Annotated in this window: 50 protein-coding genes and 7 pseudogenes (1 of these 57 only partly in view); 19 read left to right on the top strand and 38 right to left on the bottom strand. The window is 65.3% G+C overall.

What is annotated here, in order from left to right:
* The 5 genes in view from ASV56_RS15755 to ASV56_RS15735 are tightly spaced (at most 53 nt apart) and all read right to left on the bottom strand, a layout consistent with a single transcriptional unit that may run on beyond the window.
* Window positions 1-871 carry the 5' portion of an ABC transporter substrate-binding protein gene (locus ASV56_RS15755; protein WP_062562945.1) on the bottom strand. The gene continues 188 nt to the left of window position 1, outside the view, so only the first 871 of its 1,059 coding nucleotides appear in the window; its start codon is at window positions 869-871; its stop codon lies off the left edge, out of view.
* A 53-nt stretch (window positions 872-924) separates the two neighbouring features.
* On the bottom strand, window positions 925-1,719 hold the full coding sequence (locus tag ASV56_RS15750; RefSeq protein ID WP_062562944.1) for an ABC transporter ATP-binding protein: 795 nt from the start codon (window positions 1,717-1,719) through the stop codon (window positions 925-927).
* A gap of 21 nt (window positions 1,720-1,740) precedes the next feature.
* Complete coding sequence (locus ASV56_RS15745; protein ID WP_062562943.1) at window positions 1,741-2,508, bottom strand: ABC transporter permease; 768 nt, start codon at window positions 2,506-2,508, stop codon at window positions 1,741-1,743.
* Between the two features lie 2 nt (window positions 2,509-2,510).
* A complete protein-coding gene (locus tag ASV56_RS15740; protein WP_216635400.1) occupies window positions 2,511-3,401 on the bottom strand; it encodes an ABC transporter permease in 891 nt (296 codons plus the stop codon).
* Window positions 3,402-3,441: 40 nt separating this feature from the next.
* The gene (locus ASV56_RS15735) at window positions 3,442-4,902 is read right to left on the bottom strand and encodes an NAD-dependent succinate-semialdehyde dehydrogenase (RefSeq protein WP_062562941.1); all 1,461 of its coding nucleotides are present in this window, start codon (window positions 4,900-4,902) and stop codon (window positions 3,442-3,444) included.
* A gap of 118 nt (window positions 4,903-5,020) precedes the next feature.
* Between ASV56_RS15735 and ASV56_RS15730 the strand changes: the two genes are divergently transcribed.
* Both ASV56_RS15730 and ASV56_RS15725 read left to right on the top strand, forming a co-directional pair.
* On the top strand, window positions 5,021-5,950 hold the full coding sequence (locus tag ASV56_RS15730) for a LysR family transcriptional regulator (RefSeq protein WP_253880076.1): 930 nt from the start codon (window positions 5,021-5,023) through the stop codon (window positions 5,948-5,950).
* Window positions 5,951-6,181: 231 nt separating this feature from the next.
* Window positions 6,182-6,925 (top strand): sulfite exporter TauE/SafE family protein, encoded by a 744-nt coding sequence (locus ASV56_RS15725; protein WP_062562939.1) that lies wholly within the window; start codon window positions 6,182-6,184, stop codon window positions 6,923-6,925.
* Between the two features lie 41 nt (window positions 6,926-6,966).
* Here ASV56_RS15725 and ASV56_RS15720 read toward each other — a convergent pair whose 3' ends face one another.
* Entirely contained in the window at window positions 6,967-7,281 is a 315-nt protein-coding gene (locus ASV56_RS15720) for an NIPSNAP family protein (RefSeq protein ID WP_062562938.1), read from the bottom strand.
* Between the two features lie 29 nt (window positions 7,282-7,310).
* Between ASV56_RS15720 and ASV56_RS23695 the strand changes: the two genes are divergently transcribed.
* Window positions 7,311-7,793 (top strand): hypothetical protein, encoded by a 483-nt coding sequence (locus tag ASV56_RS23695; RefSeq protein ID WP_156429204.1) that lies wholly within the window; start codon window positions 7,311-7,313, stop codon window positions 7,791-7,793.
* Here the strand turns inward: ASV56_RS23695 and ASV56_RS15715 are convergent.
* From ASV56_RS15715 to ASV56_RS23685, 8 genes and pseudogenes are all read right to left on the bottom strand, one after another.
* Complete coding sequence (locus tag ASV56_RS15715) at window positions 7,718-8,386, bottom strand: fumarate hydratase C-terminal domain-containing protein (RefSeq protein ID WP_062562937.1); 669 nt, start codon at window positions 8,384-8,386, stop codon at window positions 7,718-7,720. The two genes, ASV56_RS23695 and ASV56_RS15715, sit on opposite strands and share 76 nt — an antisense overlap.
* Window positions 8,383-9,339: a fumarate hydratase gene (locus ASV56_RS15710; protein WP_062562936.1), complete on the bottom strand. Its 957-nt coding sequence runs from the start codon at window positions 9,337-9,339 to the stop codon at window positions 8,383-8,385. Before ASV56_RS15710 ends, ASV56_RS15715 begins: the two co-directional genes overlap by 4 nt.
* A gap of 22 nt (window positions 9,340-9,361) precedes the next feature.
* Complete coding sequence (locus ASV56_RS15705) at window positions 9,362-11,125, bottom strand: L-aspartate oxidase (protein ID WP_062562935.1); 1,764 nt, start codon at window positions 11,123-11,125, stop codon at window positions 9,362-9,364.
* 3 nt (window positions 11,126-11,128) lie between these two features.
* Window positions 11,129-11,470 (bottom strand): succinate dehydrogenase, cytochrome b556 subunit, encoded by a 342-nt coding sequence (sdhC, locus tag ASV56_RS15700; RefSeq protein WP_036698527.1) that lies wholly within the window; start codon window positions 11,468-11,470, stop codon window positions 11,129-11,131.
* Complete coding sequence (locus tag ASV56_RS15695) at window positions 11,470-11,802, bottom strand: succinate dehydrogenase (RefSeq protein ID WP_062562934.1); 333 nt, start codon at window positions 11,800-11,802, stop codon at window positions 11,470-11,472. The genes sdhC and ASV56_RS15695 overlap by 1 nt, the downstream gene beginning before the upstream one ends.
* 1 nt (window position 11,803) lies before the next feature.
* Entirely contained in the window at window positions 11,804-12,532 is a 729-nt protein-coding gene (locus tag ASV56_RS15690; RefSeq protein ID WP_437435924.1) for a succinate dehydrogenase/fumarate reductase iron-sulfur subunit, read from the bottom strand.
* 168 nt (window positions 12,533-12,700) lie between these two features.
* Window positions 12,701-12,874: pseudogene (locus tag ASV56_RS23690) on the bottom strand (IS66 family transposase); the annotation flags it as partial.
* A 13-nt stretch (window positions 12,875-12,887) separates the two neighbouring features.
* A pseudogene (locus ASV56_RS23685) lies at window positions 12,888-13,006 on the bottom strand (IS66 family transposase); the annotation flags it as partial.
* 256 nt (window positions 13,007-13,262) lie between these two features.
* Here ASV56_RS23685 and ASV56_RS15685 point away from each other — a divergent pair.
* Window positions 13,263-14,447 carry an IS110 family RNA-guided transposase gene (locus tag ASV56_RS15685; protein ID WP_082724872.1) on the top strand — a complete coding sequence of 395 codons (1,185 nt, stop codon included), beginning with the start codon at window positions 13,263-13,265 and terminating at the stop codon, window positions 14,445-14,447.
* Window positions 14,448-14,449: 2 nt separating this feature from the next.
* Here the strand turns inward: ASV56_RS15685 and ASV56_RS24530 are convergent.
* A pseudogene (locus ASV56_RS24530) lies at window positions 14,450-14,729 on the bottom strand (IS66 family transposase); the annotation flags it as partial.
* Window positions 14,730-14,890: 161 nt separating this feature from the next.
* Between ASV56_RS24530 and ggt the strand changes: the two are divergent.
* Window positions 14,891-16,696 (top strand): gamma-glutamyltransferase, encoded by a 1,806-nt coding sequence (ggt, locus tag ASV56_RS15680; protein ID WP_062562931.1) that lies wholly within the window; start codon window positions 14,891-14,893, stop codon window positions 16,694-16,696.
* Between the two features lie 503 nt (window positions 16,697-17,199).
* Here the strand turns inward: ggt and ASV56_RS15675 are convergent.
* Window positions 17,200-18,066, bottom strand: a complete 867-nt coding sequence (locus ASV56_RS15675) for a LysR family transcriptional regulator (RefSeq protein ID WP_301336102.1) — start codon at window positions 18,064-18,066, stop codon at window positions 17,200-17,202.
* Between the two features lie 106 nt (window positions 18,067-18,172).
* Here ASV56_RS15675 and ASV56_RS15670 point away from each other — a divergent pair, with 106 nt between their 5' ends.
* From ASV56_RS15670 to purU, 3 genes are all read left to right on the top strand, one after another.
* Window positions 18,173-19,384, top strand: a complete 1,212-nt coding sequence (locus ASV56_RS15670; protein ID WP_062562929.1) for a pyridoxal phosphate-dependent aminotransferase — start codon at window positions 18,173-18,175, stop codon at window positions 19,382-19,384.
* Between the two features lie 8 nt (window positions 19,385-19,392).
* Complete coding sequence (gene folD, locus ASV56_RS15665; RefSeq protein ID WP_062562928.1) at window positions 19,393-20,277, top strand: bifunctional methylenetetrahydrofolate dehydrogenase/methenyltetrahydrofolate cyclohydrolase FolD; 885 nt, start codon at window positions 19,393-19,395, stop codon at window positions 20,275-20,277.
* Between the two features lie 127 nt (window positions 20,278-20,404).
* Window positions 20,405-21,289 carry a formyltetrahydrofolate deformylase gene (purU, locus tag ASV56_RS15660; protein ID WP_018001668.1) on the top strand — a complete coding sequence of 295 codons (885 nt, stop codon included), beginning with the start codon at window positions 20,405-20,407 and terminating at the stop codon, window positions 21,287-21,289.
* 128 nt (window positions 21,290-21,417) lie between these two features.
* On the opposite strand, the gene ASV56_RS15655 is transcribed toward purU, so the two are convergent.
* The gene (locus tag ASV56_RS15655; RefSeq protein WP_062562927.1) at window positions 21,418-22,311 is read right to left on the bottom strand and encodes a LysR family transcriptional regulator; all 894 of its coding nucleotides are present in this window, start codon (window positions 22,309-22,311) and stop codon (window positions 21,418-21,420) included.
* A 117-nt stretch (window positions 22,312-22,428) separates the two neighbouring features.
* Between ASV56_RS15655 and ASV56_RS15650 the strand changes: the two genes are divergently transcribed.
* The 5 genes from ASV56_RS15650 to ASV56_RS15630 are packed head-to-tail and all read left to right on the top strand — an operon-like array spanning window position 22,429 to window position 28,221.
* Entirely contained in the window at window positions 22,429-23,670 is a 1,242-nt protein-coding gene (locus tag ASV56_RS15650) for an FAD-dependent oxidoreductase (RefSeq protein ID WP_062562926.1), read from the top strand.
* Between the two features lie 8 nt (window positions 23,671-23,678).
* Complete coding sequence (locus ASV56_RS15645; protein ID WP_062562925.1) at window positions 23,679-23,945, top strand: sarcosine oxidase subunit delta; 267 nt, start codon at window positions 23,679-23,681, stop codon at window positions 23,943-23,945.
* Complete coding sequence (locus ASV56_RS24825; RefSeq protein ID WP_062562924.1) at window positions 23,942-26,827, top strand: 2Fe-2S iron-sulfur cluster-binding protein; 2,886 nt, start codon at window positions 23,942-23,944, stop codon at window positions 26,825-26,827. Before ASV56_RS15645 ends, ASV56_RS24825 begins: the two co-directional genes overlap by 4 nt.
* Window positions 26,828-27,433: a hypothetical protein gene (locus ASV56_RS15635; RefSeq protein WP_062562923.1), complete on the top strand. Its 606-nt coding sequence runs from the start codon at window positions 26,828-26,830 to the stop codon at window positions 27,431-27,433.
* Between the two features lie 29 nt (window positions 27,434-27,462).
* Window positions 27,463-28,221, top strand: a complete 759-nt coding sequence (locus ASV56_RS15630) for an aspartate dehydrogenase domain-containing protein (protein WP_172823783.1) — start codon at window positions 27,463-27,465, stop codon at window positions 28,219-28,221.
* A gap of 92 nt (window positions 28,222-28,313) precedes the next feature.
* On the opposite strand, the gene ASV56_RS15625 is transcribed toward ASV56_RS15630, so the two are convergent.
* Genes ASV56_RS15625 through ASV56_RS15610 form a run of 4 tightly spaced genes read right to left on the bottom strand, consistent with a single transcriptional unit; the run spans window position 28,314 to window position 31,540 of the window.
* The gene (locus ASV56_RS15625; RefSeq protein WP_019352296.1) at window positions 28,314-29,063 is read right to left on the bottom strand and encodes an amino acid ABC transporter ATP-binding protein; all 750 of its coding nucleotides are present in this window, start codon (window positions 29,061-29,063) and stop codon (window positions 28,314-28,316) included.
* Window positions 29,064-29,073: 10 nt separating this feature from the next.
* Window positions 29,074-29,949: an amino acid ABC transporter permease gene (locus ASV56_RS15620; RefSeq protein ID WP_062562921.1), complete on the bottom strand. Its 876-nt coding sequence runs from the start codon at window positions 29,947-29,949 to the stop codon at window positions 29,074-29,076.
* On the bottom strand, window positions 29,939-30,694 hold the full coding sequence (locus ASV56_RS15615; protein ID WP_062562920.1) for an amino acid ABC transporter permease: 756 nt from the start codon (window positions 30,692-30,694) through the stop codon (window positions 29,939-29,941). The genes ASV56_RS15620 and ASV56_RS15615 overlap by 11 nt, the downstream gene beginning before the upstream one ends.
* 12 nt (window positions 30,695-30,706) lie before the next feature.
* Window positions 30,707-31,540 (bottom strand): transporter substrate-binding domain-containing protein, encoded by an 834-nt coding sequence (locus tag ASV56_RS15610; protein ID WP_062562919.1) that lies wholly within the window; start codon window positions 31,538-31,540, stop codon window positions 30,707-30,709.
* Window positions 31,541-31,689: 149 nt separating this feature from the next.
* On the opposite strand from ASV56_RS15610, the gene ASV56_RS15605 reads away from it, so the two are divergent.
* A complete protein-coding gene (locus ASV56_RS15605) occupies window positions 31,690-32,472 on the top strand; it encodes a substrate-binding periplasmic protein (RefSeq protein WP_062562918.1) in 783 nt (260 codons plus the stop codon).
* The gene (locus ASV56_RS15600) at window positions 32,469-35,096 is read left to right on the top strand and encodes an ATP-binding protein (RefSeq protein ID WP_062562917.1); all 2,628 of its coding nucleotides are present in this window, start codon (window positions 32,469-32,471) and stop codon (window positions 35,094-35,096) included. The genes ASV56_RS15605 and ASV56_RS15600 overlap by 4 nt, the downstream gene beginning before the upstream one ends.
* Here ASV56_RS15600 and ASV56_RS15595 read toward each other — a convergent pair.
* From ASV56_RS15595 to ASV56_RS15550, 10 genes and pseudogenes are all read right to left on the bottom strand, one after another.
* Window positions 35,084-35,881 carry a response regulator gene (locus tag ASV56_RS15595; RefSeq protein ID WP_062562916.1) on the bottom strand — a complete coding sequence of 266 codons (798 nt, stop codon included), beginning with the start codon at window positions 35,879-35,881 and terminating at the stop codon, window positions 35,084-35,086. The two genes, ASV56_RS15600 and ASV56_RS15595, sit on opposite strands and share 13 nt — an antisense overlap.
* 27 nt (window positions 35,882-35,908) lie before the next feature.
* Window positions 35,909-36,649 (bottom strand): GntR family transcriptional regulator, encoded by a 741-nt coding sequence (locus tag ASV56_RS15590; protein WP_172823782.1) that lies wholly within the window; start codon window positions 36,647-36,649, stop codon window positions 35,909-35,911.
* A gap of 22 nt (window positions 36,650-36,671) precedes the next feature.
* A complete protein-coding gene (locus ASV56_RS15585) occupies window positions 36,672-37,721 on the bottom strand; it encodes a Gfo/Idh/MocA family protein (protein WP_062562914.1) in 1,050 nt (349 codons plus the stop codon).
* On the bottom strand, window positions 37,718-38,458 hold the full coding sequence (locus ASV56_RS15580) for an SDR family oxidoreductase (RefSeq protein ID WP_062562913.1): 741 nt from the start codon (window positions 38,456-38,458) through the stop codon (window positions 37,718-37,720). The genes ASV56_RS15585 and ASV56_RS15580 overlap by 4 nt, the downstream gene beginning before the upstream one ends.
* A 9-nt stretch (window positions 38,459-38,467) precedes the next feature.
* Window positions 38,468-39,781, bottom strand: a complete 1,314-nt coding sequence (locus tag ASV56_RS15575; RefSeq protein WP_062562912.1) for a TRAP transporter large permease — start codon at window positions 39,779-39,781, stop codon at window positions 38,468-38,470.
* 3 nt (window positions 39,782-39,784) lie between these two features.
* Window positions 39,785-40,249: a TRAP transporter small permease subunit gene (locus tag ASV56_RS15570; protein WP_062562911.1), complete on the bottom strand. Its 465-nt coding sequence runs from the start codon at window positions 40,247-40,249 to the stop codon at window positions 39,785-39,787.
* Window positions 40,250-40,363: 114 nt separating this feature from the next.
* Entirely contained in the window at window positions 40,364-41,278 is a 915-nt protein-coding gene (locus tag ASV56_RS15565) for a TRAP transporter substrate-binding protein (RefSeq protein ID WP_062562910.1), read from the bottom strand.
* 125 nt (window positions 41,279-41,403) lie between these two features.
* On the bottom strand, window positions 41,404-43,092 hold the full coding sequence (locus ASV56_RS15560; protein WP_062562909.1) for a hydantoinase B/oxoprolinase family protein: 1,689 nt from the start codon (window positions 43,090-43,092) through the stop codon (window positions 41,404-41,406).
* Window positions 43,085-45,133, bottom strand: a complete 2,049-nt coding sequence (locus ASV56_RS15555; protein ID WP_082724868.1) for a hydantoinase/oxoprolinase family protein — start codon at window positions 45,131-45,133, stop codon at window positions 43,085-43,087. Before ASV56_RS15555 ends, ASV56_RS15560 begins: the two co-directional genes overlap by 8 nt.
* Before the next feature lie 501 nt (window positions 45,134-45,634).
* Window positions 45,635-45,925: pseudogene (locus ASV56_RS15550) on the bottom strand (IS21 family transposase); the annotation flags it as partial.
* Between the two features lie 161 nt (window positions 45,926-46,086).
* Here ASV56_RS15550 and ASV56_RS24950 point away from each other — a divergent pair.
* The 3 genes and pseudogenes from ASV56_RS24950 to ASV56_RS24000 form a co-directional block, all read left to right on the top strand.
* Window positions 46,087-46,617 (top strand): annotated as a pseudogene (locus ASV56_RS24950) (IS3 family transposase); the annotation flags it as partial.
* A gap of 146 nt (window positions 46,618-46,763) precedes the next feature.
* Window positions 46,764-46,808, top strand: a pseudogene (locus ASV56_RS24945) (hypothetical protein); the annotation flags it as partial.
* 20 nt (window positions 46,809-46,828) lie between these two features.
* Window positions 46,829-47,239: an integrase core domain-containing protein gene (locus ASV56_RS24000; protein ID WP_172823781.1), complete on the top strand. Its 411-nt coding sequence runs from the start codon at window positions 46,829-46,831 to the stop codon at window positions 47,237-47,239.
* Window position 47,240: 1 nt separating this feature from the next.
* Here the strand turns inward: ASV56_RS24000 and ASV56_RS22945 are convergent.
* The 6 genes and pseudogenes from ASV56_RS22945 to ASV56_RS15505 all read right to left on the bottom strand — a co-directional run bounded on the left by ASV56_RS22945 (window position 47,241) and on the right by ASV56_RS15505 (window position 53,581).
* A pseudogene (locus ASV56_RS22945) lies at window positions 47,241-48,001 on the bottom strand (IS5 family transposase).
* A 537-nt stretch (window positions 48,002-48,538) separates the two neighbouring features.
* The gene (locus ASV56_RS15525) at window positions 48,539-49,264 is read right to left on the bottom strand and encodes an aspartate/glutamate racemase family protein (protein ID WP_062562904.1); all 726 of its coding nucleotides are present in this window, start codon (window positions 49,262-49,264) and stop codon (window positions 48,539-48,541) included.
* Window positions 49,261-50,538 carry an NAD(P)/FAD-dependent oxidoreductase gene (locus ASV56_RS15520; RefSeq protein WP_062563345.1) on the bottom strand — a complete coding sequence of 426 codons (1,278 nt, stop codon included), beginning with the start codon at window positions 50,536-50,538 and terminating at the stop codon, window positions 49,261-49,263. Before ASV56_RS15520 ends, ASV56_RS15525 begins: the two co-directional genes overlap by 4 nt.
* Window positions 50,539-50,617: 79 nt before the next feature.
* Complete coding sequence (locus tag ASV56_RS15515) at window positions 50,618-51,553, bottom strand: Bug family tripartite tricarboxylate transporter substrate binding protein (protein WP_156429201.1); 936 nt, start codon at window positions 51,551-51,553, stop codon at window positions 50,618-50,620.
* A gap of 44 nt (window positions 51,554-51,597) precedes the next feature.
* A complete protein-coding gene (locus ASV56_RS15510) occupies window positions 51,598-53,109 on the bottom strand; it encodes a tripartite tricarboxylate transporter permease (RefSeq protein ID WP_062562903.1) in 1,512 nt (503 codons plus the stop codon).
* A 7-nt stretch (window positions 53,110-53,116) separates the two neighbouring features.
* Window positions 53,117-53,581: a tripartite tricarboxylate transporter TctB family protein gene (locus ASV56_RS15505; protein ID WP_172823780.1), complete on the bottom strand. Its 465-nt coding sequence runs from the start codon at window positions 53,579-53,581 to the stop codon at window positions 53,117-53,119.
* Between the two features lie 251 nt (window positions 53,582-53,832).
* Here ASV56_RS15505 and ASV56_RS15500 point away from each other — a divergent pair, with 251 nt between their 5' ends.
* Window positions 53,833-54,771 carry a LysR substrate-binding domain-containing protein gene (locus tag ASV56_RS15500; RefSeq protein ID WP_062562901.1) on the top strand — a complete coding sequence of 313 codons (939 nt, stop codon included), beginning with the start codon at window positions 53,833-53,835 and terminating at the stop codon, window positions 54,769-54,771.
* A gap of 53 nt (window positions 54,772-54,824) precedes the next feature.
* Here ASV56_RS15500 and ASV56_RS15495 read toward each other — a convergent pair whose 3' ends face one another.
* Window positions 54,825-55,784 carry an IS481 family transposase gene (locus ASV56_RS15495; protein ID WP_062562900.1) on the bottom strand — a complete coding sequence of 320 codons (960 nt, stop codon included), beginning with the start codon at window positions 55,782-55,784 and terminating at the stop codon, window positions 54,825-54,827.
* Between the last annotated feature and the right edge of the window lie 56 nt (window positions 55,785-55,840).

Below are 55,840 nucleotides of genomic sequence, written 5' to 3'. Positions count from 1 at the left end.
GGCCCAGTTGCTCATCCAGGAGGAAAACGGGGCGAAGCGCGAACTCCTTGTCCATCGCCTCTGGCGTCACCTCGAGCCCGCCGCTCTTGTAGAATTCCATCGCGAGCGTCTTGGCCTCGTCGGGATGCGCCTTGGCCCATGACCAACCCCGCAGATAGACGGCAAGGAACCGGTCGATCTTGTCGGGCGCGGCCTCGGCATAGCTCTTGGTTGCGACCAAAAGGCTGGGCACCATCGCTCCGGCATCCGCGCCGCTGCACAGGAGCTTGGCCTGAACCTTGTCCTCGAGCGTATAGAGATTGGGCGCCCAGACCCCGGCGGCCGTGCCATTTCCCGACGACATCGCCGTGATGATCTGCGCTTGCCCAAGATTGACGAACCGGACATCGCCAAAATTCACGCCGAACTTCTCGAGGCATTTCCGGGCGGTGAAATCGACGGTGGAGTTGGTCGTCAGCAGGATCTGCTGGCCTTTGATCCGCGTCGGATCGGCGATGATGGCATCCGCACCGGCTCCCGCGACGACCAGCGCATTCGTCCTGGATTCGTCATTCGCAATGCCAATGGTCTCGATATCGAACCGCGAGGCGCCCAGGACCGCGGGAACCGCGCCGGTGATGCCCACGTCCCATGAGCCCGACGATCCCGCCGCGATCTGCGGCGCGCCGGCAGGGAAGGTGACGAACTCGGGCTCCAGCCCGACCTCGCCCCACCAGCCGTTCTGCGACGCGAAATAAAGCGGCAGCGCCCAATACATCGCCGGCTGATAGCTGACGGTGATCTTGTCCGCCGCCAGGGACGCGCCGGGCAAGGACGCAACAAGGCCAAAAGCCAATACGGCCGCGGCCGCCAGGCCAGATTTCCGAGACATTCCTTCCTCCCGTGATATGCCAGCCGGCCGAAACCGGCGCCTGATATGCGGTTCTAGTTGGCCGCAATCTTTTCTTCCCGAAGCGACTTCCAGATCTGTGTGCGCAGATGGACAAAGGACTCGGTGTCCATGACATCCTCGATCCGTTCGAGATCGTCCCATTTCTCGCCTGTGCGGACGGACTTCACGTCGATGACTTCCTTGATCCGGCCCGGCCGCCGCGTCATGACCGCCACGCGGTCGGCCAGATAGACGGCCTCCTCCACGCCATGCGTGATGAACAGGACCGTGCGGGGCTGCACCCGCGCCAGGCGCACCAGCTCCTCCTGCATGACGACGCGGGTCTGCGCATCCAGCGCCCCGAACGGCTCGTCCATCAGTAGCACCGCGGGGTCGAGAACATAGGCCCGGGCAATCGCCACCCGCTGCTGCATCCCGCCTGAGAGCTGATGCGGAAAGGCGGAGGCGTGGCTTTCCAGCCCCATCAGCGCCAGCGCGCCTTGCACCAGATCCCTGCGTTCACCTTTCGGGACATTCTTGTTGCGCAGGCCGAACTCGATGTTCTCCTCGACGGTCTTCCAAGGGAAAAGCGCGAACTGCTGGAAAACGACCGCCCTATCCGGCCCGGGAGCGACGACATCCTTGCCATTGACCAGCACACGGCCGGAGGTGACGCTTTCAAATCCCGCCACCATGCGCAAGCAGGTCGTCTTGCCGCAGCCCGAAGGACCGACGATGGCGACGAACTCCTTGTCGGCGACATCCAGCGTGACGCCTTCCAGCGCCAGAAAGGCACCGGGGCCGTTTCCGTAGGTCTTTCCGCTGTTCTCGAAACGAATGGAACCCATTTTATCCTCCTGCCGAGCCATTTATCTGTTGCGCGTCACGGCGCGCTCGAACCGCCGAAGCAGAATATCGATCAGCAGGCCGACGACGCCGATGGCGACCATCCCGGCGACCACGGTTGATGTCGCAACGTTCGCCTGCGCCTGGACCATCATGAAGCCGACGCCGGTCGAAGCGACGATGAGCTCGGCACCGATCAACGACTGCCAGCCCAGCCCCGCCGAGATGCGCAGCCCCGCGATGATCGAGGGGATGGCGGCCGGCATGATCACCTGGGTAATCATCCGGATATTGCTGGTTCCCAGCATCCGCGCGGCCTCGATCAGCCTGACATCGACGTGCCTGGCCCCTTGATAGGCGTTGATGACGCAGGGCGGAAACGCACCCGCAAAGATGATCATGATCGGCCCGCCGACGCCGGTGCCGAACCACAGCGCGGCAAAAGGCACCCAGGCGATAGGCGCGATGAAGCGCAAGCCGTCCAGCAAGGGAGTCGCCAGCGCATCCAGCGTCGGGAACCAGCCCATCATCAGGCCCAGCGGCACCCCGATCAGCGCCGCCAGCAGGAAGCCGCCGAAGAAGCGTCCGAAGCTGTAAGACAGATGCGTGGGTAAGGTGGCCCCGGCAAACGGGTCCCCGATCAACGTGACGATGCGCTCCAGCACCGCGACCGGATTGGGCAGGAACTGCTCAGATACCAGACCGGTGGCCGGAAGCAGAAACCAGATCGTGCAAAATAACAGCAGGCTGAGCGTCGCCAGCAGCAAGGATCGTCCGGTCGTCAAAGCCATGTTCAGCTCCTTCCCTGCGGCCAGCGCGCCAGCATCCTGCGCTCGACGACGGCCAGTGCCCATGTGGTCGACCAGCCAAGCACGCCGACCGTCAGCATTCCTACCAGGATCATGGACGGGTAGATGTCCTGCTGGGCGACGTTCAGGACGAAGCCCACCCCGGTCAAAGCCCCAACCATCTCGGCCGCGACAAGCGTGGTCCATGCCGCCTGAAGCGACAGCCTGAGACCCGTGAAGATCAACGGCAGCGCGCCGGGAACGATCACCTCGCCGATCATCCTGCCCCTCGGGGTGCCAAGCATCCGTGCCGCCGCAATCAGCGATTTGTCGATGCCGCGCACGCCGGTATAGGAGTTGATGACGGAGGGCACGAAGGCGGCGAGCCAGATCACCATCACCTTGGCGGCACTTCCCAGCCCCAGCCACAGGATCGCCAGGGGAATCCAGGCCAGCGGCGGAATCGGACGCATCAGCGAAAAGATCGGATTGATGACCGCTTCAGCCGTTCGGCTGGATCCCATGAGCAGCCCAAGCGGAACGCCGGTCAGGAACGCGCAGGCAAAACCGATCACGACAAGGCGCAGGCTGTTCCAGACATGCCCGACCAGCGTTCCCCCGGCATAGCCGGCAAACAGGCTTTGCCGCAGCGACGACCAGAACTCCTGCGGCGTGGGAAACCGTCCGGCGGGCGCCAGCTGGAACCAGCTCGTCGCAGCGAACCAGATCAGCAGGACCGCGGCGACCGAGAGCGCGCTGATGACCGGCGGCCGCGCCAGCATCTTGCGCCACTTGCTCCTGCCCGGCAGCTTACGCCCGGCCACGGACGCGGAAACGGCTTTCTCATCTGTTCGCTGATTCCTGTCCAAGCCGACCGCGCTTGCTTCGGTAGCCATGCGTCTTACCCCCTCCCTTGAAGAGTGCCCGTGCCCGGGTTCAGGCTGAAAGCCCGCCCATGCAGCGATATTTGATGTCGAGATATTCCTCGATGCCGTAGCGCGATCCCTCGCGGCCGAAGCCCGATTCCTTGACGCCGCCAAAAGGCGCGACCTCGTTCGAGATGGCCACCTCGTTGATGCCGACCATGCCGTATTGCAGCGCATCAGACACACGCCAGGCCCGCGCCAGATCGCGGGTATAAAGATAGGACGCTAGCCCATAGGGCGTGTCATTGGCCTGCGCCACGACCTCGGTCTCGTCGTCAAAGACCAGCAGGGGCGCGATGGGACCAAAGATCTCGTCCCGCGCCACATCCATCGACGGGGTCACGCCGCCCAGCACGGTCGGCGGGTAAAAGGCGCTGTCCGGTTTCGGCGCGCCACCGGTCAGCAGTTCGGCGCCCTGCTCCAGCGCACGGGCGACGATCCGGCCCATGTCCTGCGCGGCATCGGCGTTGATCAGCGGCCCGATCTCGACTCCTGGCTGATCCCCCGCACCGATTTTCAGCGCCCGGACCCGCTGCACGAACGCTTCGGCAAATTGTTCGAAAATGCCCCGCTGCACGAAGATACGGTTGGCGCAGACGCAGGTCTGGCCGGCATTGCGGAACTTCAGCGCCATCAGGCCGTCCAGCGCCGCCTCGATATCGGCGTCGTCAAAGACGATGATCGGCGCGTTGCCACCCAGTTCCATCGACATGCGCTTCACGGTGTCAGCGCATTGCCGGATCAGATCCTTGCCCACGGCGGTCGAGCCGGTGAAAGACAGCTTGCGCACCACCGGGCTGTCGGTCAAGACCTTGACGATCTCGCGCGACTTGCCGGTCAGCACGCTGAGCACGCCCGGTGGCATCCCCGCCTCTTCCGCCAGTTCGGCCAGGGCCAGCGCGATGAAGGGCGTACGCTCGGCCGGCTTGACCAGCATGGTGCAGCCGGCCGCCAGTGCCGGAGCCAGCTTGCGCGTCACCATCGAGGCCGGGAAATTCCACGGTGTGATCGCACAGGTCACGCCCACGGGTTGCTTCGTCACGATGGTCTGGCGACCGCCGACCGGCGACGGAATGACGTCACCGTAAACCCGCCTGCCTTCTTCGGCGAACCATTCCACATAGGCCGCGCTGATGTCGATTTCGGCGCGGGATTCAGCCAGCGGCTTGCCCTGCTCAAGCGTCAGGATCTGCGCCAACGCCTCGCGTTCGCGCAGGATCAGGGCGTGCCAACGCCTTAACACCTGCGCCCGCTGCGCGGCGGTGCGGGCCGACCAGTCGACGAAGGCCGTCGCGGCGACCTCGATGGCCAAGGCGGTGTCCTCTTGCGTCAGCCGCGGCACCTCCCCAATATGCGCCCCTGTCGCGGGACAGGTGACCGCGATGCTTGCCCCGTCCGACGAGCCACGCCACGCACCCGCGAAATAGGCATGTTCCCTCAACGCACGGGTTGGTCGAAAAGCGACTCCCATCGGTCCCTCCTGCTGGCTGCCGTAAAAGCTTGCGTCCCCGGAACGATGTGAACCGAAAGACCTGCTAAATCAAATAAATTATTCTTGCAAAAATCGTAAGATAAATTTCATAATAGAATTGAGATGGAGGGCTGCCATGTCCATACGGATACTCAGAACGCTGATTGCCGTCGCCGATCACGGCACGTTCAGCGCCGCCGCGGATGCGGTTTTTGTCACCCATGCCGCCGTCAGCCAGCAGATGCGCGCGTTGGAGGCCGAGTGGCAGGTCGCGGTATTCGATCGCTCGAAACGCACCCCGGAACTGACGCCGATCGGGCGGGCGCTGCTGGCCAAGGCGCGCGAAGTGGTGCGCGCCTATGACGACATCGTGCCTTCGGTGCTGGGGGACGATGGCCTCAAGGGCGAATTCAGCCTGGGTGCCGTGCCGACGAGTCTGACCGGGCTGGTGCCCTTTGCCACGGCGATGCTGAAGACGAAATGCCCGGAACTGCATGTGGGATTGTTTCCGGGACTGTCCATCCCGCTGATCCACCAGGTCGAACGAAACGCACTGGACGGCGCGCTGATTTCCAAGCCCGACATGCTGCCGGTCGGTTTGATCTGGCACCCCATCGCCTCCGAGGAACTGGTCCTGATTTGTTCCGAGCAGATCACGGATGACGATCCGATCAGGATCCTCAATGAAAACCCCTTCATCCGGTTCACGCGCGACGCCGTGGTGGGCTCGATCATCGAAAAATGGCTGCTGTCGAACAACATCACGGCCAACGACAATATGGAGTTGGCGGGACTGGAGGCGATCTACAGCATGGTGCTCGCCGGCCTTGGCGTCTCGATCGTCCCCGAGGCTTGCGTCCGGATCGCCAATCCCCCGCCGTTGCGCCGCATTCCACTGTCGCTCAAGGACGCGCCCATGCGGCATCTGGGACTGGTCCAGCGCAAGGACAGCACCAAGAATCGCGTTTTCAGCGAGATTGCCCAAGCGATGGAACGCGCCGTCGAGGTCGGCACATTCTCGCCCGAGACGATTGTCCGGATAGTCTGAAAGACTTTCAGCCGGAAAGAAGGTCATGGCTTGCGCTCCGGCCAAAAGACGGTCATTTTAAATTTAAATGAACATTTGTATGTTTATTTAAGCTAAATGTAAGCGCTACTTGCGGAAATGCGTTACCGTGACACGGGAACCGGTGCTGCTTCACCTCCCGCCATGGCGTATGACGGATGCCTTGAACGGCGGCAAGTTCTCTGCCGGCAACCTGGAACAAGCGGAACCGATATGACGACAGGATTCCTTGCGGCGCTTCTTGCCGGAGCATTCGCCGGCGGGTTCATCAACGGCCTGGCGGGGTTCGGCACGGCCCTGCTGTCTCTGGGACTGTGGCTACAGATCATGCCGCCCCCGCAGGCCGTGGCCATCGTGGTCGTCATGTCGGTCGTCAGCGGGTTGCAGGGGCTGTGGATCACCCGGCGCGAGATCCGAGACCGCCCGGGTCGGCTGGCGCGCTTTCTTGTCCCGGGCCTGATCGGGCTGCCCATGGGCGTGACCCTGCTGAACGTGATCAGCGCGCCGGTCCTCAAGCTGGTGATCGCAGGCTTCATGATCGCCTACGGTGGGTTCTTCACGTTGCGCCGCTCCCTGCCTCGGTTTGAAAGACCGACGCCGGGAATGGATATCGGCATCGGCTTTGCGGGGGGCATCCTCGGCGGCGCCGCATCCCTGTCGGGCGCTCTACCCACGATGTGGTGCGCCATGCGCCCTTGGCCCAAGGGTGAAACCCGTGCCGTGCTGCAACCCTACAATGTAGGCATTCTGGGCGCAGCCGTCGCGCTTTTCGCCTTGCAAGGCCTCTATGACCGCGAGACCCTGACGCTGATTGCGTTTGCCTTGCCGGCCACCCTCATCGGTGCCCATTTCGGTATCAGGTTGTTTCACCACCTGGACGACACGCAGTTCCGCCGTCTGCTGATCGGGGTGATGCTCGCCTCGGGCTTGGCTCTTGCCTTGCGTGAGCTCATTTGAAAAGGGCCGGCGAAGGTCGCCGGCCCTTTTTATCCAAGATCTCAGGCCTGCTTGAAAAAGGGCGCCGGGACCAGGATCTTGTTCTCGATGTGATCGACCAGCGGGCGCATCTGAACAGCATAGGCCTGCCATTCCTCCGAGGCCTGCAACGCCTTGCGACGCTCCCAACGGAGGTCCATGCTGTCATAGCCCCACATATGCACGATCTGGTTCAGCGGACCAATGTCGGTGAAGTAATAGCCGACCATATTGCCGAGGATGCGGGTCTGCACCGCCAGCCCCTCTGCCTCGTAGAGCTTGAGGAATTTGGACACATTCCCGTTCTTCAGCGTATATGTGCGCATATCGATGAACATCGCGATCTTCCTTCAGTCAGTTTTAAGATATGAAGCAACTGGATGGCGGCCGGCGCGGAGGCCGCAAGCAGGACGGTCAGGCCGCAGACAATGGCGATGGCGTTGATCTCTCAAGCTTCGCCAATGAAGTCTTCATGTCCAAGACTGCGGTAACCGTGGCCGCCGACGCCGATTCCGGCAGAGGCAATCTGCTGAAACGTAAGCCCAGCCCCGGCACCGAAACGCAGAAGCTTCTTTTTCACGGCGAATTCGACGCTAACCGCGGCCGAGGAGCCCGGTTCAGCCAGAAAAGCGAAGGCCATGCCGAGGCCATCGGCATGATCGACACGCCACAATGGCCCGAAAGGAGGCGTGCGGCCAGCGCTACCGTGACAGCCCGAGAGAATGCCGAGGAACAGCAACCGCGCAGTGCCGGGCACGGTTGGGACAACCTGCTTTATCCGATAAGCTCGTCCCGGCGGTCGTCCGTCTCGCCGAACCGCTTGAGGACGGCCGGCTTGGTGCCTTCGTAGACGCGCTCCAGGTTCTCGGCGATCTTGGCGTTCTCGCGTTCGAACAGGCAGTTGCCTTCCAGGTCCGAGGCCACCAGGAACGGCCCCATCCGGTTGCAGCGGATCACCCACATCGCCTGGGCCAGGCCGAGTTCCTCGTTCCAGTACACGGCCTCGACATTCTCGACGCCGCGGCCCAGCAACGCACCGGTGCCGTAACCCACGGTCGAGAGATAGATGGCACCGTTCGGCACGAAATATTCCTTGTAGTCCCTGGACGACATGCCGCCCTTGCCGATGATCAGCTTGGCGCCGGTCTTGGCCATCCACTCGGGCAGCCATTTCGCAAAGCGGAAGCTGGCGGTGGCGGTAACGGCGCCCATGTCGAAGCTGCCATCCTCGCGGATGGTCGCGGCGGGCGAGCAGTGGAAATTCGCCGCGCTCTGTGACGGCAGTTCCATCGGGATGTTCGCCTTGTCCTCCAGCGCGCGCATATAGACGCCCTCGCGCGCGGTATACATCAGCCCGTTCAGATAGACGATGTCGCCCATCCGCAGCGCGGCGATCTCCTCGGGGGTCGGGGTGGTGGACAGGATGACTTCACGCGGTCTCATTCGGCGGCCTCCATTGCCATGTCCCAGCCCACGGTCTCGCGCCGCTGATAGGGGGTGAACCAGTCGGGATCGGTGCGATGCTCGACCCGCCCGTCGGGAAAGATGCGCGCGACGGCGCGGCGCGAGGACAGACAGAAGGCATGAACCGACATCTGCATGCCTCCGGTATGGCAATAGCCGACCTCGATATGGGTGTCGATCACCATGTTCCTGCCGACGAAGCCCATCGCGCCCATGCCGATGGAATTGCCAAGTTCCTTGAACTCCTCCTCCAGCGCAGCAATGCGCGGATCGCTGTTGCGATCGCCCACCGTGCGCAGGCAGGCGGCACGCTTGCCCAGCACCATGCAGGTGTCCTTGCAGCCGCCGAGCCCGATGCCGATGATTGCCGGCTGGCAGGCCAGCCCGCGCTTGCCGAAGGCCACCAGGCTGTCGAGATAGAACCGCTTGATCCCCTGGATCTCGTCCGAGGGGAACAGCATCCGGTAGTCGGTGCCGAACAGCCCTCCCTTATGGACCGTGATCAAATCAATCCATTCGCCGCCCGGCTCATAGCCGTATTCGATCTCGGGCGCGCCGATGCCCACGTTGTTGTTGTGGTCGGTGCGCCACAGCGGATGCACCCGGTTCGGCCGCAGGGGCACGCCGCTGGTCGCTTTGGCGGTGGCACGGCGCAGCGCCTCTTCCAGCGCGACGGGACCGCCCTCGATGCGGGTGTCGTTGCCCATCTTGACATACCAGCGCGGTGTGCCGGTGTCGCCGCACATCGCGCGCCGGTCCTGCTTGGCGGCCTCGTAATTCTCCAGCATCGCCTGCAGGACGAAGGACGACAGGTCGCCGTCCTCGGTTTTCGCGGCGGTCTTCAGGCCCTCTAGATAATCCTCGGGGATCTCGATGGCCGCCTTGGCCATCAGCTTTTCGGCGGTGGCCTGGATCAGGTTGATCGGTATCACGTTTGGCTTCCTCTTCGGTCGGCTATTGCGCGGCAACCAGCGTCTCGGGTTCGCCTTCGGGCAGGATCGTCTCGCCCGGCCGGACGATGGTGAATTGCACCTGTTCGCGGCTTAGCATCAGGTCCTCGCCCTTTTTCCGCGCGAGAGTGAAATACGAGGTCTCAAGATCGCCGCTTTCCGGGAAATCCTCGCGGAAATGCGCGCCGCGCGAGTTCTCGCGCAACTCGCCCGCCCGCGCGATGACCGCGGACACCTCGACCAGCGAGGCCATGTTCAGCCAGTCATGCCAGGTCAGGTTGAAGGCCAGCTTCGCCGGATCGATCCCGGTCTGCATCAACTCGTCCCGAATCTCGGCGATACGCTTCTGGCCGCGCTGCAGGCCGGCGCCGGTGCGCATAACGCCGACATCCTCCCACATCGCCTCTTGCAGCTTGTGGCGGAGGGGCTGGATCGGCGCGACAGCCTGCGAGAAGGGATGACTGGCGCGTTCGATCTCGGCGGCCAACACGGTGTCGTCGGGATCGCGCAGCGCGCCCATGCGCCGGATGTCGGCGCCCATGACGTCGCCGGCGATGCCGCCGAAGACGGTCGAGTTCGCCACGCCGTTGCCGCCGAGCCGGTTCGAGCCATGCGCGCCGCCCGCATCCTCGCCCGCGACGTAAAGCCCCTCCATCTCGGTGCGGGTATCCGGATCAACCACCACGCCGCCCATGAAGTAATGCGCGGTCGGCACCACCTCGACCTTGCCGCCGGCCAGGTCAAAGCCGGAATCGGCGCAACGCTTGACCATGCCGGCGAATTTCTTGCGCACGTTCTCGGGGCCGAGGTGGCTCATGGAAATGAACATGCCGACCTGGCTGGGATCGTTCATCTTGCGCATCTCGGCATAGATGCCGCGGCTGACCACGTCGCGCGTGGCCCGCTCGCCGCGCGCGTCATAGTCGAACATGAAGCGGTCGCCACGGGCATTCAGCAACTGACCGCCGGCGCCACGCAGCCCCTCTTCCAGCACGGTGCCGGTCATGCGGGTATGGTCGCCCGCCAGCAGGCCCGTGGGATGGAACTGCACCATCTCCATGTCGCGCAGCGGCAAGCCGATGCGCAGCGCCATGGCCAGCCCGTCCATGGTCTTGTCGCCCGAAGGCGTGTGATACTTGTACATGGTCGGACCGCCACCCGTGCCCATCATCACGCATTTGGCGCGCACGAAGCGGAACTGGCCGGTGCGCATGTCGATGAACAGCACCCCCGCCAGCGAGGCCCCGTCGGCGGTCGGGATCAACCCGATGGCGCGGTGTTCTTGCAGCTTGCGGATCGGGCGGGCCAGCACCTGCTCCATCAACCGGCTGATGATCTCGATGCCCGTAAGGTCGCCCTTGTGAACGGTGCGGTCTGCGGTCTGGCCGGCGAAGGCCTTCTGGTGCAGCGTTCCGTCGGGGTTGCGGTCGAAGAAGCAGCCGACCTCGTTTTCCAGCTCGCGAATGCGGACGACGGCCTGTTCGCACAGCCGCCAAGCCATGTCCTGGTTCGGCAACCACTTGCCGCCGTTGATCGTATCCATGAAATGCCGCTCGACGGTGTCGCCGCCGCCCAGTGCGACGTTATAGCCGCCCTGCACCATGCGCGTGCAGCCGCATTTGCCGATCAGCCCCTTGACGGCCAGCGTGATCCGGGTGCCCTCGGGCGCGCTCTGCTGGGCATGCAGCGCCGCGAACAGCCCGGCCCCGCCCGAGCCGAGGATCAGGATGTCGGTCTCGTCCCGTTCGATGTCGAATGTCGCAGCCATGGTTCACACCGCCCGCAGAAGAAAGGTTCCAGAGATCAGGAAGGCGCCCGCGATGGTGCCGGCGGCCAGGCTTTTCTGCCGCGGCGACCAGGGCAGGAACTCCAGCGCCAGCAGGCGCAGCCCGCCGAAGAAATGCACCGCCAGCAGGAAGACCAGCCCGAACTCGGCCAGCTTGACCAGCGGGTTCTCGGCAAAGCCGAGAAAGCGGTCCAACCGCTCGGGCCGGGTCAGCGCCAGGGACAGGACATAGAAATGCGCGGGCAGAAACAGCGCCAGCGCCAAGCCGGACAGGCGGTGCAGCATATAGGCCAGCCAAAGCGGATGCTTGCGATGCGGCTTGATCATCACAGCACCGTCACGGCCGCCACGGCGCGCGCCCCCATGATTAGCAGGCCCAGGCCCATGACCCAGGTGAAAAGCTCCAGTGCCAGGCCTCGCAGGCCGGTCGTCTCGTGCAGGATCACCCGCAAGCCGATGGCGGCATGGATCGAGACGGCCAGCACGAAACCGCCGTAGAACAGGAACCACGCGACGCTGCCTTGGGTGCGGGCCAGGATTTCCGCGCTGCTTAGCCCGCCCTGGATGGCATAGACCATGACCGCCAGATGCCCCAGCACCAGCGGCCCCATCACCATCGCGCTGAGTCGCTGCGCCATGTAGAGACGAAGTCCAAGCATGCTATCCCCTTCCCTTCAGGAACGACTTTGCCGCGGCGCGCTTCAGCCCGGCGATGGCGCTCAGCGGGTCCAGCTCGTTGGGGCAGAAGCGCGTGCAGCTGCCCTGCGAATGGCAGTTCATGCAGCCGCCCGGACCGGTGGCGGCATCCAGGATCGCTTGCCGGTCCTGGACCTTCACGTCGTTGTAAAGCGTCCAGGCGCGCTGCAGCGCCGCCGGGCCCAGGTAATCGGGGTTGCCCGCCACCGTGTCGCAGGCGGCATAGCAGACCGAGCAGTTGATGCATTCGATCGCCGTATTGGCGACGACGCGTCCAGGTTCATCCGGACTGACCTGCTGGATCGGCTCAGCGCGGCTGCGGCTGGGCTTGTGAACGCCGCCGGCCTTGACCCATTTGTCGAAGAACGGGTCCATGTCCGCTGCCAGATCCTTGATGACCGGCAGGTTGCGCAGCGGTCCGATCTGAAGTTTGCCGTCCTCCAGCACGCGTTTGACATGCGTCCGGCAGGTCCAGCGCGGCTGACCGTTGACCATCATCGCGCAAGAGCCGCACATGCCCACCCGGCAGGCATAGCGATAGGTCAGCGACGGATCGACAGCCTGCTGGATCCAGCTGACCACGTCAAGCACGGTCTGATTGTCGTGGGCCGGCACCGAAAAGGCTTGGTAGCCGCCCCGATCTCCTGCTCCGCGCCAGACCGAAACCTCCATTGTATCCGTATTCTCGCTCACAGCGCACCTGTTGGCTCAACTTGTGAACCTCAGCGTATATGAGAGAATGCCTAACATAAAGGAACTAATTCTAAATAATAGTGTAAGTGAAAATTTCAATATAGCGGCGTGGGGCAACTCCTTTAGAGCAACCGGAACAGCTGCAACCAGGGTCCCCCTCCGGCGCTAAAGCGGAAGGCCGTCGGCGTATTTGGAGACGGCAATATGCGCCAAAAGCGCATCAGTTGGCAGCCCGCTTTCGATGATATGTGCCCGGGCCAACGCCTAGTTGACGCCATCCCAGTTCTTGAACGCGTATTCAGGCCAGCGGGTGACGATCACCCGGAATTTCTCCGGGATCAGGATGGCGGCCAGGCGTCTCGATGATGGTCATGGCGCGGGCCAGTGCTTCGGCTCCGGTATCCGCCCCGGCGAAAAGCGGTTGCCGCGCCCGACGCCGATCGGGCGCGGGGCGCGTTCGGCGGGGTTGTTATCGGGCATGCTGTTCTCGGCGCCCATCGAACAGCACGCGACTCTGACCTGGTCATGGTAGAGTTGCCGTGTCGGGACAGGGGCGTCGGAGTGCGAAGAAGCGGGCAGGCCGAATTGACTTTGAGCTGCGAGCTCGCGTTGTTATCTGGCCGCCCCTGCGACTATCCCGTCTGCGCTGTGAGCGCGTATCCGTAGATGTCGCACAGCCCGCGCACTCCTCCATCGGCAACAGGGAGGATTTTGCATGCGATCCATAGGAATGGATGTTCATCGAAGCTTCGCGCAGGTTGCGATCCTTGAGGATGGAAGCACGACAGATGTCAGGATCGATCTTGATCATGACGCGGTGGTGGTTTTCGGACAGACCCTGCGTCCGGATGACGAGGTCGTTCTGGAGGCGACGGGCAATACTGCGGCCATCGTCAGGCTTCTGACACCTTTTGTGGCGCGGGTCGTCATCGCAAACCCGCTGCAGGTGAAGGCCATCGCCCATGCGCGGGTCAAGACCGACAAGGTGGACGCCAGAATCCTGGCGAAACTTCATGCCGCAGGCTTCCTGCCGGAGGTCTGGGCCGCAGATGACCGGACGCTGAATCTGCGGCGCCTCGTTTCCGAACGCGCAGCGGCGGTGAGATCGATCCGCCGGGTCAAGAGCCGGGTCCAGGCTGTCCTGCATGCGAACCTCGTCGCCAAATATGCCGGACACCTGTTCGGCAAAGGCGGCAGGCGATGGCTGGCCTCGGCACCGCTGCCGAAGGCGGAGCGCGATCTGCTTATCAGGCATCTGGATGAACTGGACTGGCTGGAAGGGAAGCTGGCGAAACTGGATCAGGCACTGGCGGGTATCGCGCTCGACGACAGCCGCATGCGCAAGTTGATGAGCATAGCCGGCATCAATGTTGCGGTCGCCACCGCGGTCATTGCCGCGATCGGCGACATCTCCCGCTTCTCCGCACCCGATCGTCTCGCAAGCTATTTCGGGCTGACACCCCGGATCCGGCAGTCTGGCGAACGCGGCGCCATCCATGGTCGGATCTCGAAGCAAGGGAATACGATCGGGCGCACCATGCTGATAGAGGCCGCTTGGTCGGCCGCTTCCGTGCCGGGGCCGTTGCGGGCCTTCTTTCTCCGGATCAAGGATCGCAAGGGGCACAACGTCGCCGCCGTCGCGACCGCGCGCAAGATTGCAGCGTTGATCTGGCAGCTGCTCACAAAGGAGGCCCCCTATCGATGGGCGCGACCGGCCTTCGTCGCGATGAAGATGCGGAAACTCGAGTTGCGCGCCGGTGCCCCACGGGCTCATGGACCAGCAGGTCCGGGCCACGACTATTGGATCAAGGAAATTCGTCACCGAGAGATGGAACTCGTCGCGCAGGCGGAGGCGGCCTATGCCCGCATGGCCCAAACGTGGAGAAACAAGCCGCCAAAACCGAACAAGGTCTGAGAAAGGGACTGTTCAACAACATCCGTGTCGACACCCACGCGCCCATCGGACAAGAGCAGGCTGGGGGCGCTCCGGCGGCTCAGCCCGTAACGCAAGGCCTTGACCAAGCACCCTTGCTGGGAATCCGCGGGAACTGCCGCTCCGACTAGGCGAAGAAGGCCTCGACTTCGGGGCACTGTGCTTCCGGCGCGCGACGAGACGGACATCGAGGGGACGACCGGTCTCCTACACGATATCATAAAGCGCACTGGTGCGGTCGAGCGCCTCGCAGGAAGCCGCGGATTACGTCTTGTCCTATTCGTCGTGGAAGTCCCATTACGACAAAAATCAACGGCGTTGTAATCCCCGGATCAAACATCGAGACCCTGCAGCCGCTGATATCCCTTGAGTTGCACCGATGGCGCGCGCGGATCACACTAGCCTCATCAGCAAGGAGGGTGGAAATGACACGCACAGGTCTGGCAGTGGCGCTGCTTCTGGGTAGCACCGTCTCGGGGATGGCCCAACAGGCGACCGACGCGGTCGCACCCGAGGCGGATGCCGCGGCGGGCGTCGCTGCTGAAAGCTTCGGCCCGCTGGACGAGGCGGCACGGGCCGCGCTGACGACCAAGGCCGAGGGCCGCCCGGTCGCAGCGCAGGACTGGATGGTAACGGCAGCGCATCCGCAGGCGGTCGAGGCCGGCGCGCGGGTGCTGGAGGCCGGCGGCAGCGCGGCGGATGCGATGGTCGCTGTGCAGACCGTGCTGGGATTGGTCGAGCCGCAAAGTTCCGGCCTTGGCGGCGGGGCGTTCCTGGTCTGGTATGACGCGGCGACAGGGAAACTGACCACGCTCGACGCGCGCGAGACCGCGCCCATGGCCGCCACGCCTACGCTGTTCCAGGACGATCAGGGCCAGCCACTGGAGTTCATGGCGGCGGTGGTCGGCGGCCGCTCGGTCGGTACGCCGGGAACGCCCGCACTGCTGGGGGAGGCGCATCGCCGATGGGGTCGCACCAACTGGGCCGGGCTGTTCGATACCGCGGTCCGGCTGGCGGACGAGGGCTTCATCGTCTCGCCCCGGCTGGCTGAGCTGGTCGCGGCCGAAGGCGAGGCGCTGCAGGCGGATCCGGCGACGACCGGCTATTTCTTTCCCGGTGGCCAGCCCGTCGCAGCAGGCGCGACGCTGAAGAACCCGGCCTATGCCGCGACCCTGCGCAAGCTGGCGGCCGAAGGAGCCGACGGCTTCTATAAGGGCGAGATCGCCGAGGGCATCGCCGCCGCCGTGCGCGGGGCGGCGGACAATCCCGGCCTGCTGTCCATGGCCGATCTGGCCGGTTATCGGGTGGTCGAGCGTCCGGCGGTCTGCGTCGAATATCGCGACCACGACGTGTGCGGCATGGGACCGCCGTCCTCGGGCGGGCTGACCGTGGGGCAGATCCTTGGCATGCTGGGCGGCTACGATCTGGCCTCGCTGGGGGCCGAAAGCCCCGAAAGCTGGCGGCTGATCGGCGATGCCTCGCGTCTGGCCTTCGCCGACCGGGGGCGCTACATGGCCGATCCCGAGCATGTGCCGATGCCGACACAGGGACTGATCGACCCCGCCTATCTGGCCGAGCGGGGCAAGCTTCTGGCCGGTGACGATGCCCTGCCCGAGGTCAGCGCCGGCCGACCCGGCTGGGATCACGCAAGACTGTGGGGCGCGGATACCTCGCTGGAACTGCCCTCGACCACGCATATCTCCATTGTGGACGGCGACGGCAACGCACTGTCGATGACCACCACCATCGAGAACGGCTTCGGATCGCGGGTGATGGCACATGGCTTTCTGCTGAACAACGAACTGACCGATTTCAGCTTCGAGACCCATGACGCCGATGGCTGGCCCATCGCCAATGCCGTGGCGCCGGGCAAGCGGCCGCGATCCTCGATGGCGCCGACCATTGTGCTGAAGAACGGCAAGCCGGTGCTGGTCGTCGGCTCGCCCGGGGGCAGCCGGATCATCGGCTATGTCGCCAAGGCCATTATCGCGCACCTGGACTGGGGCATGGACGTTCAGCAGGCTGTGGCACTGCCCAATATCGTCAACCGCTTCGGGCCGATGGATGTCGAACCCGGCCTGCCTGCCGCTCTGACCGACACCTTGGCCCGGATCGGATTCGAGGTGAAGGAAACGGAACTGACCTCGGGCCTGCAAGCCATCGCCATTGGTCCGGACGGGTTGACCGGCGGCGCCGATCCGCGACGCGAGGGGATCGCCATCGGCCGCTGATCTGTCCGCAGCAACGCAGGGCGTGTGGTGATCAGGCCGGATGTCCGCCCGTTTCGCGCTGCTTGGCGGGCGGCCTTTGTGAGGCCGTCCTTGTTGGCACGGTTTCGGGCAGGTGATCCGTCATACGGAACTGATCGACGTCGCCGCCCCGCTGCTTGCTTGGACCCTGCCTTGGCGACGCCGGGTGGCACCGTCCGTCCCGCCCGCCATCTTTCGAGGCGGCAATCGTCTGTGCTGCGCCTCTACTCCTCCTGCACACCACCATCCAGGAGGGTGTCACTGATCGGCAAGCGGGTCTCCCCCTGCTGGCTGGCGTCGCCTCGCGCCGGGTGATCTTCATGCGGCTCTGCGAGGCATCTGAAACAGGTGATCGAAGTGCTGATGCTAGGCCGTCACCTGCTTTTGTCTCACGCGACAACACGATTAGCCAAGCACCGCACCGGCGGCGGTGCGTACTATCGCGCAGCTACGGGGCAGGAGTTAGGGAATGACCTTGCGCATACCTAGAGCGGGCGAATGCCCTTGGCGCAAGCCTTGACAAAAGCGGTGATCGCGGGCGCGCGAGGGCCGGACCGACGCCAGATCACCCCGGTCCTGCGCGTGTCCCGGAATTCCAGTGGCAGCTTGCGCAACCGAAGCCCGGCCGGCCAGGGCGGTGCCCAGTCGGGGACGATCGAAACGCCGAGGTCGCAGTCGACATGCGCCGCGATCGCGTCCAGTGCATCAAGCTCCAGCCATTCCTGCACCACCAGCCCGTTCTCGATCAGGTAGCGGTCGACGATCTGCCCGCCCCACTGATTGCGGTCATAGCGGATGAAGCGGCATTGCCGCAGCAGGGCATGCGGCTCTAGTTCCGGTGCGCGCTCCGAAGCGATGAACACCAGCGGCTCGTTGCGAATGGTCAGCCAGTCGGTCGCCTTCGGAATGGCAAATTGCGGCTGCACGATGATCGCCGCGTCGAGCTGGCCGTCGACCACGCGGTGATACAGGTCGACCGAGGAGCCGGGTTGGACGAAATATTCGATCGCGGGATACTCGGCGCTGAGCCGCGTCAGAATGGTCGGCATCAGGCCGGTCAGCGAGGTCGCGGTTGCGCCCAGTCGCAACTGCCCGGCCGGCACGCCATTGGCCGCCAGCGCCCGAAGATCGCGTGTCCCCTGCACCAGCGCCCGAGCCTGGTCCAGGATCGCCAGCCCCTCGGTGGTGGGCTGGACTACACGGCCATTGCGAGTGACCAGGACATGACCCAGTTCGCTTTCCAGGGCTCGCAGGCGTTGGGCCAGGGCTGCGGGGGTCATGTTCAGCCGTCGCGCCGCCTCGGCGATCGAGCCGCAATCCGCGACCATGATGAAGCTTTCCAGAAAACGCATATCCATGAAGATGGAAATACTATCTTTTGAAAGTATGAAAAGCCGTTTTTGCCTTTGTGTTCTCGCTTGCTAGGCTTGTGCGGAATCGACATGAAAGGATTGGCCGATGAGTATCGCGGAAAAATTCAGCAGGCTTGGCACGGATAACGCCCCGGGACAGGAGGTGCGCCAATCGGCCGAGGCGGACTTCCTGCTCGGCGAGGCCCTCAAGGGGCATCCGGTCGATTTCTCGCATGGCGATGTCGATGCGCATGAGCCGACGCCGGGGGCGTTCGGGCTGTTTTCGGACGGCGTGGCCCAGGGCGGACGCCAGGCCTATACGGAATATCGCGGCAGCATGGACATTCGCGCGCTGCTGGCTCCGCGCCTGGCCGCCTTCACCGGCAGCCCGGTCGATGCCGAGAACGGGTTGATCATCACGCCCGGCACGCAGGGGGCGCTGTTCCTTGCCGTGGCGGCGACGGTCTCGCGCGGCGACAAGGTCGCCATTGTCCAGCCGGACTATTTCGCGAATCGCAAGCTGGTCGAATTCTTCGAGGGAGAGTTGCTGCCGGTCCGGCTTTCCTACGAGGATGCGGATGAAAGCCGCGCCGGCCTCGACCTGGACCAACTCGAGGATGCGTTTCTGGCCGGCGCACGGGTTTTCCTGTTCTCGAACCCGAACAACCCGGCCGGCGTCGTTTATTCCGCTGCCGAGATTGCACAGATCGCCGCCCTGGCCGGGAAATACGGCGCCACGGTGATCGTCGACCAGCTTTATTCGCGGCTGACCTATGCGGGCGTCTCTTATAGCCACCTGCGCGCGGCCGCGGTCGATGCCGAGAACGTGGTCACCATCATGGGGCCATCCAAGACGGAATCGCTCAGCGGCTATCGGCTGGGCGTCGCCTTCGGCTCGACTGCCATCATCGCGCGGATGGAAAGGCTGCAAGCCATCGTCTCGCTGCGGGCGGCCGGCTATTCGCAGGCGGTGCTGCGGAGCTGGTTCGACGAACCCACGGGCTGGATGGAGGACCGGATCAAAGCGCATCAGGCGATCCGCGATGACCTGGTCGGACTGTTTCGCCAAATCAAGGGCTGCAGCGCGCGCCTGCCGCAGGCCGGCAGCTACCTTTTCCCACGGCTGCCGCAGCTCAGCATCACGCCAGACCGTTTCGTCAAGGCGCTGCGCTTGCAGGCCGGGGTCATCGTTACCCCTGGAACCGAGTTCAGCCCGCATACCGCTGGAAGCGTCAGGCTGAACTTCTCGCAGGACCACGTGGCCGCGGTCGCGGCAGTGCAGCGGCTGGCAGCGCTGGTCGAGCGATACCGGGCATAGCCCGTCGGATGACGTCGACACTTATTGACGGCAAGTCTTTTTCTTCTGGTGTTCGCGGTCGGGTTGCCTCGGGGGTTGCGGGTCTTGCGGCGCGGGGGATCGTGCCGGGGCTGGCGGTGGTGCTGGTGGGCGAGGATCCGGCCTCGGAGGTCTATGTCCGGAACAAGGGCATCCAGACCCGCGAGGCCGGCATGGCCTCCTGGGAGCACAAGCTGCCGGCCGAGACCGGGCAGGCGGAGCTGCTGGCGCTGGTCGGGAAACTGAACGCCGACCCGGCGGTGCATGGCATCCTGGTGCAGCTGCCGCTGCCCGCGCATATGGATGCCGAGGCGGTGATCAACGCCATCGATCCGGCAAAGGACGTCGACGGCTTCCACATCCTGAACGTGGGCCTTCTGGGCACCGGGCAGAAGAGCATGGTGCCCTGCACGCCCCTGGGCTGCCTCTTGATGCTGCGCGACCGGCTGGGCGATCTCTCGGGGCTGAACGCGGTCGTGGTCGGGCGCTCGAACATCGTCGGCAAGCCGATGGCGCAGCTCTTGCTGGGCGAGAGCTGCACCGTCACCATCGCGCATAGCCGCACGAAGAACCTGGCCGAGGTCTGCCGCAGCGCCGACATCCTGGTCGCCGCCGTCGGCCGGCCGCGGATGATCCCCGGCGACTGGGTCAAGCCCGGCGCCACGGTGATCGACGTCGGCATCAACCGCATCGAGGAGGACGGCCGCACCCGGCTGGTCGGCGACGTGGACTTCGACAGCGCGGCCCGGGTCGCCGGCGCCATCACCCCGGTGCCGGGCGGCGTCGGGCCGATGACCATCGCCTGCCTCTTGGCCAATACGCTGACCGCCTGCTGCCGGGCGAACGGGCTGCCCGACCCCGAGCTGGTCGGCTGAGATTGCCGGGGGCCGGGGGCTCTGCCCCCACCCGCCCGCGGCCCCAGGGTGGGGCCACGGGCGCGTTCCCCCGGGATATTTGCACAAGAAAGAAGCCGGGCCCCGCCCGGGCACAGTGGAGAGCACGATGACCAAATACTGCCTGACCGTAGCCTGCCCGACGACGCGGGGCATCGTTGCCGCCATCTCGGGCTATCTTGCCGAGAAGGGCTGCAACATCACCGACTCGAGCCAGTTCGACGACATGGAGAACGACAAGTTCTTCATGCGCGTCAGCTTCCTGTCCGAGGAGGGCGTCGGCCTCGAGGAGCTGCGCGCCGATTTCGCCGAGACCGCCAAGGCCTTCGGCATGGTCTCGGCCTTCCATGACGAGGCCGAGAAGATGAAGGTCGTGATCATGGTCAGCCGCTTCGGCCATTGCCTGAACGACCTTCTGTATCGCTGGCGCATCGGCGCCTTGCCGATCGAGATCGTGGCGGTGATCTCGAACCACATGGACTATCAGAAGGTGGTGGTGAACCACGACATCCCCTTCCACTGCATCAAGGTCACCAAGGAGAACAAGCCGCAGGCCGAGGCCGAGCAGATGCGCATCGTGCGCGATTCCGGCGCCGAGCTGATCGTGCTGGCGCGCTACATGCAGGTCCTGTCGGACGAGATGTGCAAGGCGATGTCGGGGCGGATCATCAACATCCACCACTCGTTCCTGCCCAGCTTCAAGGGCGCCAATCCCTACAAGCAGGCCTTCGAGCGCGGCGTGAAGCTGATCGGCGCCACCTCGCATTACGTGACCGCGGATCTCGACGAGGGCCCGATCATCGAGCAGGACATCATCCGCGTCACCCATGCCCAGTCGCCCGACGACTATGTCTCGCTGGGCCGCGACGTCGAAAGCCAGGTCCTGGCCCGCGCCATCCACGCCCATATCCACCGCCGCGTCTTCCTCAACGGCAACAAGACCGTCGTCTTCCCGCCCTCCCCGGGGTCCTATGCCTCCGAGCGCATGGGGTGAAAAGCCCACGCAGGGCGGCCATCGAGCCGCCCTTGCCCAGCGCATGTCTTCTCCGTTGCAAAAATACCCCCGCCGGAGGCCGGCAACGGCCAGGATCACGCAGGGCGATGACCCAGCGCGGTGGCGTTTCAGTCCGGGACGCTGGCGGCGCCGAACGCCGCGACCAGCCAGGCGTGAAACTTGCGCACGGAGGGCGAGGGGCTGGGCCGCGTCAGCGCCACGGTATGCACCAGCGAGGTCGGGAGTCCCGCCCCGGCCGGCGCGCTGAGCCGACCGGCGGCGAGATAGGGATCGCAATGCGTTCCGAAGACGACGCTGATGCCGCCGGAGCCTACTACCATTTCGAGCGCCGTCGCCGCATTGTCGACCTTGACCGGTGCGACCCGCGGCGCAAGCACCGTCCCGCTGGCATCCGCCCAGCGTTCCCAAAGCTGGTGCTTGCCCTGGACATAGATCATGCGGCGCGCATTGATCCATTCCGCAAGCGGCTGGCCCTGGGCCGGTCCCGGCTCTCCCGCCGGCGCGACCAGCACCATGCGCTCGCGCCGCAGGGGGGTCAGTTCGGGCCGCAACTGGACCTCGTCCACCACGGCGATGCTGAGATCGGCCAGTTCGACATTGGGATCGGTCCAGATCGTGCTGTTGACCCGCACCTCGATATCCGGATTCAGGGCGTGGAAGCGGTGCATCTCGGCCGAGAGCCAGATCGAAGCGAAGGAGATCGGCGCCGAGACCGTCACGGTCCGACGCGCGCGCGCGCCGACAAGCCCCTGCGTCGCGGCCTCCAGCACGTCCAGCGCCTCGGCCACCCCGGGGCGATAGGCCTGGCCGACTTCGCTGAGTTCCAGCCCGTTGCGCAGGCGGTGGAACAGCGGCCGGCCCAGATATTGCTCAAGCGCCCGGATGCGCTGGCTGATCGCCGACTGCGTGCAGTTCAGTTCCTCGGCCGCCTTGCTGAAGCTGAGATGGCGGGCGGCGGCGTCGAAGGCCTGCAGATAGGTCAGATGCGGCAAGGCGCGCATGAGGGCAACCAATTCTTTCTGATCCTATTAGCAAAACGAGGTCTGAGGGTAAAGTTCGCTTTCTTGCGTGATGCCCCCTGTCAGCCGAGGTTGCGGGCAAGAAATCAGGATGATCCAATGCCGATAGAACTTCTGAAATATGGCCTGAGGCGCGGCCATCGCCCGTTCCGCGACATCCCGCCCACGCCCGACCTGCGCAAGCATTATGACGTGGTGATCATCGGCGGCGGCGGGCATGGACTTGCCGCGGCCTATTACCTGTCGAACCATCACGGCGTCAAGAATGTCGCCGTCCTGGAAAAGGGCTATCTCGCCGGCGGGAACACGGCGCGCAACACCACCACCGTCAGGTCGAATTACCTGACGCCGCCCTCGATCGCATTCTACCGCGAGGGGGTTTCGCTGTTCGAAGCCATGTCCGAGGAACTGGGTTTCAACGTCATGTTCTCGCAGCGTGGGCAGCTGACGCTGGCCCATTCCGACGCGGCGATGCGCAGCTTCCGGCTGCGGGCCGAGACGGGCAATCATGTCGGCATCCGGACCGAATTGGTCGACGCCAAGACGGTGCAGGAGCTTTGCCCCCATGTGAACATGGATTTTGGCGGCCAGCACGAGGTTCTAGGCGGGCTCTGGCACGCCGACGGCGGCACCGCGCGGCATGACGCCGTTGCTTGGGGCTATGCCAAGCGCGCGGCCGAGAAGGGCGTCGAGATCCACCAGCGCACCGAGGTCGAGGGTTTCGGTATCGCCAACGGCCGCATCACCGAGGTCAGGACCAATCGCGGCACCATCACCGCCGGTCAGGTGCTGCAGGCCGCCGGCGGCATGAACGGCCGCATCGCTGAGATGGCGGGGATTCCGTTGCCGATCCGTTGCTTTCCGCTGCAGGCCATGGTGACGCAGCCGCTGAAGCCATTTCTGGACATCCTGCTGTCGTCGTCGAACCTGCACACCTACCTGGTGCAATCCTCGCGTGGCGAGATCGTCATCGGCGGCGGCACCGATCCCTATCAGCTGGCTTCGACCCGTTCGAGCCTGCCGCAGAAGGAATCGCTCGCCACCGGAGCGCTGCAGCTGATGCCGTTTCTGCACAATATCAAGATCCTGCGGCAATGGGCTGGCATCACCGACATCACCCCCGATTTCAGCCCGATCATGGGCGCCTCGCCGCTGCAGAACTACTGGCTGGACGCGGGTTGGGGAACCTGGGGGTTCAAGGCAACCGGTGTGGCAGGCAAGCGCATGGCCGAGACCATCGCCACCGGCCGCGTGCCGGACATCCTTGTCCCCTTCTCGCTCGAACGGTTCTCGCGTTTCGAGCTTCTGAACGAAATGGGCGCGACCGCCGCCGGGCATTAGGTGAAACCATGAAGATCATGTCCTGCCCGCTGAACGGGCCCCGCAACATCTCGGAATTCCAGTGGCTCGGGCCGGTGCATGACGGTGCCGAACTGACGGCCGCCGCGCTGGTCCAGCATCTGTTCTTTGCGCCGAACCCGATGGGGGTGCTGCGCGAATGGTGGCGGCACACGCCGTCGAACACGGTGTTCATCGCCGAGCGCAACCTGATCACCGACGAAATCCTGCGGACCTATCTGAAACCGGCCGCCGACAACATCGCGAGCGTCGCATGACGAACAGACTTGGCAGCGGCTGGGGCAGCCGCATCGACCGTAGCCGCGGCTTGGCCTTCACCTTCGAGGGGCGTCGCGTCGCCGGCCATCCGGGCGACACGATCGCCAGCGCGCTGGCTGCGAATGGCGAATGGGTGCTGTCGCGCTCGTTCAAGTATCACCGGCCGCGCGGCATCCTGACCATGTGCGGGCAGGATGCGAACACCCTGGTCCAGATCGGAGAGGAGCCGAATGTCCGCGCCGACCTGCGGCTGGCGTCCGACGGCATCGCCGTGACGCCGCAAAATGTCAAGGGCAGCCTGCGCCGCGACCGTGGACAGATCATCGAACGCTTTGGCCGCTTCCTGCCGGTGGGCTTCTATTACCGCACCTTCTTCGGACCCCGCCGGTCGAGCTGGCTGAAGCTGTGGGAGCCGATGATCCGCGCCTCTGCCGGGCTTGGCACGGTCAGCACCGATGCCGCGCCCAGGCGCTATGTCAAGGAAACCCGGCATTGCGACGTGCTGGTCGTGGGCGGCGGTCCCGCAGGGCTCGCCGCCGCGGTCCGCGCGGCCGAGGCCGGCGCCGGGGTGATCCTGGTCGAAAAGGAGCCGGAGCTGGGTGGGGCCCTGACCTATGCCCGCTTCGCAACGGACGCGGGCCTGGGCACCCGGCACCTGTCCGCGCTGCGGGACAGGGCCCTTGCCCTGCCGGGCCTTTCGGTGATGACCGGCGCGACCTGCAACGGCCGCTTTGCCAACAACTGGCTGCCGGTGATCAGCGGCAACCGGCTGGTGCGCATCCGGGCGACCGAACTGGTGCTGGCCACCGGCGCGCATGAGCAGCCGCTGGTGTTTCGCAACAACGATCTGCCGGGGATCATGCTGTCTTCGGCCGCGCAGCGCCTGATGCGGCATTACGCGGTGCGGCCGGGTCAGCGGGCCGTCGTCTATGCGGGCGACCGCGACGGCTATCTCGCCGCGCTGGACCTCGACGATGCCGGCGTCAGGATCGCCGCCATCGTCGACCCCGAGGCCGAGGACCGCGACGGCCTGTCCGAGGAACTGGCACGCCGCGGCCTGCCGATCATGCGCGGCTGCACCCTGACCGAGGCCAAGGCGGGTCCCGGCGGGCTGCACCTGCAATCGGTCGAGGTCCAGGACGCCGCCGGCACGCGCAAGCGGCTCGATTGCGACCTGCTGGTCGTGGCGGGGGGCTATACGCCGGGCTACCAGCTTGCGCTTCATGCGGGGGCACGCCTTGCCTCGGACGACACCGGAACCCGATTCTCGATCACCGACGTGCCGGCGCATCTGCATCTGGCCGGCGCGGCGGCCGGGCTGTCCGATCTGGACGGCGTCATCGCCAGCGGCGAGGCGGCAGGGCTTCGCGCGGCAGCCGCGCTTGGCCTGGCCTCCGCCCCCGAAGGCGCCGTGCCCGCCGCATGCGCATGGCGCCGCAGCGCGCCGGTCGAGCCGCATCCCAAGGGCCGAGATTTCGTGGATTTCGACGAGGACCTGCAGGTCAAGGACATCGAGAACGCCGTCGCCGACGGCTATCGCGAGCTTGAACTGGTCAAGCGCTATTCGACCGTCGGCATGGGGCCTTCGCAGGGGCGGCACGCGGCGCTGCCGACGGCGCGGATCGTGGCGCGCAAGACCGCCCGCAGCCTGGCCGAGGTCGGCATCACCACCTCGCGCCCGCCCTTCGGCCCGGAAAAGCTGGGCCTGCTGGCCGATACGACGCCGGAACGCTATCGCCACACCGCGCTGCACCCCTGCCACGTGCAGGCGGGCGCCAGGATGATGCCGGTCGGCGCCTGGTGGCGGCCCTTCGTCTATCCGGGCAGCGAGCCGCCCGCCGAGGCGATCCTGCGCGAGATCCGCGCGGTGCGCGAGGACGTGGGCATGCTCGACGTCTCGACGCTGGGCAAGCTCGAGCTTCGGGGCCGCGACGCGGCCGCCTTCCTCGACCGCATCTATACCATGGCCCATGCCGGCCAGCCGGTCGGGCGGGTGCGCTATTGCCTGGCCCTGAACGAGATGGGCTCGATCCTGGACGACGGCGTGGCCTTCCGGATGTCCGAGCAGCACTTCTACGTCACCGCCACCACCGGCGCGGTCGATCGCCTTTTTGCCGAGATGACGCTGCAAAAGGCGATCTGGGGCATGCAGGTCGACATCCAGAACGTCACCGCAGCCTTCGCCGCGATCAACCTGACCGGACCGAAGGCGCGCGCGGTCTTGCAGGGACTGGCCAGCGACATCGACTTCTCGCGCGATGCCTTCGGCTTCCTCGACGGGCGCGAGGGGATGCTGGCAGGCAGCCCGGTTCGCGTCATGCGCATCGGCTTCACGGGCGAGCTGAGCTATGAGATCCACCTGCCGCAATCCCATGCCGTCGGCATGTGGCAGGCGCTGGCCGCCGCGGGTGCCGGCTTGGGGCTGCGGCCCTATGGCCTTGAGGCATCGCGGATCCTGCGCCTGGAAAAGGGCCATATCATCATCGGCCAGGACACGGACGCACTATCGACGCCGGATCAACTGGGCATGGGCTGGGCGCTGTCGCGCAAGAAGCCGTTCTACACCGGCAAGGCCGCGGTCGAGGCGCGCCGCGCCCTGGGCGAGACGCGGCAGCTTTGCGGCTTCGTGCTGGAAGGCGGCAATGCCGCCGAGGTCGGCGAATCCGCATTGGTGCTGCGCGATGGCCAGCCCGTCGGGCATGTCACCTCGTTCGGCCATTCGCCCTCGGTCGGCAAGTGGATCGGGCTGGCCTATGCGCCGCCCGAACAGGCGGTGCCCGGCGCGCAAATCCGCATCAAGGGCTTTTCCGGCACCGAGGTCTCGGCCGCCGTCGTGGCCCTGCCCTTCTATGACCCGACCAATGCCCGGCAGGAGATCTGAATGACCACCGCAATCATCGCCACCCGGCACTGGCCGCTGTCCCAACGGCTGCCCGCCGTGGACCGGCTGCCCGCATCGGGCGAATCCTGGCTGACCGACCTGTCCGCCCTGCCCCGCATGGGGTTGCGCGGTCCGGGAACTGCGGACTGGATGGCGGCACAGGGACTGCCACTGCCCGGCCCCATCGACAGGGCCCTCGACCTGCCCGGCCTGACCCTGGTGCCGCTGGGCGCCGAGGAGGCGGTCATCCTGTCCGATCCGCATGGCGACCCCGGCGTGATCCGGCGGCTGCGCGATGCCTGGTGGCAGAGCCCGGGGCCCAAGGGCTTCGACGCCTATCGCGATGAAACCTGGGCCTGGTTCCGGCTGACCGGACCCGCCGCCGAGCAGGCGCTGCCCCTGCTGACGGCACTGGACACCCGCCCTGCCGCATTTCCCGCGGCTGCGGTGGCGCAGACCCGCGTCATGCACATGGACGCGGTGATCCTGCGCAGCGCGGACGGCGGCGCGTTGGACCTGCTGTTCGACATTGCCTCCTCGGGCTATGCCCTGGACTTCATCAAGGACGTGATTCCCGGCATCCGCACGGCGCGGCTGGCCGGATGATCGACGCGACAAACCAAGCGGAGGGCGCGATGCGCATTGGTATCATCGGGGCGGGCACGATCGGCAAGACGATCATCCGCGACCTTCAGCGGCGGGGTGACGTGGCCATCGACTTCGTGCTGGTGCGCGAGACGGCGCGGGCCGACTGGCTGGACCTGCCGGCCGCAACCTTCATCAGCGACGAGGCCGAGGCGCTGGCCCGCGGTGTCGACCTGATCATCGAAACCGCCATGCCCGAACTGGTGGCGCGCCTGGCGCCCCGCGCGCTGGAGCACTCGGATTTCTGCGCCTTCAGCGGCACGGCCCTGGCCGACGCGGCAGTCGAGCGCGCGATCCGCGATGCCGCTGCCGCCAGCGGCCGGCGTTTCTTCGTGCCGCATGGCGCCGTGATGGCACTGGACGGGCTGGAGGACGGGCGCGAATTGCTGCAATCGGTCACCATCACCACGACGAAAAGCGGCAAGAGCCTTGGCCTCGACCTCGATGCCCAAGGGCTCGTCTTCGAGGGCACGGCGCGCGAGGCCTGCAAGCGCTTCCCTCGCAACGTCAACGTCCATGCCGCGATCGCGCTGGCCGGGATCGGGCTCGACCGGACCGTCAGCCGCATCGTCGCCGTCCCCGGCCAGCAGGAGAACGAGCACCGCATCGAGATCCGCGGCGAGGGGCTGGAATGGAACCTCGAGATCGCCTCGCGTTCGCTGGGCGGGGTCACGGGGTCCTACACGCCCCATTCGGCGGCCGGCTCGGTCCGGCGCATCCTGGGCGGCAGCGGCATCAGGATGGCCTGACGATCCGCGTCCACCACAACGGAAAAAGCCGGCGCCACAAGGGCGCCGACTTTTTTGACAGCATTCCGGGGCGGCAAGCGCCGCCTTCCGGCCTAGAGAACCTGATCCAGAAAGGCGCGCGTCCTCGGATCCTGGGCATTGGTGAAGAACTCGGCTGGCGCGCCATGTTCGACGATCACACCGCGGTCGGTGAAGTAGATGTGGTCTGCCACCTCGCGGGCAAAGCCCATCTCATGCGTGACCAGGATGCAGGTCATGCCATCGGCCGCAAGATCCTTGATCGTCACCAGCACCTCCTTGACCGTCTCGGGGTCGAGTGCGGCCGTCACCTCGTCGAACAGCATGACGTCGGGCCGCATCGCCAGCGAACGGGCAATGGCGACGCGCTGCTGCTGGCCGCCGGACAGCTCGCCGGGATAGTGGTTCTCTTTCCCCTCCAGCCGGACCTTCTTCAGCAGCGCCCTGGCCCGCGCCTCGACCTCGGCCGGATTTTCCCGCAGCACCTTGATCGGGGCCATCATCACGTTCTGCAACGCGGTCTTATGCGGGAACAGGTTGTATTGCTGGAAGACCATGCCGACCTTGCGGCGCAACGCCAGCTTGTCCAGCTTGGCGTCATGCACCTCTTGCCCCTCGACCTGGATCGAGCCGGCCTGGATGTCGTTCAGCGCATTGATGCAGCGGATCAACGTCGATTTGCCCGAGCCGGACGGGCCGATGATGCAGATCACCTCGCCCTTCATGATGTCCATGCTGATACCGCGCAGGACCTCGACCTGGCCATAGGATTTGTGAACGTCGCGGATGCTGACGATCGGCTGCTCGGCAGTCCATTGCGTCATGGGACACCTTTCAGGTTTTGACCGCGAACCGACGCTCGAGCCACATGGTCAGGCGGGCGATCGGGTAGCAGTAGACGAGAAACAGAACGAGGGCGAAGCCATAGAAGGGCAGCAGCAGTTCGGGACGGTTGCCCTCGGCCTCCATGGCCTGACGGGTCAGGCTGATGATCTCTCCCACCCCCAGCAGCGAACACAGCGGCGTGGACATGGTCAGGATGGCATACCAGTTCATCCAGGGCGGCAGCATCCGCTTGAAGCATTGCGGCAGGATGATCTGCCAGATGGTCTGGCGCCGGGTGAAGCCCAGCGATTCCGCCGCCTCCCATTGCGCCGTGGGCACGGATTGCACGGCGCCGCGCACCACCTCGGCGATATTGGCCGAAACCGGGATGGCCAGGCCGATCACCGTCTTGATCCAGCTCGGCAGCGGAATGGTCGTCCCGAAGACCGTGACCTGGAATGGCGCGGCCAGAAGCACGATGAAGAGCAGGACCAGCCAGGGGATATTGCGGAAGAACGAGACATAGCCCTGGACCACCATCCGGACCAAGCGGTTGCGGCTGATCAGCCCCAGCCCGGCAAAGGCGCCCGCCAGAGTCCCGATCGCCATTGCGCAGACCGAGATCAGGACGTTGAACAGGAATCCCTGCACGAACAGGAAGGGGATCCAGCGCAAGAGCTTGTCCAGCGGGCTTTCCGCCGCCCCCCCGGATTGCGCCATGACCGCAGCCGGAAGCAGCAGCGCCGCCGCGGTCAGCCAGGCCAGGGGAATGGCACCCAGCCAGCGGACCAGGAAGAATTCGTCATGCGCCGGCCCGCGCGGGGCAAAGGGCAAGAGCACGGGAAGATTGCCCGGCACCATCGGCACGCCGGATTTATGCGCCATAGCCAGGGATCCTCAGCTTGCGTTCCCAACGCCCCATGCCCAGCGACAGCACGCCGACCAGTCCCAGATAGCAGACCAGCAGCATCAGCATCGTCGGCTTCTGCGCAGAGGGGAAATCATTCCAGATCGAGACCGACTGATAGAGCAGTTCGGGCACGGCGATCGCGAAGGCCTGGTTCGTCGTCTTGACCAGGTTGATCAGATTGGCCGACAGCGCGGGCATGGAGATGCGCAGCGCCAGCGGAAACACCACGTTGGTATAGGTCTGCAACCGCGTCATGCCGAGCGATTCCGCCGCCTCGCGCGTCGAGTTCGGAACGGATTCGACGCCGGCGCGGAAGATCTCGATGTTGAAGGCGCCGGCGAAGAAGGAAAGCGAGATGATCGCCCAGCCCACGTTCGAGATCATCGGCACCTCGAGCCAGCCGTCCGGGCTGTATTTCGGGGTGAACTGGCCCAAGGCGAAATAGAAGAACAGCAGTTGCAGCAGCGGCGGCGTATTGCGGAAGAACTGCACATAGCCCTCCACCAACCCGCGCAGAAGGCGACTTCTCGCCCCCTGCGCCCAGGCGCCCAGAATGCCGATGAGGACGGAAAAGATCAGGCAGAAGACGCTGAGCTTGATCGTCATCCACAGCCCGGTCAGCACCCGGCCCATCTGCACATCGTCATAAAGCCAGATGAAGTTCCATTGCGGCGAGGTCGCGGCAAGGTCGCGGAAATAGGTCTGGATATCCGTCAGCATCGGCGACCGGCCCTATTGCGCCAACGGGTCGGCCATCCGCTGGTGCATCTCCTCCAGGAAGGGGCTGGGCTTGACGTTCCACTTCTTTTCCAGCTCGGTCAGCGTGCCGTCGCGGTGCCAGCTGTATTGCAGGCCCGACATGATCTGGCCAAGCGCGCAGTTCTCCTCGGGCTTGGCCACGGCCAGGCCCCAGGGGGCGAAATCCTCGACCGGAAGCGAGATCTCGAAATCGTCCCAGCCGCCGGCCGCCAGGTCGGCGCCGATGGTGGTGTCGTCATAGACGAAGGCCACGCATTTCTTGTCGCGCAGGGCCTGCTTGGCCTCGGCGGCGTTGCCGAAGGCCGAGACCTTGGCGCCGTAACGCTGTTCGATCTTCTGCAGGTAGAACGAGCCCTGCACGCCGCAGATCGGCTTGTCGCGCAGGTCTTCCCAGCCGGTCATCTTCACGGCCTTTGGGGTCAGGGCGGCGGTGCCCGAGGCGTAATAGTTCGGCCCCTTGATGCCCACGATCTCGCGCCGGTCGGCGGTGTCGGTCATGGTGGCGACCATGATGTCGGTCTGGCCCTGCTGCAGGAACTGCATCCGGTTCGATGCGATCACCGGCACCAGTTCCAGCTTGACGCCCAGGGTGTCGGCCACCATCTGCGCCATGTCGATTTCCAGCCCGACGATGTTGCCGTTTGTGTCGCGATAGCCCCAGGGCTTGTAATCCGCCTTGACGCCGGCGATCAGGGTGCCGCGCTGCTGGATGCGCTTCAGCCCCTCGTTCGAGCAGGTTTCCGCAGCCGCCGCGATCGGCGCAAGCGCCACCGTCGAGGCCAGGATTGCCGTGAGAATATTTTTCATTTGCGTGACTCCCCGTTGACTCGGACATCGATAACGGGCTGGTCCCGCAAGCGTGAGAGACCAAATTATTGCCCTGCCGGGGCAATAATTTCGCCGCCCCGCGGGCGGGCGATCCGTGTCATGAAGCAGGCCGGGGCAAGGAGGGGACGATGACGGGCGCGGCAGATCGGGCGAACCCCAATGCGCGGCGGCGGTTCCTGCTGTCCGCGGCGGGGCTCGTCGCCGCGCCCCGGCTTGCGTTCGGCGCCCCCGCGCCCTGGCGGGTCGTCGGCATGCAGGAATTCCCGCCCTACAACTACCGGCGGCAGGGCCGCTTCATCGGGGCCGATGTCGACATCCTGAATGCCGCCGCCCGCCGGATGGACATCACCATGCAGATGATCCCCCTGCCCTGGCCGCGTGCGTTGCTGGCGCTCGACATGGCCGAGGCCGATGCGCTGTTCCAGCTGACAGCGACGCCGAAACGCATCCGCGACTGGCACATGATCGGCCCGCTGCGCATGACGCGGCTGGTGTTCTGCGTGCGCGGCAACTCCGACATTGCCGATGTCCCGAACGTCGATGCGCTGCGTGGCCGCTCGGTCGGCGTCGTCCGCGGCTTCACCTATACGCGCGCGTTCGACTCGGCCGCGTTCATCCACCACGAGGGCTCGTTCGACGATGCGACCAGCCTGCGCAAGCTGCTCCTGGAGCGCGTCGACCTGGTCCTGGGCGGCGAGGCCAATCTTCGGTGGGCCATTCGCCAGCTCGCGGCCGAGGACAAGTTGCGCATCCTGCCCACCGCCCTTGCCGTGCAGCCGCGTTTCGTCGGCTTTTCGCGCGACCCCGAGAGCATGCGCAAGGCCCAGCTCCTGCAGCGCACGCTGACGGCCATGACGAACGAGGGCCAGATCAGCGCCATCCTGCGCCAGTCGCTGGCGGACCTGCCATGACGCGCTGGCTGCCGGTCAGGGGCGGCATCGCCCGCCGCGTGGTTCTGGCCGGGGCCTTGGTCAGCGTCGTCTCGGGCATCGGCCTGGGCGGCGCCAGCGCGATCCTCGACCTGCGGCGCGGCATCGAGGCGGCGCTGGGGAATGCCGAGAGCGTGCTCTATTCCGCCGCGCCCCAACTCGAGCGCGCCTATTGGGACGTCGACTTGACCACCGCGCGCGCGATCCTCGACCGACTGGTCGACGATCCGCTGATCCAGTCGCTACACATCCGCGACATGAAGCTGACGCGCGAGCAGCTGGCCGCCGCGCAGATCCCGCCCCTGGGCGCGACGCGGGCGGTGCGCGGGACACTTTCGGCCCCGATGCGCTGGCTCATCGCGCCCGAGCGTCTGACGCGCCATCGCCAGATCCGACTGCAGATCCCCGGCACGGGCGAGCCGATGGCCTCGCTGAACGTCACCATCTCATTCGTCAGCTTCTACCAGGATTTCGCGCATCAGGCGCTGCGGATCGTGCTGACCTCGGTTCTGCAGGCGCTGTTGCTTGCGGGGCTGCTGTTCCTGCTGGTGCAGAAGCTGGTCATCTCGCCCCTGGGCGCCTTGGGCCGCGCGGCCCAGGCCCTGCGCAATGACGAGGGGTTCGTGCTGGACCCGCGCAGCCGGCGCCGCATCGCCCGGCGGCATGACGAGATCAGCGGCCTCGCGCAGGATTTCTCGCGCACCGTGGCCCAGATGGAACGCTATCGCGACCATCTGCGCGACGAGGTCGACACCCGCACCGCCGAGCTGCTGGTGGCCCGGAACGAGGCCTTGGCGGCCTCGCGCGCGAAATCGGCCTTCCTCGCCAATATGAGCCACGAGCTGCGCACGCCGCTGAACGCGATCACCGGCCTGTCGGAACTGCTGCTGACCGAGCGCCTGCCCACCGCGGCGCGCCGGCAAGTCGCCGACATGCAAAGCGCCGCGCGCCAGCTTCTGGGCAGCATCGACAGCGTGCTGGACCTGTCAAAGCTGGAAGCCGGCCAGATGACCTTCGAAACAAGGCCCTTTGCCGTCATCGCGGTCTATGACGAGATCATTGCCCAGACCCGGGCCCTGATCGGCCGAAAGCCCGTGACCCTTGACGGCGAGATCGCCCCGGGCGTGCCGGACATGGTCACCGGCGACCGCCAGAAGCTGGTACAGATCCTGCTGAACCTTGCCAGCAACGCAGTAAAGTTCACGCCACGGGGCCGGATCGCGCTACGCATCTCGGCCCGGGGCGGCCGCCTGCGATGCCTGCTGGCCGATACCGGCGCCGGCATCGATCCCGACAGTCACGAGACCATCTTCTCGGCCTTCGCGCAGGCCGACGACACCATCTCGCGCGAGGTATCGGGCACCGGGCTGGGTCTGTCCATCGCCCGGCACATGGCTTCGGGCATGGGCGGCACGCTGGGGCTGCGCAGCCGGCCGGGCCGGGGCAGCGTCTTCACCCTCGCCCTGCCGCTGCATGCCGCCGCTGCGCCGCCCGCGTCCGCCCAAGGGCTGCGGCCGCTGCTCGATATCGCCGCCGGCCCGGCGCGGGACCGGCTGTCGCGGATGCTGGACCGGCTGCCGCTGGCGCAAGGCGACGGTGCGCCCGTGCTGCGGCAGTCGGCGACAGGATATGAACTGCAAGCCGGGCCGGGGAGGGCCGAAGCCCTGCCTGCCGTGCTGACCCACCGCGAGCTTTTGCAGGCCATCGTGCATGTCACCCGCGATACGGCGGTCGGTGAAGCATCCGGTCACGCGCTGGCCCTGCGCGAAAGGTCCGTCCTGCTGATCGAGGACAGCCGCATCAACCGCGAGGTGATCGACGCCCTGCTCCGCAAGCTCGGCGCCCGCGTCGCCGTCGCCTCGGGCGCGCGCGAGGGGCTGGCGATCCTGGAGCGCAGCACGCCCGATGTCGTCATCACCGACCTGCACATGCCCGAGGTTGACGGCTTCGCCTTGCTGCGCGTCCTGCGCGAAAAGGGGGTGGAACTGCCGGTGATCGCTTCGAGCGCGGATGTCTCGGCGGTTACGCGGCGGAATTGCATCGAGGCGGGTTTCGCCGACTTCCTCGCCAAGCCGATCACCGGCGCGGCGCTGGCCGAGATCTTGGGCCGGGCGCTCGACAAAACCATGCCCGCGCTCGACCGGCAGATGCTGGCCCGTGCCACTGCCGGCGACGACACGCTTGCCGGGGGCTGGCTGTCGCACCTGCCGGCCGAGATCGCCCATTGGCGCGCCCGGCTGGCGTCGGATGCCACGCTGACCGATACGCTGCACATGATCCGGGGCGCCGCCTTGCAGCTGGGCGCGGTCGAGCTGGCCCGCGTGGTCGAGGAAAGCCCCGTCGACCGGGCGCGGATCGACGCCGCGATGGACCGGCTTCTGGCCTTGGCGCCCGTGCCCGTAGCGCCATCACCCGCCGGCCCGGATGACGCGACCCTGCGGGAATGCATCGCGGCGCTGGACGCCAACGAGATGCGCGGCTTTGACTTGCTGCGGACCGTCCTGCCCCGCCTGCCGGACGAGTTGCGGACCGAGGCCGAGGCGATGAGCGAGCGGCTGGACTTCCGCGGCGCCGGCCGGATCCTGCGGCAGGCTCAGTCCGCCTGATCGTTCAGGATTCCCTGGATGGTGGCAAGCCGCGCCTCGGCGCGCTCCAGCCGGTCGGCCCGGCGACGCATCACGTCCTCCAGCGCCGCGGTGGTCTTGCGCAGGTCAAGCTGGACCCGGATGCGCGCCAGCAGAACCGGAGGAGCAAAGGGGCGGACGATGTAGTCGCAGGCCCCGGCGGCAAAGCCCTCGGTCTCGTCCTCGGTGGTGTCGAGGCTGGTCAGGAACAGGATCGGGACATTCGCCAGGCGCGGGATCGCCTTGATGCGGCGGCACAGCGCATAGCCGTCCATCCCGGCCATGCGCACGTCGAGCATGATCAGCTCGGGGCTGCCGCCCGCCATGATCCACGACAGCGCCTCGTGCGGGTCGGTATGGGCGATGACCTCATACTGGCCGCGCAGGACGTCATGCAGGCGCCGGATGTTTGCGGGCAGGTCGTCGACGATCAGGATCTGCTCGGCCTCGGCATCCTCTCCGGACACGGCGGCGGCTTCCTCGGCCTCGTCGCCGCGGATCGCATGCGAGGCCAGCGCGATATTCTCGAGGCTGCCCGAGACGGTGCGGAAATAGTTCGCGCTCCATTCCCGCAGGACCGTGCTGTTCGCCGCGCGCTCGAACAGCGACATGCCCAGATGGGATTCCAGCGCGCGGATCTGGCGGCTGACCGCCTCGCGCGAGACGTTGAGCTCGCGCGCGGCCTCCGAGAAGCTGCCCAGTCGCGCCGCAGCCTCGAAGGCGACGAGGCTTGTCAGGGGCGGAAGGTTCTTCTTGAGATTGTCCATGGCAATGCCGTCGCAGACGCTTCCGCCTCAGCCCGCCGAGACCGAGAGGTCGAAGTGCTCGACCGCCGGATCGACCCGGAACAGCACCTTCTCGACCCGGTTGCGGGTCAGCACGTAATGGTCCACGGCCAGCTGGTCGGCCAGTTCCACGTCCTGCGCCGCGATCGCGTCGTAAAGCACGCGGTGCTGGCGCTCGGTCTCGGCCAGATGGCCGGCCAGTTCCTCGCGCGTGGTGGGGCCGAGGTATTCGACCGTGCTGGTCTGGGCAAAGCACGCCCGGGCCAGCCGGATCGTGCCGAGCAGCGCGCTGTCGTAGAAGGCCGCGAAATGCCGGTTGTGCGCCGCCCTCGAGATGGCGAGGTGGAAGCGCAGGTTTGCCTCGGACCGCTCGACCCCGTTCGAGACGTCGGTGCTCTGCTCGAATTCCAGCATGGCTTCGCGGATGGCGGCCAGATCGGCATCGTTGCGATGCTCGGCGGCAAGCCGGTGGATCAGCCGGCTGGAAACCAGCAGCGCGTCGTAGAGCTTGGGCACCTCGTCGAAATCCATGGTCGCGACGATGGCCTTGCGGCCGTGGCGCTGGACCAGGCCGTCGGAAATCAGCTGGATGATCGCCTCGCGGACCGGGGTGCGCGACACCTCCATCTGCTCGGCAAGATCGGCCTCGTCCAGTACCAGCCCGGGCCGCAACTCCAGACGCAGGATGGCCTCGCGCAGCCGCCGCGCGACCTTCTGGCCGTCCCTCTCATCCACCGCTTTGTTTACCATGGCCCGAAACATGTTCCCTGAGTCATCCGAATGAAGGAGCATGACAGGCCGGACCCGTCAAGGCCACCCCCGCCGCGCCTTCGGCCTGGACCGCGGTCCAGGCACCGTCGCAGGCGGCGGAGTCCGCAATCGCCGCCATCGCTGCGACGCCGGCAAGGGCCTGCGATGCGGTCACCGGATAGGGCGCGTTCCACGCCACGGCGCGGGCGAAGGCGTCGAGCTCCTGCGCCAGGCTGTCGCTGGCGGCGAAGCCTTCGCTGTGCGGCGTCCCCGAAAGATCGGCGGTGACCAGCGTGTGCTGGTCAGGCATCTGCGCCCAGCCCTGTCCGCCGAACAGGTGCAGACGCCAGAAGCTGGCCGTCGACATCAGGGTCGACAGGCTGCCCGTGGCGCCCGAGGCGAAGTCGAGCGCGACATTGGTCACGTCCCTGAGGTCCGAAGGCACCGCGACATGGCGGCTGATCGCCGCGACCCGCCGCACCGGCCCCAGCAGCGCGATCATCGCATCGAGAATGTGAACCCCCATCGCCGCCATGCCGCCCGCCGGGTTTTCCGCCGTGTCGCCGCGCCACATCCCGGCCGTGTATTGATAGCCGAAGCTGCCGGAAAACGCGCCCTCGACATGCAGAAGCTGGCCGAGGCCGCCGTCGCAGGCGATCTGCTCCATGCGTCGGAAACCGGGCAGGAAGCGGCGATTGAACCCGACGCAAAGCCTGATCCCCGCCGCCTCGGCCGCGGCGGTCGCGGCCTGGGCATCTTCGAGTCGCAGCGCCAGCGGCTTTTCGACAAACACATGCTTTCCCGCCTCCGCCGCCTGAATGATCTGCCGGGCGTGCTGGCTGTGCGGCGTAGCCAGGACCACCGCGTCGATCCGGGGGTCCGCCAAGACTTCCTCGTAGCTGCCGAACAGGCCGAGGCCGCGGTCCCGGCACCAGGCGTCGGCCTTTTCCGGGCTGCGCGTGGCGCCATGGGTCAGGCGCAGGGCCGAGGCCGGGTTGGCGATATTGGCATCCGCAAGCGCCTGTCCCCAGCGGCCCAGGCCGATGATCGCGGCACGGATCTCGCCGCTCACAGCTTGGCCCCGCCGTCGATGACAATGGCGCCCCCGGTCATGAAGGCGGACAGGTCCGAGGCGAGATAGACCGCAAGCTCGGCGATCTCGGCCGGGGTGCCCATGCGGCCCAGCGGCTGCCGGGCGCCGAAGGCCTGGCGCGCTGCGGCGCTGTCCGCCATGGCCTCGATCCGGGCGGTCATCGACGGCGTCTCGACCGCCGAGGGGCAGATCGCATTGCAGCGGATGCCCTGCGCCGCATAATCCAGCGCGACCGATTTCGTCATGCCGATCACCCCGGCCTTGGTCGCGCCATAGGCGAAGCGGTCCGGCGCCGCGCCGATCGAGGAGATGACCGAGGCGATGTTGACGATGCTGCCCCGCCCGGCCTGCGCCATCAGCCCCAACGCCGCCCGCATCATCAGGAAGATCGAGGTCATGTTCAGGTCAAGCGAGCGCCGCCAGTCGTCGGCCGTGCAATCGGTCAGCCTGCCGACCGCGACCATGCCGGCGCAGTTCACCTGCACATCCAGGCGGTCGAGCCCAGCGTGAAAGCCCTGGACCGCATCCGGGTCGGTCGCGTCGACCCGTGCGATCCGAAGGCCGGGATGCTCCCGCGCCAACAGCTCCAGCTCCGCCTCGTCTCGGTCCAGGGCATGGACACCAGCCCCTTCGCGCAGGAAGGCCAGCACGGTTTCGCGCCCGATGCCCGCCGCCGCGCCGGTGACGACGCAGACCTTGTCCTTCAGCCGTGTCATCTTGTTTCCCTATTTGTTGAACAGGTGGTCGGGCAGCCACAGCACGATCTCTGGAAAGACCGTGATCAGCGCAACGCCCAGGCACATCAGCAGGAAGAACGGCACGCAGGCCGAGATGATGCGCGTGATCGAGGACCGGGTCAGATCCTGCAGGATGAACAGGTTGAAACCCACGGGCGGGGTGATCTGCGCCAGCTCGGCCATCAGGATCAGGAAGATGCCGAACCAGATCGGATCGAAGCCGGCCGCCACGATCAGCGGCAGGGTGATCGGCAGGCTCATCACCGTCATCGAGATGCCCTCAAGGAACATGCCCAGCAGCAGGTAGAACAGCACGAGGATGGCGATGAGCTGATAGGGCGACAGCTGCAGCCCGTCGATCACCTGGGCGATATTGTGCGGAACATGCATGAAGCCCATCGCCGTCGACATGAAGGCCGCCGCGATCATGATCGCCGAGATCATGCAGCTGGTATGGACGGAAGCCTTGAGGCTGGAGACGAAGACGTCCCAGTTCAGTTGCAGCGTGCAGGCCGCGTAAAGCAGCGTCGCCGCCACGCCGATCGCCGCCGTTTCCGAAGGCGTGGCAAGGCCGGAATAGATTGCCCCCAGCACGACGCCGATCAACAGGCCGATAGGGGCGAGGTTGCCGATCCCGACCATCACGTCGCGCAATGTCGGCGCCGAAGTGTCGGCGGGCGCGACGCTGGGCCGGATGAGGCTGCAGATGATGACGAATGTCGAATAGATGCCCGCGATCATCAGGCCCGGGATCAGCCCCGCGGCAAACAGGCGCGAGATCGACACCTCGGCCAGCACACCATAGACGATCATCATGATCGAAGGCGGGATCAGCAGGCCCAGGCTGCCCGCGCCCGCCAGCGAGCCATAGGAGAGGGCGCTGGAATAGCCGCGGCTTTTCAGCTCGGGAATGGTGATCTTGCCCACCGTCGCGGTCGTGGCGGCGCTGGAGCCGCAAATCGCCGCAAAGACCGCCGATCCGAAGATGTTTGTATGCAGCATCCGCCCGGGCAGGTAATAGGTCAGGGGCGAGAGGCCCTTGAAAAGCCGGGTCGAGACATCCGTGCGCAGGATGATCTCGCCCATCCAGATGAACATCGGAATGGCCGAAAGCTCCCATGCGGTCGAGGAGCGGATGACAAGCGGGCCAAGGATCGTGCCAATGCGGTGCAGCGGCATGTCGATGAAGAAGGCGAGCCCGGTGACCGAGACGAGCAGCAGCCCGGCAAAGACCCAGACGCCGATCCCCAGGAAGAAGATGACCAGGGCGAGGACGCCGAAGGCGACAACCAGAGATTCCAATTCCTACTCTCCCTCGATCTGTTCTTCGGGAACGCCATTGAGAACCGTGTCGAACGCCGAGGCGACGAGCTGGATCAAGAAGATGACCAGGCCGGCGAAGATCGCCGCGGCGATATACCAGGTCGGGGTCGGAACAAGCCCGGGACTGACCGAACCGCGCATGTAGTCGCGGGCCAGGATCAGCCAGACGAAGCGGGCCATGAAGGCGAAGACCGCAAATGTCGCCGCCAGGCAGAACAGCTCGACGGCGATCGCGGCATTGCCCCGCAGATGCCGGCGCAGCAGGCTGACGCGGACATGCTTGCGGTTGGCGAAGGTATGGCCCAGCGCAAGGAAGGCCATGGCGCCGGTCGCATAGCCGACGAATTCCCCCATGGTATTAGTCGAACTGGCGAAGAAGTTCCTCAGCACGATTTCCAAGATGATATGGACGACGATATAGACCAGAAGCAGCGCGGCGATCGCCATCCCTGCCCCTGAACATGCCGCGGAAACGCGGTTGATCGCATGCGAAAGCATGATTGACACCTCAGCAAGGGGTTGCAGGCCGGGGGCGCGCTTTCCTGCGCCCCCGGGGGCCCATCAGGAACCGCGCTTGGCGGCATATTCGTCCAGGATCTTCTGGCCGGCCGGACCCACGGCCGCCAGCCATTCGTCATAGACCTCTTTGCCCGATTGCTTGAGGAAGGCCAGGAACTCCGGCGGGATGTCGGTCACGATGGTCACGCCATGGGCCTGCATCTCCTTGAAGTTCTCGGCCACGCGCAGTTCGAGATCGGCCCAGGCCGCGTCGCTGGCCTTCTGCGCCGCGTCGCGGATGATCTGCTGCTGCTCGGGGGTCAGGGCGTCGTAGACGTCCTTGTTCATGTGGGTCATGTTCAGCGCCATCGAATAGTTCACCGGCGTGAAATGGTCGAGGAACTCCCAGAACTTCGAGCTTGCCCCGCCATCGGCCGAGGTCAGGACCGAGTTGATGCTGCCCGCGGCAAGCTGCGGCACGGTGTCGGCCCAGCTGATCTGCACGGCGGTCGATCCCGCGTTGGTCATGGTTCGCACGCCGCTGGCGTCCCAGCCGCGGATCTTCAACTCCGCCATGTCGCCCTGCGCGGTGACCGGCTTCTTGGCCCAGATCCCCGAGGGCGGCCAGGGCGTCGCCCAGAGCAGGACCTGGTTGTGCTTGGCGAAGACCTCTTCGTAATGCGGCCGGGCGACCTCCCAAAGCAGTTTCGCGTCCGCATTCGACCCGGCGATGAACGGCAGCGACGACAGCAGGAACAGCGGCTCGATGCCCGAAAGCGAGGTGGTGATGGTGTCAGCCATGTCGAGCGCACCGTCGCCCACCGCGTCGAACTGGTCGACCGACTTGTAGCCGATCGACCCGCCATAATGGCCGGTGATCTTGATGTCTCCGCCCGAGGCCTGGTCGACGGCGTCGATGAACACCTTGTCGGCCTGGCCCATGATGGTGGATTCGCCGTACTCATTGGCAAGATCCATGGTGACGCTTTGCGCAAAGGCAGCCCCCGCAAGGGTGGTGAGGGCGAGCGTTGCGCCCAATATGCTGTTTCGCATCATTATCGTTTCCTCTCTGTTGGCGTTATGTCGAAGTCAGGTGTCGTCGATCACGCGACCTTTTCCACGCAATAGTTGCGGGCGACGAATTCCTCGGTCAGCTTTTCCGAAACGATGTCGCGGTGAAGCGCCTCCGGCGCGCGTTCGGCGGGATCGCCGTAGCCGCCGGCGCCGGGCGTCTCGATCACCACCACGGTCTCGTCGGTGACGAAGATCCCCGAGATCTTGGACGGCAGCTCTTCCCTTGCGCCGTCGTCCTTCCTGAGGTGGAAGCTGCCGGCCGCGCCCGGCTTGCCGCCAAAGATGCCCCAGGGCCGGTGACGGAACCGCTCACCCACGCCGTTGAATTCGCACAGGTGGCCGATGGGACGGATGGCGCGGCGGATGCCCATGCCGCCGCGGAACTTGCCCGCACCGCCGGAATCCTGGATCAGCGCGTATTCCTCGACCCGAAGCGGATATTCCAGCTCGATCGCCTCGACAGGCAGGTTGGCGGTGTTGGTGATATGGACCTGCACGCCGTCCTTGCCGTCCTTGGTCGCGCGCGCGCCCATGCCACCGCCCAGCGTTTCCAGATAGACATAGGAGCGGCCGGTCCGCGGGTCGGTGCCCGCAAACACCGCCGAGGTATTGGCGCCGTTCGCCGCGCCCACCACCCGGTCAGGCAGCGCCTCGGCAAAGGCGCCCAGCACCACGTCGACGACGCGCTGGCAAGAGTTGGCGCGCATGGCGACGCCGGCGGGATGCCTGCAGTTGACGAAGCTGCCCGGCTCGGCCTCGATGCCGATCGCGTCGAAAATGCCCTGGTTATTCGGCACCTCGGGGTCGAGCAGCGCCTTCAGCGCATAGCAGACCGCCGATTTCGTGGTGTTCAGCGTCATGTTGAAGTTGCCCGCCACCTGCGGCGACGTGCCGGTGAAATCAAACACCACCTTGTCGCCGCGCTTGCGCACGGTCAGGGCGATCCTGACGTCGAGCGTGCCCAGGCCGTCATCGTCCATGACGTCCTCGAAGCGGTAGTCCCCGTCGGGAATGCCCGAAATCGCCTTGCGCATGCGCAGGTTCGTCCGTGTCACGATCTCGTCGCACAGCGCGACAAGATGGTCGGCGCCGTAGCGCGTCACCATCTCTCCGATGCGCTTCACGCCCAGCTTCACCGCTGCGATCTGGGCGTTCAGGTCGCCCAGCCGCTCGTCGGGCAGCCGCATGTTCAGCAGCATGAAGCGCATGATGTCGTCCTGCAGCCCGCCCTTGCGGAACAGGCGCAGGATCGGGATGCGCAGGCCTTCCTTGTAGATCTCGTTCAGGCCCCCCGACATCGAGCCGACCGATGCCCCGCCGACATCGGCATGGTGGACGATATTGGCCACGAAGCCCAGCAGGCGGTCGCCGTCGAAGATCGGCATCGCCATGTTGATGTCGGGCAGGTGCGAGCCGCCCGCGACATGGGGATCGTTCGCGATGAAGATGTCGCCCGGGGCCAGCGTGTCGGAATACTGGTCCAGGATCAGCCCGATCAGCCCCGACATGGACGCCAGGTGGATCGGCAAGGCATTCTCGGCCTGCACGATCAGCCGGCCGCGGGCATCGGCGATGGCGGTCGAATGGTCGTGACGCTCCTTGATATTGGTCGAGAAGGCGCTGCGCATCAGCGTCAGGAAGCATTCGTCGGCCACCGAGCGCAGGCTGTTCCAGCTGATTTCGATGGTGATGGGATCAAGCGTGACGGGCTCAGCCATTGGTGCGTTCCATGATCATGTTCATCGCGCCGTCAACCCGGACCGTCCAGCCCGGCGGCACGAGGGTTGTGGTGTCGAACTGGGTGATGAGGGACGGCCCATCGATCGAGGCGCCCTCGGCAAGGCCGTCCCGCTGATAGACCGGCGTTGACAGGAAGCCGGTCTCCTCGAACCAGATCTGCTCGTACGAGACCGGGTCGGGACTTCCCTCCGGGCGCGACGCTTCGAGCGTCTGCTTGGAAAATTCCATCGTCGCGCGGATGCGCACGTTGACTACCTCGACCCCGGCATCCGGGTTGAAATGGCCATAGGCTATCTCGTGTTGCTGGAAGAACGTCTGCTTCAGCTCCTCGACCGAGGGAAGTTCGGGCGCGTGGCGTGCCGTGGCAAGCTCGACCGGAAGCTCGTAGTTCTGGCCGATATAGCGCAGGTCCAGGATGACGGTCTGGCTGCGGTTGACGATATAGTCGTCTTCCTCGCCCAGCCATTCCTCGGCGCGGGCGCTCAGCTCCCTTATGGCGGCGTCGATCATCGAGACATCGCCGTCCAGCGGGCAGGGACAGGTGGTCACGTAGTTTTCCTGAAGGTCCGAGACGATCAGCCCTTCGGCGCAAAGGATGCCGGGCGCGCGCGGCACCAGGATGCGGCGCATGGCCAGGATGTCGGCGACATCGGCGGCGTGCAGCCCGCCCGCCCCGCCAAAGCACATCAGCGTGTAGTCGCGCGGATCCTGGCCCTTCTCGATCGAGACGGCGCGGATGGCACGGGCCATGTTCGAGGCGGCGATGCTGACGATGCCATGCGCCGCCTTTTCCAGCGACACGTCCAGCGGCGCCGCGATCTTTGCGATGGCCCCCCGGGCAAGGTCGCTGTCGATCTTGAATCCGTCAGCCAGGCGCGCCGGCAGGCGGCCAAGGACGACGTTGGCATCCGACACCGTCGGCAGGTCGCCGCCGCGGCCATAGCAGGCGGGGCCCGGAACGGCCCCCGCGCTCGTCGGACCGACCTTGAGCAGCCCGTCCGCTCCCAGATGGGCGATCGAGCCGCCGCCCGCGCCGACCGTATGGATGTCGACCGTTGGCAGGCGGATGCGGAAGCCTGCGATGTCGCGCAGGTTCGACTTGCCCACCTTGCCGCCCTGGATCAGGGCAACGTCGGTGCTGGTCCCGCCGATGTCGAGCGTGATGATGTTCTCGATCCGCGACATGGCCGCGGCGGCCTGCGCGCCGACCGCCCCGGCCGCCGGCCCGGACAGCGCCGTGCGCACCGGAAAGCGCGAGGCAAGCTCGATGGACATCAGCCCGCCCGCGGATTGGAAGATCCCCAGCGCCGCCCGCGGCGCCGCCTTGCGGATCGCGGCGCTGAGCCGGTCCATGTAGCGGCTGACCTCGGGTTGCAGGAAGGCATTGATGACGGTGGTCGAGAAGCGCTCGTATTCGCGGAATTCCGGGTGGACCTCGCTCGAGATCGAGACATAGCGGCCGGGATAGGCCTTGCGCAGCGCCGCGGCCAGCCGCTGTTCATGCGCGGGGTTGAGGAACGAGAAGATCAGGCAGACCGCGATGGATTCCACGTCATCCATCGGGCCGAGCTCGGCGATCACCGCCTCGATCTCGGCATCGGTCAAATCGACGATAGCCTCGCCCTGCGGGCCGGTGCGTTCCAGAACCTCGACGCGGTTCTCGCGCTCGACCAGCGGCGGCTGGGCGTCGGTTTGCAGATCGTAGATCGCGGGACGGACCTGGCGGCCGATTTCCAGCAGGTCGCGGAAGCCCCTGGTCGTGACCAACCCCGTCTTCGGCCCCTTGCGCTGCAGCAGGGCATTGGTCGCCACGGTGGTGCCATGCGCGAAGCGCGCGATATCCTCTCCGGCGATGCCGGCCTTCTGCTGCAGCTCAGCCAAGCCGTTCAGAATGGCCTCCGATGGATCATGAGGGGTGGACGGGCGCTTATGCAGGACAGAGCGCCCCGTTGACAGTTGTCGCGCCGAAAAGTCGGTGAAAGTCCCACCGACATCGACTCCGATCACCCAGTTTCCCATCCCGTATTCCCTTGAACTTATTGGACTATGCGCCCCTTGCCACAGCGAGTCGCTAGTGGGCGGCTGCATTTCAGTATGCAAATGGGATTCTGAGTGTCAAATAAATTTCGCCGTTCGGTATGTAAAAAGTATTCTGAAATAGCGGTCTGCCGTTGGAGATCGACCACAGTTTGGCCGAGGATCTGCATGCGAAGGACCGCACAGGCACGCCTTCATTGATCGGGTGCTCTCTCTGCCGAAGGCTTGGACGGACGATCCCTAACAACGCCGCAAGGCCCATGCGCCGGAGCAATCGGCTTTCGGCAGGCGCGAGCACCAAGGGAGGGTGCTTTCATGACTGGGCCAATATCGAACTGGCCGATAGCGATGCTGCGGATTTCGAAGCGGATTTCGGCGAGCGCTGGACCCGAGGTCTGCTGACCGGCGGAACATCGCTGACGGCGACCCGAACGCTACCGGCTTCGTGTCTGATTGGCTCGGGCCTAGATTTCATCGCACCGCTCGAATGTAGGAGCCGGTGAAGCCCAGCTTGACGAGATCGGCATGCATCTGCTTCAGCGTCCGTCGCTGCTTGCGCGACTTGCCGGCTTCCGTCTTCAGCCAACCGGTCAGCTTCTCGGAAAAAGGATCAAGCTTGCTCGGCCGGTCCGGCGTGGCGAACTTCGGCTCGATCGTGCCTTCCGCCAGGTGCTTGGTAATCGTGTTGCGCGACAGGCCGGTGCGCCGCGCGTTCTCGCGGACCGACAGCTTCTGCCGCAAGTGCATGCGTCGAATGATGTTCAAAAGTCTCATGTGGATCATTCCCGTTACCCCCGCCGCTCATTGCTTGGGGAAAGGTTCACATGGCTCAATTCTCAGTGGAAATTACGCCCCTATTGGAGTGAACCCCACGAGCTGGACCACGGGATCCTGAAAAACTGATACACTGAACGGGCCTTGATCGGAGAAAGTTCATGGCATCACGAAGTCCCTACCGTCGGCATTCGACGCCTTTCAAGCTGCAGCTCTGCCAAGACATCCGCGCCAGGGTGATCGGCCGGCGGGATGCGCAGCGCACGCACCAGATCTCCGCCAACCTCATCCACCTGTGGCTGACGCAGTTTGATCGGGGCGAACTGAATGACGAGGAAGCAGAGGCGAGCGTCATCTCCGAGTATGAAGCTCGCATCGCCGCGCTCGAGCGGAAGGTAGGTCAGCTGACGATGGAGCTTGATCTTGTCAGAAAAAACACCGAGGGTGCTGACCGCGAACGGCAGCGAAAGATCCTTTGTGATCAGCGGCCCCCGGGCTGCTCTGTCAGACAGGGGTGCCAAGCCATGAACCTGCCGCGCAGCACCTTCTACTATCGCGCGATGCCCTCTGAGACCGAGCCAACGGACGCGGAAATCATCGCCTTGGTCGAAGACATCCAGGACGAGTTCCCGTGCTACGGCTATCGGCGTGTGACGCATGAGTTGCGCCGCCGAGGGCTCATCGTGAACCACAAGAAAGTGGCGCGGATCATGCGGTTGGCTGGATTGGGTGTAAAACCGCAGCGGCGCTATATGCGCACGACGGACAGCCGTCATGACCAGCCGATCCATCCGAACCTCTATCGAAACAGGATCCCGATCGACCTGACCAGGTCTGGGTGGCGGACTTTACCTACATTCGTGTCGCCCAAGGCCTCTGCTACCTCGCGGTCATCCTCGACGCTTGCAGCCGCAACGTCGTGGCTATGCGCAGTCACAGCGCCTGGACACACCGCTCGCGCTGGCCGCCCTGCAATCAGCCGTCACGAGCAGGAAGCCGCCGCCGGGATGCATTCATCACACGGACAGGGGCTGCCAATACGCATCCCAGCTCTATCGCGATGCCCTGGATGCTGCAGGTTTGCTCGGCTCGATGAGCAGCGTCGGGAATCCCTATCACGCCCAGGCCGAAAGCGTCATGAAGACCCTGAAGGTCGAGGAGGTCTATCTCGCCGGTTACGAAACCTTCGCGGATGTCGCCGGTCGATTGCCAGTCTTCATCGAGCAGGTCTACAATTCCCGAAGACTGCATTCAGCCCTCGGCTACCGTCCGCCCGAGGAATTCGAAACGCTAATCGCCCAGAAGGCGGCTTAGGTCATGTTGACAAATGGCGGAGCCAGAGGCGGATCGACGTGATATCGATGAAGCCAAGGAAGCTTTCGGCGGTCTTGTCGTAGCGGGTGGCGACACGGCGAGCGTTCTTGAGCTTGTTGAAGCACCGCTCGACAAGGTTCCGCAGCCGGTAGAGCCTGCGATCGACAGCGACACGGAGCCTGCGAGACTTGCGCATCGGGACCACCGGCAGGATGCTACGCGCCTCCATGGTTTTGCGAACCTTGTCGGAGTCATAGCCGCGATCGGCCAGCAGGATGCAAGGCTCCGGCAGGTTGTCGTCCATGACCAGATCAAAGCCCAGGTAGTCCGATGTCTGGCCCGGCGTGATGTCCGACCTCATTGGCAGCCCGGCAGCATTGACGCGCAGGTGGACCTTGGTCGTGAAACCACCTCTTGAACGGCCAAAACCCTGTCTTGGAGTCCCCCTTTTGCGCCCGCTGCCTGATGATGGGCGCGGATCACGGTGCTGTCGATCATCTGGAGCGCATCCGGCACGATCCGACTTTCGTTCAGCGCTTCGAGGATCTGCTCCCACAACCCCGCCAGGGTCCAGCGCCGGAACTGGCGGTAGACACTGGACCACTTCCCGAACTCTTCTGGGAGGTCGCGCCAAGGAGAGCCGGTCCGCGCGATCCAGAAAATCCCATCAAGAACAAGGCGGTGATTTGCGGGCTTGCGCCCGTTCGGGGCGCGCACGGCCAGAATGAAGCGCTCATGAAACGCCCATTCCTCGTCCGACATCAGGTCTCGTGCCAAGCTGGTCTCCATTGCAGGTACCAGCTTGAATCACGATCAGGCCACCCTGTGAATCCCTTTTGTCAACACCACCTAGTTCTATGGAACCCCGTGGTCCAGCTCGTGGGGTTCACTCCAATAGGGGCGTAAAATACCACGTATGGCCGGAAGGGTGTGTTGCCGCCAAATCCCCCCTCGGCCTGCCGTGGCTTCCGCTAGAATCCATCGCGCCCGCGGTGGTGTTCATGGCCAGCGACGATGCCAGCATGGTCTCGGGCGCCGCGTACGATGTCACCGAGGGGACAGCCAATAACACCGCCTGAGCTGGAACGTCGGACACGCAATGTGGCTTGATCGGGTACAACCTGCAGGCCGCTGAAAACAATCGTCGATCCAGAACGGTTTCCCTTCATCCCAGCTTCGCTGCCCGGCCTCGCGCTTTTGGGTGCAGGGGGCGTGTGGCCCACTAGGTTCGTCATCGTCGCGCCGCTGGCAGATGAGGCAGTCTGACGAGGTTGTTGGCGGATATCCCGACCGGCCTCGCTATGTGAATCCCTTGTAGGCTTGCCGGAGCGCGGCTTCATGGATCATCCCCGACAGCGTCACCAGGTCGAACACCGGCAGCGCCAGGGCCTGCTGCAAGCTGCAGGCAAAGGGCGGCAGGTCGGTGCATTCCAGCACGATTGCCCGGATCGCCGGATTGCGGGCGACAAGGGCGCGTCCGGCGGCGATGACCTCGGCCTCCACCTTGTCCAGATCCATGTCATTGCGTTCATTGCGCAGGATGACGCTGGCGAATTCCTGCGTGTCCTCCAAGCCCTGGATTTCCAGCGGCACCCCATCCGCCCCGACGCCGGCCAGATGGCGCGCCGTCAAGGCGGCGGCCGAAGCCGTCAGCACACCGACGGGCGCGCGGGTCATCTGCCAGACCAGCGGCACCTGGATCAGCGAAGACAGAAAGACGGGAATGCGTACGGACTCGGCGATTTCGCGCTGGAACAGCGCTAGGAACCCGCAAGAGCCTGTGATCGCGTGGACGCCCTGGCGTTCCAGCCTTTGTGCCGCCTCGATCAACCGTCCGACCATGGCCGGGCTTGGGCGGTTCAGCAGTTCCGGGACGGTGATGCCGTCGAGGATCTCGTAGGCGGTGGTGAACGGCAGGCTGGAGGGATTCTTGATATGCCCCGGCGGCTTCGGGAAATAGCTTTCCAGCGAAAGCACGCCGATGGAAATGCCGCAGATGTTGCGGCCGCCGCGTTGCAAGGTCATGCGGATTTCTCCTGTGGTCCAAGAAGGCGGAAACGGTCGGCGCGGAAGGGGGCCAGATCGACCGAAGGCATTTCGCCGGCCGCGAGTTGGGCGATCAACCGGCCGGTGGGCGCGCCCCCGGACAGGCCGAGATGACTGTGGCCGAAGGCCAGCAGAATGTCGGGGCATCCCGGCATCCGGCCGATCACCGGCAGAGAATCCGGCAAGGACGGGCGGTGGCCCATCCACTCGGTCGCATTTTCGACATTCAGCGCCGGGAAGATCTCTTGGCCCAGAACCGCCAGGTTGCGGGCGCGCCGATGGTCCGGCGCGGCGCGCAGGCCCGCCAGTTCGACGGTTCCCGCGAGGCGCAGGCCGCCTTCCATGGAATTGGCCACCACCATGCGACCGGCCTCCATCAGCGTATTGTTGACCCGCACACCGGAGTCGGGAACGGTCAGATGATAGCCCCGCTCGGTTTCCAGCGGGATGCTCAGCCCAAGCGGCCGCAGCAGCCTCGCTGACCACGCCCCGGCCGCGACAACGACCTTGGCAAAGGCAAACCCGCCTTGCGGAGTTTCGATCTGAATACCGCCGGGGCCGGGACGCAGCCCGGCGACATCGCGCCGCAACACCTGCCCACCTTGGCGGACCACGCGCTCTGCCAGCACGCGCAGAAGCCTTTGCGGATTGACGCTGTGACCCTGCCCGTGGATCACCACCGCCTTGCGATAGCGCGGCGAGACATCGGGTTCCAGTTCGCGCAACGCGCCGGCCCCGACAAGCTCGATATTCGCGCCCCTTTCCCGCCGAAGCCGCAGGCCGAGCGCGTTGAGGTCGGCCTGCGCCTCATCGCGGTAAAGCTGGATATAGACGCAGCGCCGGACCAGGTCCTCGTGCCCGCTGCCGCGCAGCAGGTCTTCGTAAAGATCGACGGTCGGCGCATAGAGGCTGCGCAGCGCGTCGGCCTGTGTCGCGATCCTGCCCGGCCGGCCGGCATGCAGAAAGCGCGCCAGCCAGGGCGCGGCCGCCGGCAGATGGCGCAGCCGGATCGCCATCGGTCCCAACGGGTCCAGCAGCCAGCCTGGGACCGATTTCCACAGCCCCGGCAGGGATTCCGGCACGCAGGACCATGGTGAAAGGTTTCCGGCATTGCCGTATGAGGCCCGCTGGTCGTCGGTTCCGGCCCGGTCCAGGATGGTGACGCGAAAGCCCTTTTCCTGAAGGAAAAGCGCCGCGCAAATGCCAATGATACCGCCGCCGACGACGGCGATGCTTCGTTCGTCCGGTGTCATGTTCATTCCGAATTATGAGTGCTGCCGGAACCGGCCACAAGGCCCCGGGCGCGCGACAGCCGCGCGCCCGATCAGCCGGTCATTTCCGCATTTCGCCGGCCGCTTCGGCCATGATGCCGTAGGTGTCGCGCATATCCGCGACCCATTCGTCGCCGTGGCGGAAATCGACCTCGGCACCGATATTCTCGAAGGCCTTGACGACCTGGGGGTCCTGCATCGCCTGCGCGCTGGCCTCGACCAGCTTGTCCACCACCTCTTGCGGCACGCCCTTGGGGGCGAAGATGCCCGACCAGCCTTCGAAATCACCCTTGATGCCGAAATCGGCAAAGCTGGGCACGCCGGGGTATTGGTCTGATTTCTTGTTCACGGCCAGCAGGCGGGCGCTGCCCGACTTCAAATGCGGCTCGAAGGCGGGAGGAAAGGATACGGCGGAATCGATGTGGCCGCCGATCAGCGAGACCATCGACTCGGCGGTGGTATTGGCGTGCACATAGTCGACCGTATAGCCCGCTTGCCGCGCGACGATGCCGGCAAGGATCGTCCCGGACGAGGCCGCGCCCCAGGAGCCTTGCGTCAACCGCTTGTCCTTGGCCCCCTGCACGAATGCCTCGAAGCTGCCATAGGGGCTGTCTTTGGCGACGAGGATACCCAGCGGAACCGCCGACAGTTTCACCACCGGGGTAAAGCTGTCGAAGTCATAGGACACCTCGCTGAAATTGGGCGTGACCTGCACATTGCTCAGCCCGGCGTTCACCAGCGTATAGCCGTCGGGCTTGGCGTTCACGACCTCGGTCGTGCCGATGACCCCGGTTCCGCCGGCCTTGTTGACCACGGCGACGGGCACGCCGAGGATTTTTTCGACCGCATCGGCCCAGACCCGGGTGGTCAGGTCGGAATCGCCGCCCGCGCCCCAGGGCACGATCACCCGGATGGGCTTGTCGGGAAACTCGGCCGCGGCCGGCAACGCCAGGGCGACGGTGCCGATGGCGGCAAGAAGGGCAAGCTGCTTTTTCACTCTTGATACTCCTGTTGGAAGGGGTGTCGACCGGCCGGGACCGGCTATTGGCTTGCCGCGAGGGCGCGCAGGCGCGTCTTGCGGTTCATGCGGATCGCCGACCAGACCGACAGCGCGGCAAGGGCGATGAAGCCCCAGCCGATGGGCGAGCCCAGCAGCCGCAGATAGTCGCCGCCGACGATGGACACCGCCTGGTCGAGGTTCTGCTCGAAGATCGGCATCAGGATGAAGCCGATGATGAAGGCGGCGGGGTTCAGCCCGACAAGCCGCATCCCGTAGCCCAGGACGGTAAAGACCAGCAGGATCAGGATGTCGTTCAGGCTTTGGTTGGTGGTGAAGGCGCCGATCACGGCAAAGGCGAAGACGCAGGGGAAGATGAAACAGGTCCTGACCGAGGCCACCCTCATCCAGAACCGGAAGCCGAAGCGCGCGATCACCAGCAGGAGCAGGTCCACCATCAGGAAGCCGGCGAAGATGGCGTAGATGGTGTCGGTATGCTCGTAGAAGATCGTCGGTCCCGGGGTGATGCCGTGGATCAGGAAGGCCCCCATCAGCAGCGCGGTCACGTCGTCGCCGGGAATGCTGAGCGTCAGCATCGGGATCATGCTCGACCCGCAGACGGCGTTGTTCGAGGATTCCGCCGCCGCGATCCCGTGCAGCGAGCCCTTGCCGAAGCTTTCCGGTTCCTTGGACGCGCGCTTGGCCTCGCCATAGGCCAGGAAGGCGGCGGCGCTCGACCCCAGACCCGGCAGGGCGCCGACCACGGTCCCGATGCCGGTCGACTTCAGGATCGTCCCGAAGACCGAGCGGTATTCGCGAAAGCTGAGCCGGTTGTCGGCGGGATCGGGCGAATGCCTCAGGACCAGCTCGTGCTGCGGGGTCTTGCGGCGGCGGACGCCCTCGACCACCTCGGGCATGACCAGGACCCCGATCAGCAGCGGCAGGAAGGTGAAGCCGCTCAGCAGCTCGGGAATTCCGAAGGTCAGGCGCGCCGCCCCCGTCACCGCCGACATGCCGACCATGGCGAAGAGCATCCCCAGGCAGCAGGACAAAAGCCCCCGCGGCACCGATTCCCCGGTCATCGAGCCGACGACCGTGAAGGCAAAGACCAGCAGCCAGACCTTTTCGATCGGCCCCGCCTGCAGGGACAGCAGCGAGATCGGCGCGGCCACGAAGATCAGCACCAGCGTCGCCAGCACCTCGCCGGTGACCGAGGCGTAAAGCGCAAGGCACAGCGCCTTGCCCGCCTTGCCGGCCCGCGCCAGCGCATGCCCGTCGAGCGAGGTCAGGAAGGACGCGGCAGCGCCCGGCGTATTGATCAGGATCGCCGAGATCGAGCCGCCATAGATCCCCGCCTTGTAGACCGCCAGCAGGGTCACGATGCCCACCACCGGATCGAAATAGAAGGTCAGGGGCAACATGATCGCGATGGCCATGATCCCGGAAATGCCGGGGATGGCGCCGAAGACGATGCCGACGCAGACCCCCAGCGCGATGCCCAGCATCGGCGCGGGCGCCAGGACCGCGGTGAAGCCGCCGATGATATTGCTCAGCATGGCGATCTCACAGCGACCATTCGGGCAGATAGACCCGGATCAGCTCGCGGCAGCCGTAGAAGGTGACGACCGGGACGGCGATGGAGATCGCCGCCATCGCCAGCCACGACCGGCCGCCGAGCAGGACGGCGATGGCGAACATCGCGGCCGAGGTGGCGACGACGAAGCCGAGCGTGGGCAGAAGCCACCAGTAGGCGGCGAAGATGCCGACATAGATCAGCACGCCGCCCAGCCCCTCGGTCGCGATCGTTTCCTGCGGCGCCAGCGGGCTTTGCGCGATGATCTGCCGCAAGGACGCAATCGCGATCATGGCCGCGAAGATCAGGATGAGCCCCGCCACGACGCGCGGCATGAACATCGAACCGAGCTGCGTCTCGACGCCGCCCTGAGCCAGCCCCTCGCGCGTCAGGATCAGGATGGCGGCGGCGATCAGGACCGAACCCAGCACGACATCGACGTAACGCCGGTTCATGGCTGCCTCCGCGACCGACCGATACGCGTCCCCCGGCCCGGCCCGCGATCTGCCGGGCCGGGCATCCATCTCTTCATAGTCATCGTCTTTCGGCGGAACAAAGCTGCCTCCTTGTCGCTGAGACGCCGGTTCATCCCCGCGCCTGTCTTGTTGCCGCAGGATAGGTCGTAAAAATCCATAAAGTCGAATTTGAAAATTCTTCATAGTTAAAATGTTTTCTTATAGCCTGGGTGCAATCACTGGAGGTAGCGATGAATAGCAAGCAACTTGTCGTCTTTCGCGAGGTCATGCGGACCGGCTCGTTCTCCGAGGCGTCGCGCATTCTGCACCGCACCCAGCCTGCGGTCAGCGCGATGATCGCCAGCCTGGAAGCGGAGCTGGGCTACAAGCTGTTCCTGCGGCACTCGGGCCGGCTGACCCCGGTGCCCGAGGCCCATTACCTGTTCGAGGAGGCGAACGAAATTCTGGAACGGCTGCGCAACGTCGAGCAGAACATGACCCGCATCGGCAATCTCGAACAGGGCGAACTGCGGGTCGTCTGTATGCCCGGCCCTTCTGTGATCCTGGTCCCGCAGCTTGTGACGCGCTTTCTCAAGCAGAGACGGGACGTGCGCCTTACACTTTTGACGCGCAGTTCCCTGCAGGTGCGGCATCTGGTCGCCACCCAGAAATTCGACCTCGGCCTCGCCGATCTGAGCGGTCAGGCGGCGGAAGATTCGAACCTGCTGCGGTTCGAGCCCGTGACTTACGAATGCGTGTGTGCGCTGCCGCAGGACGATCCGCTGGCGTCGCGCCCAGTCATCACGCCGCAGGACCTGAAGGAGCGCGACATCGCGGCGCTGTTTGCCACCCATTCCACCTACAGCCGCACGGCCGAAGCCTTCGCGTCACAAGACGTGCCGTTCTGTCCTCGATTCGAAACGCAATATTTTTATCCTCTGCTCTCCTTCGTCGAAGCCGGGCTGGCCTGTGCAATCATCGACCCGCTGAGTGCGGAAAGCTATCGGCTATCGCGCGGAGATGCAGGAAAAGTGACATTCCGTCCGTTTCAGCCGGTCGTCCCCTTCACCGCTGCCATCGTCATGCCGCAGCATCGCCCCTTGTCCAAGCTTGCCGAATCCTTTGCAGAGATCCTGCGCGACGATCTTGATGCCCACCAACGACGATACTCGGAACTGAACTATGGCTGACGGCACGGAGTAAATATATCCAGAGCATTTCTGACGGCCTTTGCCGCACAGGACTAGGTGTTCAGTCCCGGCATCTGGTGGATCGGATCGACGATGAATCTGTCCGGCTCTGAAGTCCAGACTTTGCAGATGTATTCGTAGGGCGTGAGACCGCTGAGCGTCTTCAGCCTGCGAGCGAAGTTGTAGGCAGCCATGAAGTCCATGAGATGTGTGCGGAGTTGGTCGTGGGTGTCGTAGTGGAAGCGTTTGACGGTAGCCTCCTTGATCGTTCGGTTCATCCGCTCGACCTGGCCATTGGTCCAAGGATGGTTGGGCTTGGTAAGCCTGTGCTCGATCCCGTTGGCTTCGCAAATCATGTCGAAGCGCATCGGCCGGGAGTAGGCAGTGTTTCGGTTCCTGGGCTGCTCGGCAAACTGGATGCCGTTGTCCGTCAGGATCGTGTGGATGCGATAGGGCACGGCTTCCAGTAGATGCTCCAGGAACTCCCAAGCGGTCTTCCTGTCAGCCTTTTCGACGAGTTGGGTGACCGCGAACTTGCTCGTTCGGTCGATGGCCACGAAGAGATAGAGCTTGCCCTCGGCCGTCTGCACTTCGGCGATATCCATGTGGAAGAAACCGATGGGATAGCGCTTGAACCGCTGACGCTTCGGCTTGTCGCCGCCGATCTCAGGCAGGCGCGAGATGCCGTGCCGCTGAAGGCACCGATGCAGCGCTGACCGTGTCAGGTGAGGGATCGAAGGCTGTAGAGCATAGAGACAGTCGTCCAGCGGCAAGAGCGTGTGACGCCGAAAGGCAACGACCATTGCTTCCTCAGCCTCGCTGAGCACGGAGGATCGGGGCTCCTTGGGCCCAGTCTTCAAATCCTCGACCGTCTCGCGGTTACGCCATTTCGCCACGGTCTTCGGATTGATCCCAAACTCCTGGCTCAGTGCCGCGATCGAAGCTTGCGATCGCTGTATTGCTGCTCGAATGGCGTGCGTGGTCGTGGCGCAGCCGTGACGAACTTGTCCCATAGTGCTTCCTTCCATTCCGACGAATGGATCGCACCATCAAACCGTGGGATCAAACA

Source organism: Paracoccus aminovorans, assembly GCF_001546115.1.
GTDB lineage: Bacteria > Pseudomonadota > Alphaproteobacteria > Rhodobacterales > Rhodobacteraceae > Paracoccus > Paracoccus aminovorans_B.
The sequence above is the reverse complement of the archived record's forward strand: the minus strand, read 5'-3'. Positions and strand labels throughout refer to the sequence as shown.

Excerpts from the sequence above, each read along its gene's own strand:
- ASV56_RS15560 (WP_062562909.1), bottom strand. The coding sequence starts at position 43,092 with ATGGCTGAGCCCGTCACGCTTGATCCCATCACCATCGAAATCAGCTGG.
- ASV56_RS15565 (WP_062562910.1), bottom strand. The coding sequence starts at position 41,278 with ATGGATCTTGCCAATGAGTACGGCGAATCCACCATCATGGGCCAGGCC.
- ASV56_RS15695 (WP_062562934.1), bottom strand. The coding sequence starts at position 11,802 with ATGCTTGGACTTCGTCTCTACATGGCGCAGCGACTCAGCGCGATGGTG.
- ASV56_RS15595 (WP_062562916.1), bottom strand. The coding sequence starts at position 35,881 with ATGGACAATCTCAAGAAGAACCTTCCGCCCCTGACAAGCCTCGTCGCC.
- ASV56_RS15635 (WP_062562923.1), top strand. The coding sequence starts at position 26,828 with ATGACCACCGCAATCATCGCCACCCGGCACTGGCCGCTGTCCCAACGG.
- ASV56_RS15745 (WP_062562943.1), bottom strand. The coding sequence starts at position 2,508 with ATGGCTTTGACGACCGGACGATCCTTGCTGCTGGCGACGCTCAGCCTG.
- ASV56_RS15610 (WP_062562919.1), bottom strand. The coding sequence starts at position 31,540 with ATGAAAAATATTCTCACGGCAATCCTGGCCTCGACGGTGGCGCTTGCG.
- ASV56_RS15605 (WP_062562918.1), top strand. The coding sequence starts at position 31,690 with ATGACGGGCGCGGCAGATCGGGCGAACCCCAATGCGCGGCGGCGGTTC.
- ASV56_RS15495 (WP_062562900.1), bottom strand. The coding sequence starts at position 55,784 with ATGGGACAAGTTCGTCACGGCTGCGCCACGACCACGCACGCCATTCGA.
- sdhC (WP_036698527.1), bottom strand. The coding sequence starts at position 11,470 with ATGATCAAGCCGCATCGCAAGCATCCGCTTTGGCTGGCCTATATGCTG.
- ASV56_RS15600 (WP_062562917.1), top strand. The coding sequence starts at position 32,469 with ATGACGCGCTGGCTGCCGGTCAGGGGCGGCATCGCCCGCCGCGTGGTT.
- ASV56_RS15625 (WP_019352296.1), bottom strand. The coding sequence starts at position 29,063 with ATGACGCAATGGACTGCCGAGCAGCCGATCGTCAGCATCCGCGACGTT.
- ASV56_RS15500 (WP_062562901.1), top strand. The coding sequence starts at position 53,833 with ATGAATAGCAAGCAACTTGTCGTCTTTCGCGAGGTCATGCGGACCGGC.
- ASV56_RS15715 (WP_062562937.1), bottom strand. The coding sequence starts at position 8,386 with ATGAGACCGCGTGAAGTCATCCTGTCCACCACCCCGACCCCCGAGGAG.
- ASV56_RS15520 (WP_062563345.1), bottom strand. The coding sequence starts at position 50,538 with ATGACACCGGACGAACGAAGCATCGCCGTCGTCGGCGGCGGTATCATT.
- ASV56_RS15740 (WP_216635400.1), bottom strand. The coding sequence starts at position 3,401 with ATGGCTACCGAAGCAAGCGCGGTCGGCTTGGACAGGAATCAGCGAACA.
- ASV56_RS23695 (WP_156429204.1), top strand. The coding sequence starts at position 7,311 with ATGAAGCAACTGGATGGCGGCCGGCGCGGAGGCCGCAAGCAGGACGGT.
- ASV56_RS15675 (WP_301336102.1), bottom strand. The coding sequence starts at position 18,066 with ATGCGTTTTCTGGAAAGCTTCATCATGGTCGCGGATTGCGGCTCGATC.
- ASV56_RS15630 (WP_172823783.1), top strand. The coding sequence starts at position 27,463 with ATGCGCATTGGTATCATCGGGGCGGGCACGATCGGCAAGACGATCATC.
- ASV56_RS15750 (WP_062562944.1), bottom strand. The coding sequence starts at position 1,719 with ATGGGTTCCATTCGTTTCGAGAACAGCGGAAAGACCTACGGAAACGGC.
- ASV56_RS15705 (WP_062562935.1), bottom strand. The coding sequence starts at position 11,125 with ATGGCTGCGACATTCGACATCGAACGGGACGAGACCGACATCCTGATC.
- ASV56_RS15505 (WP_172823780.1), bottom strand. The coding sequence starts at position 53,581 with ATGAACCGGCGTTACGTCGATGTCGTGCTGGGTTCGGTCCTGATCGCC.
- folD (WP_062562928.1), top strand. The coding sequence starts at position 19,393 with ATGACGTCGACACTTATTGACGGCAAGTCTTTTTCTTCTGGTGTTCGC.
- ASV56_RS15720 (WP_062562938.1), bottom strand. The coding sequence starts at position 7,281 with ATGTTCATCGATATGCGCACATATACGCTGAAGAACGGGAATGTGTCC.
- ASV56_RS15650 (WP_062562926.1), top strand. The coding sequence starts at position 22,429 with ATGCCGATAGAACTTCTGAAATATGGCCTGAGGCGCGGCCATCGCCCG.
- purU (WP_018001668.1), top strand. The coding sequence starts at position 20,405 with ATGACCAAATACTGCCTGACCGTAGCCTGCCCGACGACGCGGGGCATC.
- ASV56_RS15620 (WP_062562921.1), bottom strand. The coding sequence starts at position 29,949 with ATGGCGCATAAATCCGGCGTGCCGATGGTGCCGGGCAATCTTCCCGTG.
- ASV56_RS15510 (WP_062562903.1), bottom strand. The coding sequence starts at position 53,109 with ATGCTGAGCAATATCATCGGCGGCTTCACCGCGGTCCTGGCGCCCGCG.
- ggt (WP_062562931.1), top strand. The coding sequence starts at position 14,891 with ATGACACGCACAGGTCTGGCAGTGGCGCTGCTTCTGGGTAGCACCGTC.
- ASV56_RS15735 (WP_062562941.1), bottom strand. The coding sequence starts at position 4,902 with ATGGGAGTCGCTTTTCGACCAACCCGTGCGTTGAGGGAACATGCCTAT.
- ASV56_RS15655 (WP_062562927.1), bottom strand. The coding sequence starts at position 22,311 with ATGCGCGCCTTGCCGCATCTGACCTATCTGCAGGCCTTCGACGCCGCC.
- ASV56_RS15570 (WP_062562911.1), bottom strand. The coding sequence starts at position 40,249 with ATGGCGATCGCCGCGCTGCTTCTGGTCTATATCGTCGTCCATATCATC.
- ASV56_RS15615 (WP_062562920.1), bottom strand. The coding sequence starts at position 30,694 with ATGCTGACGGATATCCAGACCTATTTCCGCGACCTTGCCGCGACCTCG.
- ASV56_RS15685 (WP_082724872.1), top strand. The coding sequence starts at position 13,263 with ATGGATGTTCATCGAAGCTTCGCGCAGGTTGCGATCCTTGAGGATGGA.
- ASV56_RS24825 (WP_062562924.1), top strand. The coding sequence starts at position 23,942 with ATGACGAACAGACTTGGCAGCGGCTGGGGCAGCCGCATCGACCGTAGC.
- ASV56_RS15555 (WP_082724868.1), bottom strand. The coding sequence starts at position 45,133 with ATGGGAAACTGGGTGATCGGAGTCGATGTCGGTGGGACTTTCACCGAC.
- ASV56_RS15725 (WP_062562939.1), top strand. The coding sequence starts at position 6,182 with ATGACGACAGGATTCCTTGCGGCGCTTCTTGCCGGAGCATTCGCCGGC.
- ASV56_RS15670 (WP_062562929.1), top strand. The coding sequence starts at position 18,173 with ATGAGTATCGCGGAAAAATTCAGCAGGCTTGGCACGGATAACGCCCCG.
- ASV56_RS15645 (WP_062562925.1), top strand. The coding sequence starts at position 23,679 with ATGAAGATCATGTCCTGCCCGCTGAACGGGCCCCGCAACATCTCGGAA.
- ASV56_RS15580 (WP_062562913.1), bottom strand. The coding sequence starts at position 38,458 with ATGACACGGCTGAAGGACAAGGTCTGCGTCGTCACCGGCGCGGCGGCG.
- ASV56_RS15590 (WP_172823782.1), bottom strand. The coding sequence starts at position 36,649 with ATGGTAAACAAAGCGGTGGATGAGAGGGACGGCCAGAAGGTCGCGCGG.
- ASV56_RS15525 (WP_062562904.1), bottom strand. The coding sequence starts at position 49,264 with ATGACCTTGCAACGCGGCGGCCGCAACATCTGCGGCATTTCCATCGGC.